This is a genomic window from Nonomuraea sp. NPDC054003, from assembly GCF_055585125.1.
This window is the reverse complement of the sequence record NZ_JBVJKR010000021.1, coordinates 1-55263: the sequence shown is the minus strand read 5'-3', so window position 1 is coordinate 55263 and position 55263 is coordinate 1. Positions and strand designations below refer to the sequence as shown.

The 55263-nt window shown below is 68.4% G+C and carries 55 protein-coding genes and 1 pseudogene (1 of these 56 only partly in view); 43 read left to right on the top strand and 13 right to left on the bottom strand.

The window, feature by feature from the left end; translation table 11 throughout:
• Together ACZ6YG_RS39565 and ACZ6YG_RS39560 are read right to left on the bottom strand one after the other, a co-directional pair.
• On the bottom strand, positions 1-668 hold the 5' portion of the coding sequence (locus ACZ6YG_RS39565) for a DUF5667 domain-containing protein (RefSeq protein WP_271274778.1). Its footprint begins 22 nt before the window's first position; the window shows 668 of its 690 coding nt (coding positions 1-668); it begins with the start codon at positions 666-668; the stop codon falls past the left edge of the window.
• A gap of 66 nt (positions 669-734) precedes the next feature.
• Complete coding sequence (locus ACZ6YG_RS39560) at positions 735-1388, bottom strand: sigma-70 family RNA polymerase sigma factor (protein ID WP_148036347.1); 654 nt, start codon at positions 1386-1388, stop codon at positions 735-737.
• Between the two features lie 177 nt (positions 1389-1565).
• Between ACZ6YG_RS39560 and ACZ6YG_RS39555 the strand changes: the two genes are divergently transcribed.
• On the top strand, positions 1566-3077 hold the full coding sequence (locus tag ACZ6YG_RS39555) for a putative quinol monooxygenase (RefSeq protein ID WP_466020794.1): 1512 nt from the start codon (positions 1566-1568) through the stop codon (positions 3075-3077).
• Positions 3078-3088: 11 nt separating this feature from the next.
• Here the strand turns inward: ACZ6YG_RS39555 and ACZ6YG_RS39550 are convergent, their stop codons facing one another.
• Positions 3089-3325, bottom strand: coding sequence for a glutaredoxin family protein (locus tag ACZ6YG_RS39550; protein ID WP_271274780.1), 237 nt, complete (start codon positions 3323-3325; stop codon positions 3089-3091).
• A 128-nt stretch (positions 3326-3453) separates the two neighbouring features.
• Here ACZ6YG_RS39550 and ACZ6YG_RS39545 point away from each other — a divergent pair, with 128 nt between their 5' ends.
• From ACZ6YG_RS39545 to hemL, 7 genes are all read left to right on the top strand, one after another.
• The gene (locus ACZ6YG_RS39545) at positions 3454-4131 is read left to right on the top strand and encodes a redox-sensing transcriptional repressor Rex (protein ID WP_148036350.1); all 678 of its coding nucleotides are present in this window, start codon (positions 3454-3456) and stop codon (positions 4129-4131) included.
• Positions 4128-5384 carry a glutamyl-tRNA reductase gene (locus ACZ6YG_RS39540; RefSeq protein ID WP_466020793.1) on the top strand — a complete coding sequence of 419 codons (1257 nt, stop codon included), beginning with the start codon at positions 4128-4130 and terminating at the stop codon, positions 5382-5384. The genes ACZ6YG_RS39545 and ACZ6YG_RS39540 overlap by 4 nt, the downstream gene beginning before the upstream one ends.
• The gene (hemC, locus tag ACZ6YG_RS39535; RefSeq protein WP_466020792.1) at positions 5381-6295 is read left to right on the top strand and encodes a hydroxymethylbilane synthase; all 915 of its coding nucleotides are present in this window, start codon (positions 5381-5383) and stop codon (positions 6293-6295) included. Before ACZ6YG_RS39540 ends, hemC begins: the two co-directional genes overlap by 4 nt.
• On the top strand, positions 6292-7836 hold the full coding sequence (locus ACZ6YG_RS39530; protein WP_466020791.1) for a bifunctional uroporphyrinogen-III C-methyltransferase/uroporphyrinogen-III synthase: 1545 nt from the start codon (positions 6292-6294) through the stop codon (positions 7834-7836). Before hemC ends, ACZ6YG_RS39530 begins: the two co-directional genes overlap by 4 nt.
• Positions 7833-8816, top strand: coding sequence for a porphobilinogen synthase (gene hemB / locus ACZ6YG_RS39525; RefSeq protein WP_148036354.1), 984 nt, complete (start codon positions 7833-7835; stop codon positions 8814-8816). The genes ACZ6YG_RS39530 and hemB overlap by 4 nt, the downstream gene beginning before the upstream one ends.
• Positions 8817-8945: 129 nt before the next feature.
• Positions 8946-9575 (top strand): bifunctional DNA primase/polymerase, encoded by a 630-nt coding sequence (locus ACZ6YG_RS39520; protein WP_466020790.1) that lies wholly within the window; start codon positions 8946-8948, stop codon positions 9573-9575.
• A 10-nt stretch (positions 9576-9585) separates the two neighbouring features.
• Positions 9586-10875 (top strand): glutamate-1-semialdehyde 2,1-aminomutase, encoded by a 1290-nt coding sequence (hemL, locus tag ACZ6YG_RS39515; protein WP_397196652.1) that lies wholly within the window; start codon positions 9586-9588, stop codon positions 10873-10875.
• Positions 10876-10951: 76 nt separating this feature from the next.
• Here hemL and ACZ6YG_RS39510 read toward each other — a convergent pair whose 3' ends face one another.
• Both ACZ6YG_RS39510 and ACZ6YG_RS39505 read right to left on the bottom strand, forming a co-directional pair.
• Complete coding sequence (locus ACZ6YG_RS39510) at positions 10952-12319, bottom strand: ATP-binding protein (protein WP_466020789.1); 1368 nt, start codon at positions 12317-12319, stop codon at positions 10952-10954.
• A gap of 114 nt (positions 12320-12433) precedes the next feature.
• Positions 12434-13336: an EamA family transporter gene (locus tag ACZ6YG_RS39505; RefSeq protein ID WP_261809034.1), complete on the bottom strand. Its 903-nt coding sequence runs from the start codon at positions 13334-13336 to the stop codon at positions 12434-12436.
• A gap of 230 nt (positions 13337-13566) precedes the next feature.
• Here ACZ6YG_RS39505 and ACZ6YG_RS39500 point away from each other — a divergent pair, with 230 nt between their 5' ends.
• Positions 13567-14484, top strand: coding sequence for a LysR family transcriptional regulator (locus ACZ6YG_RS39500; protein ID WP_148036357.1), 918 nt, complete (start codon positions 13567-13569; stop codon positions 14482-14484).
• Here the strand turns inward: ACZ6YG_RS39500 and ACZ6YG_RS39495 are convergent.
• Positions 14477-15337: an EamA family transporter gene (locus ACZ6YG_RS39495; protein ID WP_466020788.1), complete on the bottom strand. Its 861-nt coding sequence runs from the start codon at positions 15335-15337 to the stop codon at positions 14477-14479. The genes ACZ6YG_RS39500 and ACZ6YG_RS39495 overlap by 8 nt on opposite strands.
• A gap of 91 nt (positions 15338-15428) precedes the next feature.
• Between ACZ6YG_RS39495 and ACZ6YG_RS39490 the strand changes: the two genes are divergently transcribed.
• From ACZ6YG_RS39490 to ccsA, 5 genes are read left to right on the top strand one after another with little or no spacing between them, the layout of a single operon-like run.
• On the top strand, positions 15429-16070 hold the full coding sequence (locus ACZ6YG_RS39490) for a histidine phosphatase family protein (RefSeq protein ID WP_219544844.1): 642 nt from the start codon (positions 15429-15431) through the stop codon (positions 16068-16070).
• A 56-nt stretch (positions 16071-16126) separates the two neighbouring features.
• Positions 16127-16693, top strand: a complete 567-nt coding sequence (locus tag ACZ6YG_RS39485) for a TlpA family protein disulfide reductase (RefSeq protein WP_466020787.1) — start codon at positions 16127-16129, stop codon at positions 16691-16693.
• Positions 16686-17408, top strand: coding sequence for a cytochrome c biogenesis CcdA family protein (locus ACZ6YG_RS39480; RefSeq protein WP_219544846.1), 723 nt, complete (start codon positions 16686-16688; stop codon positions 17406-17408). The genes ACZ6YG_RS39485 and ACZ6YG_RS39480 overlap by 8 nt, the downstream gene beginning before the upstream one ends.
• A complete protein-coding gene (resB, locus tag ACZ6YG_RS39475) occupies positions 17408-18964 on the top strand; it encodes a cytochrome c biogenesis protein ResB (RefSeq protein WP_148036362.1) in 1557 nt (518 codons plus the stop codon). The genes ACZ6YG_RS39480 and resB overlap by 1 nt, the downstream gene beginning before the upstream one ends.
• On the top strand, positions 18954-19922 hold the full coding sequence (ccsA, locus tag ACZ6YG_RS39470; RefSeq protein ID WP_466020786.1) for a cytochrome c biogenesis protein CcsA: 969 nt from the start codon (positions 18954-18956) through the stop codon (positions 19920-19922). The genes resB and ccsA overlap by 11 nt, the downstream gene beginning before the upstream one ends.
• A 93-nt stretch (positions 19923-20015) precedes the next feature.
• On the opposite strand, the gene ACZ6YG_RS39465 is transcribed toward ccsA, so the two are convergent.
• On the bottom strand, positions 20016-20312 hold the full coding sequence (locus tag ACZ6YG_RS39465; protein ID WP_148036364.1) for a PLD nuclease N-terminal domain-containing protein: 297 nt from the start codon (positions 20310-20312) through the stop codon (positions 20016-20018).
• A gap of 118 nt (positions 20313-20430) precedes the next feature.
• On the opposite strand from ACZ6YG_RS39465, the gene ACZ6YG_RS39460 reads away from it, so the two are divergent.
• Both ACZ6YG_RS39460 and ACZ6YG_RS39455 read left to right on the top strand, forming a co-directional pair.
• On the top strand, positions 20431-21426 hold the full coding sequence (locus ACZ6YG_RS39460; RefSeq protein ID WP_148036365.1) for a hypothetical protein: 996 nt from the start codon (positions 20431-20433) through the stop codon (positions 21424-21426).
• 10 nt (positions 21427-21436) lie between these two features.
• Positions 21437-21679, top strand: coding sequence for a hypothetical protein (locus ACZ6YG_RS39455; RefSeq protein ID WP_148036366.1), 243 nt, complete (start codon positions 21437-21439; stop codon positions 21677-21679).
• Positions 21680-21869: 190 nt separating this feature from the next.
• Here ACZ6YG_RS39455 and ACZ6YG_RS39450 read toward each other — a convergent pair whose 3' ends face one another.
• Positions 21870-22091, bottom strand: a complete 222-nt coding sequence (locus tag ACZ6YG_RS39450; protein WP_026214226.1) for a BldC family transcriptional regulator — start codon at positions 22089-22091, stop codon at positions 21870-21872.
• A 257-nt stretch (positions 22092-22348) separates the two neighbouring features.
• Here ACZ6YG_RS39450 and ACZ6YG_RS39445 point away from each other — a divergent pair, with 257 nt between their 5' ends.
• A complete protein-coding gene (locus ACZ6YG_RS39445; RefSeq protein WP_148036367.1) occupies positions 22349-22567 on the top strand; it encodes a DUF4229 domain-containing protein in 219 nt (72 codons plus the stop codon).
• Here the strand turns inward: ACZ6YG_RS39445 and ACZ6YG_RS39440 are convergent.
• Entirely contained in the window at positions 22564-23769 is a 1206-nt protein-coding gene (locus ACZ6YG_RS39440) for a hypothetical protein (RefSeq protein WP_466020785.1), read from the bottom strand. The genes ACZ6YG_RS39445 and ACZ6YG_RS39440 overlap by 4 nt on opposite strands.
• Positions 23770-23847: 78 nt before the next feature.
• Between ACZ6YG_RS39440 and ACZ6YG_RS39435 the strand changes: the two genes are divergently transcribed.
• The 17 genes from ACZ6YG_RS39435 (at position 23848) to ACZ6YG_RS39355 (ending at position 42265) form a co-directional block, all read left to right on the top strand.
• Positions 23848-24576, top strand: coding sequence for a demethylmenaquinone methyltransferase (locus tag ACZ6YG_RS39435; protein ID WP_219544848.1), 729 nt, complete (start codon positions 23848-23850; stop codon positions 24574-24576).
• 148 nt (positions 24577-24724) lie between these two features.
• Complete coding sequence (locus ACZ6YG_RS39430; RefSeq protein ID WP_364234693.1) at positions 24725-25981, top strand: geranylgeranyl reductase family protein; 1257 nt, start codon at positions 24725-24727, stop codon at positions 25979-25981.
• 76 nt (positions 25982-26057) lie between these two features.
• On the top strand, positions 26058-26453 hold the full coding sequence (locus tag ACZ6YG_RS39425; protein ID WP_148036370.1) for an NADH-quinone oxidoreductase subunit A: 396 nt from the start codon (positions 26058-26060) through the stop codon (positions 26451-26453).
• Between the two features lies 1 nt (position 26454).
• Entirely contained in the window at positions 26455-27006 is a 552-nt protein-coding gene (locus ACZ6YG_RS39420) for a NuoB/complex I 20 kDa subunit family protein (RefSeq protein WP_148036371.1), read from the top strand.
• Positions 27003-27707 carry an NADH-quinone oxidoreductase subunit C gene (locus ACZ6YG_RS39415; RefSeq protein ID WP_378525358.1) on the top strand — a complete coding sequence of 235 codons (705 nt, stop codon included), beginning with the start codon at positions 27003-27005 and terminating at the stop codon, positions 27705-27707. Before ACZ6YG_RS39420 ends, ACZ6YG_RS39415 begins: the two co-directional genes overlap by 4 nt.
• The gene (locus ACZ6YG_RS39410) at positions 27704-29029 is read left to right on the top strand and encodes an NADH-quinone oxidoreductase subunit D (protein ID WP_219544851.1); all 1326 of its coding nucleotides are present in this window, start codon (positions 27704-27706) and stop codon (positions 29027-29029) included. The genes ACZ6YG_RS39415 and ACZ6YG_RS39410 overlap by 4 nt, the downstream gene beginning before the upstream one ends.
• Complete coding sequence (nuoE, locus tag ACZ6YG_RS39405; RefSeq protein WP_364234698.1) at positions 29026-29682, top strand: NADH-quinone oxidoreductase subunit NuoE; 657 nt, start codon at positions 29026-29028, stop codon at positions 29680-29682. Before ACZ6YG_RS39410 ends, nuoE begins: the two co-directional genes overlap by 4 nt.
• Entirely contained in the window at positions 29679-30968 is a 1290-nt protein-coding gene (gene nuoF / locus ACZ6YG_RS39400) for an NADH-quinone oxidoreductase subunit NuoF (RefSeq protein WP_148036375.1), read from the top strand. The genes nuoE and nuoF overlap by 4 nt, the downstream gene beginning before the upstream one ends.
• A complete protein-coding gene (locus tag ACZ6YG_RS39395) occupies positions 30965-33349 on the top strand; it encodes an NADH-quinone oxidoreductase subunit G (RefSeq protein ID WP_466020784.1) in 2385 nt (794 codons plus the stop codon). The genes nuoF and ACZ6YG_RS39395 overlap by 4 nt, the downstream gene beginning before the upstream one ends.
• Positions 33346-34662 carry an NADH-quinone oxidoreductase subunit NuoH gene (nuoH, locus tag ACZ6YG_RS39390; RefSeq protein WP_148036377.1) on the top strand — a complete coding sequence of 439 codons (1317 nt, stop codon included), beginning with the start codon at positions 33346-33348 and terminating at the stop codon, positions 34660-34662. Before ACZ6YG_RS39395 ends, nuoH begins: the two co-directional genes overlap by 4 nt.
• Complete coding sequence (nuoI, locus tag ACZ6YG_RS39385) at positions 34649-35164, top strand: NADH-quinone oxidoreductase subunit NuoI (RefSeq protein ID WP_148036378.1); 516 nt, start codon at positions 34649-34651, stop codon at positions 35162-35164. Before nuoH ends, nuoI begins: the two co-directional genes overlap by 14 nt.
• The gene (locus ACZ6YG_RS39380) at positions 35157-35915 is read left to right on the top strand and encodes an NADH-quinone oxidoreductase subunit J (RefSeq protein WP_148036379.1); all 759 of its coding nucleotides are present in this window, start codon (positions 35157-35159) and stop codon (positions 35913-35915) included. Before nuoI ends, ACZ6YG_RS39380 begins: the two co-directional genes overlap by 8 nt.
• Positions 35912-36208, top strand: coding sequence for an NADH-quinone oxidoreductase subunit NuoK (gene nuoK / locus ACZ6YG_RS39375; RefSeq protein WP_148036380.1), 297 nt, complete (start codon positions 35912-35914; stop codon positions 36206-36208). Before ACZ6YG_RS39380 ends, nuoK begins: the two co-directional genes overlap by 4 nt.
• A 70-nt stretch (positions 36209-36278) precedes the next feature.
• Positions 36279-38117 (top strand): NADH-quinone oxidoreductase subunit L, encoded by a 1839-nt coding sequence (nuoL, locus tag ACZ6YG_RS39370; protein ID WP_466020841.1) that lies wholly within the window; start codon positions 36279-36281, stop codon positions 38115-38117.
• Positions 38117-39682 (top strand): NADH-quinone oxidoreductase subunit M, encoded by a 1566-nt coding sequence (locus ACZ6YG_RS39365; RefSeq protein WP_466020783.1) that lies wholly within the window; start codon positions 38117-38119, stop codon positions 39680-39682. The genes nuoL and ACZ6YG_RS39365 overlap by 1 nt, the downstream gene beginning before the upstream one ends.
• Complete coding sequence (gene nuoN, locus ACZ6YG_RS39360) at positions 39679-41265, top strand: NADH-quinone oxidoreductase subunit NuoN (RefSeq protein ID WP_148036382.1); 1587 nt, start codon at positions 39679-39681, stop codon at positions 41263-41265. The genes ACZ6YG_RS39365 and nuoN overlap by 4 nt, the downstream gene beginning before the upstream one ends.
• Positions 41266-41275: 10 nt before the next feature.
• The gene (locus tag ACZ6YG_RS39355; protein ID WP_466020782.1) at positions 41276-42265 is read left to right on the top strand and encodes a polyprenyl synthetase family protein; all 990 of its coding nucleotides are present in this window, start codon (positions 41276-41278) and stop codon (positions 42263-42265) included.
• Here ACZ6YG_RS39355 and rarD read toward each other — a convergent pair.
• Positions 42233-43120 (bottom strand): EamA family transporter RarD, encoded by an 888-nt coding sequence (gene rarD / locus ACZ6YG_RS39350; protein WP_466020781.1) that lies wholly within the window; start codon positions 43118-43120, stop codon positions 42233-42235. The genes ACZ6YG_RS39355 and rarD overlap by 33 nt on opposite strands.
• 150 nt (positions 43121-43270) lie before the next feature.
• Here rarD and msrA point away from each other — a divergent pair, with 150 nt between their 5' ends.
• From msrA to ACZ6YG_RS39335, 3 genes are all read left to right on the top strand, one after another.
• The gene (msrA, locus tag ACZ6YG_RS39345) at positions 43271-43930 is read left to right on the top strand and encodes a peptide-methionine (S)-S-oxide reductase MsrA (protein WP_466020780.1); all 660 of its coding nucleotides are present in this window, start codon (positions 43271-43273) and stop codon (positions 43928-43930) included.
• A gap of 431 nt (positions 43931-44361) precedes the next feature.
• Positions 44362-45468 carry a GmrSD restriction endonuclease domain-containing protein gene (locus tag ACZ6YG_RS39340; protein ID WP_466020779.1) on the top strand — a complete coding sequence of 369 codons (1107 nt, stop codon included), beginning with the start codon at positions 44362-44364 and terminating at the stop codon, positions 45466-45468.
• Positions 45465-46151: an MAE_28990/MAE_18760 family HEPN-like nuclease gene (locus ACZ6YG_RS39335; protein WP_466020778.1), complete on the top strand. Its 687-nt coding sequence runs from the start codon at positions 45465-45467 to the stop codon at positions 46149-46151. Before ACZ6YG_RS39340 ends, ACZ6YG_RS39335 begins: the two co-directional genes overlap by 4 nt.
• Positions 46152-46467: 316 nt before the next feature.
• On the opposite strand, the gene ACZ6YG_RS39330 is transcribed toward ACZ6YG_RS39335, so the two are convergent.
• Positions 46468-46788, bottom strand: a complete 321-nt coding sequence (locus ACZ6YG_RS39330; protein ID WP_466020777.1) for a hypothetical protein — start codon at positions 46786-46788, stop codon at positions 46468-46470.
• A 114-nt stretch (positions 46789-46902) separates the two neighbouring features.
• Between ACZ6YG_RS39330 and ACZ6YG_RS39325 the strand changes: the two genes are divergently transcribed.
• Both ACZ6YG_RS39325 and ACZ6YG_RS39320 read left to right on the top strand, forming a co-directional pair.
• Entirely contained in the window at positions 46903-48144 is a 1242-nt protein-coding gene (locus ACZ6YG_RS39325; protein WP_466020776.1) for a helix-turn-helix domain-containing protein, read from the top strand.
• Positions 48145-48151: 7 nt separating this feature from the next.
• Positions 48152-48628 carry a hypothetical protein gene (locus ACZ6YG_RS39320; RefSeq protein ID WP_466020775.1) on the top strand — a complete coding sequence of 159 codons (477 nt, stop codon included), beginning with the start codon at positions 48152-48154 and terminating at the stop codon, positions 48626-48628.
• 97 nt (positions 48629-48725) lie between these two features.
• Here ACZ6YG_RS39320 and ACZ6YG_RS39315 read toward each other — a convergent pair whose 3' ends face one another.
• Both ACZ6YG_RS39315 and ACZ6YG_RS39310 read right to left on the bottom strand, forming a co-directional pair.
• Positions 48726-50126 carry a replication initiator gene (locus ACZ6YG_RS39315; RefSeq protein WP_466020774.1) on the bottom strand — a complete coding sequence of 467 codons (1401 nt, stop codon included), beginning with the start codon at positions 50124-50126 and terminating at the stop codon, positions 48726-48728.
• Between the two features lie 666 nt (positions 50127-50792).
• Positions 50793-52301, bottom strand: a complete 1509-nt coding sequence (locus ACZ6YG_RS39310; protein ID WP_466020773.1) for a recombinase family protein — start codon at positions 52299-52301, stop codon at positions 50793-50795.
• 40 nt (positions 52302-52341) lie between these two features.
• Here ACZ6YG_RS39310 and ACZ6YG_RS39305 point away from each other — a divergent pair.
• The 4 genes and pseudogenes from ACZ6YG_RS39305 to ACZ6YG_RS39290 all read left to right on the top strand — a co-directional run.
• Positions 52342-52440, top strand: a pseudogene (locus ACZ6YG_RS39305) (peptide-methionine (S)-S-oxide reductase MsrA); the annotation flags it as partial.
• Between the two features lie 514 nt (positions 52441-52954).
• Positions 52955-53566, top strand: coding sequence for an AlbA family DNA-binding domain-containing protein (locus ACZ6YG_RS39300; RefSeq protein WP_466020772.1), 612 nt, complete (start codon positions 52955-52957; stop codon positions 53564-53566).
• Complete coding sequence (locus tag ACZ6YG_RS39295; protein ID WP_466020842.1) at positions 53460-54272, top strand: hypothetical protein; 813 nt, start codon at positions 53460-53462, stop codon at positions 54270-54272. Before ACZ6YG_RS39300 ends, ACZ6YG_RS39295 begins: the two co-directional genes overlap by 107 nt.
• Before the next feature lie 365 nt (positions 54273-54637).
• Positions 54638-55249 (top strand): hypothetical protein, encoded by a 612-nt coding sequence (locus ACZ6YG_RS39290; RefSeq protein ID WP_466020771.1) that lies wholly within the window; start codon positions 54638-54640, stop codon positions 55247-55249.
• The last annotated feature ends 14 nt before the right edge of the window (positions 55250-55263 follow it).

Genomic DNA, 55263 nt, shown 5'->3' with positions numbered 1-55263 from the left:
CCTTCGATGTAGTCGAGGTACCCGACGGCCTGGTCGTGCTCGTCACCGTCGAGTTGCTCGATCATCGGCTCGACCATGTTCTTCTGCTCTTCGGCGAACTCGCTGATCTTGGGGGAGCGGGGTTCGGCCCGTTCCAGCCGGGTGACGCCCGCGCGGGTCGACTGCTCCATCTCCTTGAGCGTCCGGCCCACCAGGGGCCCCTCGCCGGCCTCGCCGAGCAGCTGGGCGACCTCCCTGGCGCGGGTGTTGGCCGACACCAGTTCGCGCTCGGCCCGTACCACGTCGTCGGTGCTGAGACGGACGAGCGTGCTCTCGGCGGCGCGCTTGAGCGGGTACAGCGTGTCGCCGGGCACCGCCCGGTAGGTGGAGATCATCGACACCATCATGGTGACGGCCACCCCGGCGGAGGCGAGCTGCCCGAGCCAGGGGCGCCTGCGCCGGGGCCGCCGGTGCGCGTGCCTGCCGCGCCGCGGCGGCGGGCCGGAGGCGGGCGTGGCGGCACGCAAGACCGCACGGGAGGCGGCACGGGAGGAGGCACGGTCGGCGGAGGCGAGATCGGCGCGCAGGCGCTCGCGGAAGGCCGGGTCGGGACCACCGCCGAGCGGGAGCCCGCTCAGCTCGGTGAGATGGCCGAGCACCCGTTCGCGCGATCTGCGCGCCCTGTTCATGACCGCTCCCTCGACGCCTGGCGGCGTTGCCGTGACACCTGCCTAACGACGGTGCGTGGCAGCGGGTTACGCAAGGTCGTGCTTGAGCGCTCTGGCCAGCGCGCGCACGGCCCGGAACTGCAGCGCTTTGATCGCTCCACTCTTCTTCCCCATGATCAGCGCGGTCTCCGCGAGGGACAGGCCGTGCAGGAAACGCAGCACCACGCACTCCTGCTGTTCCGGATTGAGATCGCGGACCGCGCGCAGCACCCGGTCGTTGATGATGGCGTTCACCACCGCGTTCTCCGGGATGTGGGCCCCGTCGAGCGGGACGTCGAGCACCTCGCCGGTGGAGATCTCCAGCCGGTAGCGGCCGGATTTGTAATGGTCGGTCACCAGGTTCCTGGCGATCGTCACGAGCCAGGCGCCGAAGTCGCGGCCCTGCCAGGTGAAGTCGGTGATCCGGCGGAGCGCGCGCAGGAAGGTCTCGCTGGTCAGGTCCTCGGCGAGCGGGTGGGAGCCGACCCGGAAATAGATGTAGCGGTAGACGAGGTCCACATATCGGTCGTAGAGCGTGCCAAAGGCGTCCGAATCTCCGGTCTTGGCATGCAGCACCAGGGTGCGCAGGTCGTCGTCGGCGGCGGTCGTGTCACGGTTTTCGCGCACGTCAGGCTCGGTCGTCCGGGCGGGCGCGGCGACGGCCGGCGCGAGCAACCCGGAGAACGGCCATGAGTCAGGCATCCGGAATCCCTACGGGTAAGGGTGCGGCGTGCTCGAACACTCTAGAAATCAACCGGAAATTGCACAATCCACTTGCCCATGGCATGACTTCCAGTAAGCGGCAGATACGGTGTGGTCCAACCCGTTCCCTCTTCGGCTACCGGCTCGGAGGCTTTGTCCGGCAGCATGGGAGACACCATGGAGATCCTCGTCGCCGTCATCGCTTTCGCAGGTTCGCTCTTGGCCGCCATCGCCACCGGCGCCCTGGTCAGGCGGCTGCGTGAGGAGCCAGAGGGCTGGTTGATCGCCTGGACCGTCGCGGCCGCGGCGCTGTGCCTGTCACTCGGCGTGATCGGGATCGGACATCTGGTCGGGTTCGGGGCCGCCACGTTCAGGATCTACCAGCTGACCGGGTCGCTGGTGGCGCCGCTCTGGATGGCGGTCGGGCTGGTTCAGCTCCTGGCGGAGAAGACGCCGCCGAGGTTCGTGGCGTGGCTGTTCGGCATCGCCTACACGGTCACGGCCTCGGTGATCCTCATGGTCGACCCGCTCATCTCCGACGAGATGGGCAAGACCCTCCCCACGGGGGGCGACCACTGGGCGATATTCCCCCACTACCTGCTGATCGGCGCGCACGTGCTGACCGCCCTGATCATGGCGGCCGGCGTGGTGATCGCCGCGCTGCGGTGGCGCGACGGCGACGAGTACGACACCGACAACCTGCACGCGTCGCTGGTCGTCGTGCCGTCCGGGCTGGCCCTGGTGGGCGCGATGCGGTTCTCGGTGCCCGGCGTGTTCACGACCGTGCTGCTGATCGTCGCCGCCGCCGCGATCTGGTACACGGTGCTGCGCCCGCTGGCCCCGTACGAGGACGACGACGACTTCGACGACGAGCCGCTGGAGGAGCGGCGGCCGGTGGGGCGGAGGACGGAGCCCGAGCCCGTCACCGCGAGCCCGCAGGGGCACGCCCAGGTCCCGCCGCGGCCGCGCCGGTCCGGGCTGGGCGACCTGGTGGCCGAGTACCGAGCGACCGGGGAGACCGACTACGCGGCCCGGATGACGCCGGGCGACCGCGGCCCGTCCACGGGGGAGACCGGGCGCATGGGCCCGCCCGAGACCGGCTACGCGGCCCGCATGCCGCCGGCCGACGCCGGCCCCTCGACCGGATACGTGATGAACGGCCGCACGGACCACGCGAGGCCGCCCCAGTCCTCGCCGATGGCCGCCGACGGGCCCGCCACCGGCGCCTTCTACCCGGGGGCCGACGTGTTCGCGCCGCGCGTGCCGGTGACCGGCCCGCAGCCCACCCTCCAGCCCCCCGCCCAGCCCCCCGCTCAGCCCGCTGCCCAGCCGGCCGGGCAGGGCTCCTCCGGGAGACTGTCGCCGAACATCTACGGCATGCTCACCGTCTTCACGCTCATGGACGGCGCCGGCGCCGCGTTCGACCGGCTGGCCGAGCAGACCGTCGAGGCGGTGCGCAGGGGCGAGCCCGACACGCTGGTGTACGCCTGCCACGCGGTCAAGTCGGCGCCCCTGCAGCGCATCGTCTACGAGATCTACCGCGACGAGGTGGCCTACCGCGACCACCAGCGCCAGCCGCACGTCGAGCGGTTCGTCAGCGAGCGTCAGGCGATGGTGCTCGCCACCAACGTCATCGAGCTGGACATCAGCGCGGCCAAGGTCGTGCCGCTGCCGACAGTGATGTTCTAGACGGTGATGTTCTAGTCGGCCAGGGCCGCGCGCAGCCGGTCTTCGGAGACACGCCAGAAGTCGTGCTGGACACCGTCGACCAGGGTCACCGGGATCATCTCCCAGTAGCGCTCGCGCAGCTCGTCGGAGGTCTCGATGTTCACCTCGGACCACGGTACGCCCAGCTCGCCGGCGACCCGGGCGATGATCTCCCGGGCGTCCTCGCACAGGTGACAGCCAGGCTTGCCGATGAGGGTGATGCGATGCATGTCACCCACCGTAGCGCCCCTTGCCAGAGCGCTGACTTTGTGCATCGGTTCACAAAGGGATTAACCTGAAAGACGGTTCCATCCCGCCACGCGGCTCACCGCCGCCCGTTCCCCTGGAGCTCCCGCAGGTGAAGAGTCCGTCCCACCCCCGCGATCGCGGCATCCCCGAGGCTACGGTCGCCAGGCTGCCGTTGTACCTGCGGGCGCTGCACTTGATGGCGGAGCGGGGGATCGCGACGGTCAGCTCGGAGGACCTCGCCTCCGCGGCCGGGGTCAACTCGGCCAAGCTCCGCAAGGACCTGTCGCACCTGGGCTCCTACGGCACCCGCGGCGTCGGCTACGACGTGGAGTACCTCGTCTACCAGATCTCCCGTGAGCTGGGCCTGACCCAAGACTGGGCCGTCGCCATCGTCGGCATCGGCAACCTCGGCCGCGCGCTGGCCAACTACGGCGGCTTCGTCTCCAGGGGTTTCCGCGTCGCCGCGATGTTCGACGCCGACCCCGAAGTCGTGGGCGACACCATTGCGGGGTTGAATGTTGAACATATTGATGCGCTAGAAGCCGCGATCAAGCGGCGTGGAGTCTCGATCGTGGTTCTGGCTACACCGGCGGCGGCGGCACAGGAAGTGTGCGATCGTGTGGTTGCGGCTGGCGTCACCAGCATCCTCAACTTCGCTCCGGTGGTCCTCACCGTCCCGGACACCGTCGACGTCCGGAAGGTCGACCTTTCCATCGAGCTGCAGATTCTGGCGTTCCACGAGCAACGCAAGGCTGGGGGGCCACTCATGGCAGTGGACACGCAATGAGCGTTCTGGCGATCGGCCTGAGCCACCGGACCGCCCCGGTGGCCATGCTGGAACGCGTGTCCGTGACCGGCGACGCGCTGACCAAGCTGCTGCACGACGTGCAGGAAGACCTGTGCGTGGCGGAGACCTTCGTGGTTTCGACCTGCAACAGGGTCGAGGTCTACACCGCCGTCGACCGCTTCCACGCGGCCGTCTCCGCCGTCACCGGGCTGCTCAGCCGCCACTCCGGCGTGCCCGTCGACGAGCTGACCCCGCACCTTTACGTGCACTACGAGGAGCAGGCCGTCGAGCACCTGTTCTCCGTCGTGTGCGGCCTCGACTCGATGGTGGTCGGCGAGGGCCAGATCCTCGGCCAGGTGCGCCAGGCGCTCAAGCTCGCCCAGAAGCACGGCACCGTCGGCGCCACCCTGAACGAACTGGCCCAGCACGCGCTGCGGGTCGGCAAGCGGGCCCAGACCGAGACCGGCATCGACAAGGCCGGCGCCTCCCTGGTGAGCGCCGGCCTGGCGCTGGCCGGCGAGCTGGCCGGACGGCGCGCGCTGGTGGTCGGCGCGGGCTCGATGAGCTCCCTGGCCGCCGTGACGCTCGCGCGCGCAGGGGTGACCGACATCGTCATCGCCAACCGTACATACGAGCGCGGCGCCCGGCTGGCCGCGTCCGTCGGCGGCCGGGCGGTGGCGTTCGAGGCGGTCGGCCGCGAGCTGGCCGACGCCGACCTCGTCATCACCTGCACCGGCGCCGGCCGCCACGTGATCACCGCCGACATGGTGACGCGCGGCGCGTTCCTGCTCGACCTGGCGCTGCCCCACGACATCGACCCGGCCGTGCGCGCCGTCCCCGGCGTCACCCTGGTCGACCTGGAGACCATCCACGAGTCCGGCATCGGCTACCGTGAGGGCGACGCGGTGCGTTCCGCGCGCTGGCTCCTCGCCGAGGAGCTGACCGCCTACCTCGACGCCGCCCGTGCCTCCCGCGTCACCCCGACGGTGGTGGCGCTGCGCAGCAAGGCCGCGGGGGTGGTCGAGTCCGAGCTGGGCAGGCTGATGATGAGGGTGCCCGGCCTGGACGAGAAGACCAGGGACGAGGTGACCCTGACCGTGCAGAGGGTCGTCGACAAGCTCCTGCACGAGCCCACTGTGCGTGTCAAGCGGCTCGCCACCTCTCCTGGAGGCGATCATTATGCGGAAGCGCTGCGCGAGCTGTTCGACCTGGATCCGAAGATGCCCGAAGCCGTAAGGGAGGTAGAGCTGTGACCCCGCAGCCCTTGAAGCTGGGCACCCGTCGCAGCCTGATGGCCACGACGCAGTCGCGGATGGTCGCCGACGCTTACACAGAACACACCGGACGCGCCATCGAGCTCGTCGGCGTCACGACGTTCGGCGACGTGAGCAAGGCCCACCTGGCCCAGCTCGGCGGCACCGGCGTGTTCGTCAGCGCGCTGCGCGACAAGCTGCTCGAAGGCGAGATCGACTTCGCCGTCCACTCCCTGAAGGACCTGCCGACCAAGCCCGACCCGCGTATCGAGCTGGCCGCGCTCCCCACCCGCCACGACCACCGCGACGCGCTCGTCGGCCCGGCCAAGTTCGCCGACCTGCCTCCGGGCGCCCGCGTCGGCACGGGCTCGCCGCGCCGCGTCGCCATGCTCCGCGCGCTCCGTCCCGACCTGGAGTACGTGCCGATCCGCGGCAACGCCGAGACCCGCATCGGCAAGATCGCCGCCGGCGAGCTGGACGCGGTCGTGCTCGCCTCGGCCGGTCTCACCAGGATCGGGCGGACCGCCGAGATCGCCGAGATCTTCGAGGTCGACCGGGTGCTGCCCGCCCCGGGCCAGGGCTCGCTGGCCGTGGAGTGCCTCGCCGACCGGGCCAACATGGTCGAGTTCCTCGGTCAGCTCGACGACCCGCGGACCCGCTCCGCGGTGGCCGCCGAGCGGGCCATCCTGGCCGCGCTCGAAGCGGGCTGCTCTGCCCCTGTGGGTGCTTTCGGGCTCGATGACGGGCAGACTCTCAACCTGACCGCCGCGGTCGTCGCTGTCGACGGCCGTCAGGCGGTGCGCAAGTCCACCGCCGGCTCTCCTTCGGAGGCGGAAGATCTGGGTCGCCGGCTCGCGGCCGAGATGCTTCGCGAAGGGGCCGACAGATTGATGGGGGAGCATTCCCATTGAGCTCCGATAGTCCTACCTCCGGTTTCGTCGCGTTCGTTGGCGCCGGGCCCGGTGATCCCAACCTCCTCACGCTGCGTGGCGCCGAGCTGCTCGGCAAGGCCGACGTCGTCGTGCCGGGTGTGGAGGCCCACCGGTCCCTGCTCCGTCACAGCCGGCCCGAGGTGGAGGTGACCGAGGGCGACTACCTCGGCCACGCCGCCGCCGGCCGGCTCGTCGTGCGCCTGTGCGAGGGCGACCCGATGCTGTTCTCCTCGGTCTCCGAGGAGGTCGCGGCCTGCGCCGCGGCTGAGGTGGACTTCGAGATCGTGCCCGGCGTGCCGTCCGCGACCGCCGTGCTCGCCTACGCGGGCATCCCCTCCGCGATGTCGACGCCGGAGTTCCGCGTCGTCGACGCCGCCCGGGAGCAGGACTGGGCCTCCCACGCCGCCTGCCCCGGCACGCTCGTCATCTACAACGGCCTGCCCGAGGCCGTGGCCATCGGCAAGGCGCTGATCGGCGGGGGCAAGCCCGACACCACTCCGGTGGCCGTCACCGCTTCAGGCACCACCACCGAGCAGCACACCGTGGTGTCCACCCTCGGCAGGCTGCAGGCCGACCTCAAGCACGCCGCGCTGGCCGAGCGCGCCCTGATCACGGTGGGCGAGGCCGTCCGCATGCGCGACACGCTGTCGTGGTTCGAGACCAAGCCGCTGTTCGGCTGGCGGGTGCTGGTCCCGCGCACGAGGGAGCAGTCCCAGGCCCTGTCCGAGCAGCTCGTCTCGTACGGCGCGGTGCCGGAGGAGGTGCCGACCATCTCGGTCGAGCCGCCGCGCACCCCGCAGCAGATGGACCGCGCCATCAAGGGCCTGGTCACCGGCCGCTACGAGTGGGTGGCCTTCACCAGCGCCAACGCCGTCAAGGCGGTGCGGGAGAAGTTCGAGGAGTACGGGCTCGACGCGCGTGCCTTCGCCGGGCTCAAGGTCGCCGCGGTCGGCGACGCCACCGCGCGGGCGCTGATCGAGTTCGGCGTCCGGCCCGACCTGCTGCCCTCCGGCGAGCAGTCGTCGGAAGGGCTCGTGGACGAGTGGCCGCCGTACGACTCGATGCTCGACCCGATCAACCGGGTGCTGCTGCCCAGGGCCGACATCTCGACCGACACGCTCGTCGCCGGGCTCACCGAGCTCGGCTGGGAGTGCGACGACGTCACCGCCTACCGCACCGTGCGGGCCGCGCCGCCGCCCGCCCCGATCCGCGAGGCGATCAAGGGCGGCGGCTTCGACGCCGTGCTGTTCACCTCGTCCTCGACCGTACGCAACCTCGTCGGCATCGCCGGCAAGCCGCACAACGTCACGATCATCGCCGTGATCGGGCCGCAGACGGCCAAGACGGCCGAGGAGTTCGGGCTGCGCGTGGACGTCATGGCGAGCAAGCCCTCCGCCTCGGCCCTGGCGACAGCGCTGGCGGAGTTCGGCGCCAAGCAGCGGTCGGCGGCGCTCTCCGCCGGCGACACCCCGCGCAAGCCGTCCCAGAACCGCAGGGGCGCCAGAAGGAGGGCCAAGTGAGCGCCGAGTTCCCCGTCGCCCGCCCGCGCAGGCTGCGCCGCACCCCGGCGCTGCGCAGGATGGTGGCCGGCACCCGCCTGCACCCCGCCGACCTGATCCTGCCCCTGTTCGTCAAGGAGGGCATCGCGGAGCCCCACCCGGTCGGCTCCATGCCCGGCGTCTACCAGCACAGCCGCGACTCGCTGCGGAAGGCCGCGCTCGACGCGGCAGAGGCCGGCGTCGGCGGGCTGATCCTGTTCGGCGTGCCCGCCGTCAAGGACGCCCGCGGCTCGGCCGCCGACGACCCCGACGGCATCCTGCAGGTGGCGCTGCGCGACGTGAGCGCCGAGGTCGGCGACGCCATCGTGGTGATGGCCGACACCTGCCTCGACGAGTTCACCGACAACGGCCACTGCGGCATCCTCACCGAGAGCGGCGAGGTCGACAACGACGCCACCCTGGAGCGCTACGCGTCCATCGCGGTCGCGCAGGTCAGGGCCGGCTCCCAGATGGTGGCGCCGAGCGGCATGATGGACGGCCAGGTCGGGGTCATCAGGGCGGCGCTCGACGCCGACGGGTTCACCGGCGTCCCGATCCTCGCCTACACGGCCAAGTACGCCTCGGCCTTCTACGGGCCGTTCAGGGACGCCGCCGAGTGCGCGCCCCAGTTCGGCGACCGGGCCAGTCACCAGCAGGACCCGGCGGGCCCGCTGGAGGAGGCGCTCCGCGAGGCCAGGCTCGACCTGGCCGAAGGGGCCGACGCCGTCATGGTCAAGCCCGCGCTCGCCTACCTCGACGTCATCCGCCGCTTCCGTGACGAGGTGGACGTGCCCGTCGCCGCCTACCAGGTGAGCGGCGAGTACGCGATGATCGAGGCCGCCGCCGCCAACGGCTGGGTCGACCGCGACCGCATGATCATGGAGTCGCTGGTGTCGATCAAGCGCGCCGGGGCCGACCTGATCCTCACTTACTGGGCGACCGAGGTGGCACGCCGCCTCTAACCATGGGGTTCGGGTCATGTCCTGAGACGTGTGCGTTAGAGTGCCATAAGACGTGCTGGTGTGTCCCGCGTGTGCGCCAGGCCAGGAGACGGGACTGCCTCAGGCACGGTGACTTCGACGGGAGACACCATGGTGGGGGTACCTCTGGCTCGCCGTACCAGAAGGAAACCGCGGCATTCGCGGCTCGACGCCGTCCTCGGCTACGCCGCTCTGGGATGGCCGGCCGTGCCGGGCGCTCACCCGCTGCGCAACGGCCCCCGCGCCTGCTCGTGTGACCGCGTCGGCTGTCCCGACCCGGGCGCCCACCCGCTGTCGCCCGCCTGGAACTTGCAGGCCACGACCGACACGGCGCAGCTCACCCGCTGGTGGCGCAACGACCCCGAGGCCAACGTCATCCTGCCCACCGGCCGCGTGTTCGACGTGTTCGACGTGCCGCTCTCCACCGGCCTGTCGGCCCTCGCCAGGATCGACGCCGCCGGAGCTCCCTCAGGCCCGGTCGCCGCCAACGGCGACCGGGTCCTGTTCTATGTGGCCACCCGCGGCAACCCCGACGACGAGGACGAGTGGTGGTCCTGTCAGCTCGACTGCGACCCGGCCACCATCGAGGACACGCCTGGCCTGCGCTGGCACTGCCGCGACAGCTACGTCCTCGCCCCGCCGTCCACCCTCACCACCGGACAGCCCGTCTCCTGGCTGCGCACCCCCGACGGCCGCCCGCTCCCCGACCCGCTCCGCGTGCTGGAGTGGCTCGCCGACTAACCTGTTTCGCGTGAGCCGTACAAAGAACTCCGACGATCTGTTCGCCCGCGCCAGCGCCGTCGTGCCGGGCGGGGTGAACTCTCCGGTCCGCGCGTTCGGCGCGGTCGGCGGCACGCCGCGCTTCATGGTCTCCGGCCAGGGGCCCTACATCACCGACGCCGACGGCAACCGCTACGTCGACCTGGTGTGCTCGTGGGGTCCGATGATCCTGGGTCACCGGCACCCCGCGGTCGTGGAGGCGGTGGCCGAGGCGGCCTCGCGCGGCTTCTCGTACGGGACCGCGACCCCGGGAGAGGTCGAGCTGGCCGAGGAGATCGTGGCCCGGGTGGCGCCCGTGGAGAAGGTGCGGCTGGTCAGCTCCGGCACCGAGGCGACGATGAGCGCGGTGCGGCTGGCCCGCGGGTTCACCGGCCGGTCCAAGGTCGTCAAGTTCGCCGGCTGCTACCACGGGCACGTCGACGCGCTGCTGGCGTCGGCCGGGTCGGGGGTGGCCACGTTCGGGCTGCCCGACACGCCTGGCGTGACCGGCGCCTCGGCGGCCGACACGATCGTGCTGCCCTACAACGCGATCGACCTGGTCGAGCAGGCCTTCGAGGCGGCGGAGATCGCCTGCGTCATCACCGAGGCGTGCCCGGCCAACATGGGCATCGTGCCGCCGCTCGACGGCTTCAACAGCCGCCTGCGCGAGCTGTGCACCCGCCACGGGGCGCTGCTCATCGTGGACGAGGTCCTGACGGGCTTCCGCGTCTCGCGCTCCGGATGGTACGGGCTGGACCCGGTCGACGCCGACCTGATGACGTTCGGCAAGGTCATGGGCGGAGGGCTCCCGGCGGCGGCGTTCGGCGGGCGCGCCGACGTCATGGCGCATCTGGCTCCCGAGGGTCCCGTCTACCAGGCGGGCACCCTGTCGGGCAACCCGCTGGCCTGCGCCGCCGGGCTGGCCACACTGCGCGCGCTCGACGACGCCGCCTACGCCGAGGTCGGCGCCGCCGCCCGCGCCGTCGCCGAGGCCGCCACCTCGGCGCTGACGGCCGCCGGCGTGCCGCACCGGCTGCAGACGGCGGGCAACCTGTTCTCCATCTTCTTCACCGACCGCCAGGTCACGGACTTCGCCGACGCCCAGACCCAGAGCACCGCGGCCTACAAGGCGTTCTTCCACTCGATGCTGGACCAGGGCGTCTACCTGCCGCCGTCGGCGTACGAGGCGTGGTTCCTGTCCGCCTCCCACGACGACGACGCGCTGAGCCTGGTGGCCGACGCCCTCCCGGCCGCCGCCAAGGCCGCCGCCGCGGCCCTCTGACCCGCACGTGACAGAGGCCCTCCCGGCCAAGGTCCTCGCCCCCCAGGCGCTCCGCGCCACCGAGCTCGGGCTCCTCTCAGCGGGGAGCCCAGCTCCCCTTGGCAAGGGGCCTCCCGGCCCCCTGCACCCCCGAGTGTGAGGCGGGTCTAACCGGAACACGTGAGGCAGGCAACGGCGGGGTGAGACTCGTTGGTGCCGCATGCTCCCAGAGCGCCGACAGCGGGGTGAAGAAGATCCGGTCGCCCGACGGCAGGTTCGTGTCGCCGAGGTGGAGCACGTACCCGGCGCGGAAGCGGTCGCCCAGGTTGTCTCGCAGCCAGCGCAGATACCGGGCGTCGTCCGGCTTCGGCGTGGCCGAAGCCTTGACCTCGATGCCGATGACCGTGCCGTCCCGGCGTTCCAGGATGAAGTCGACCTCGCGTTTGTCCCGATCTCGGTAGTGGCGCAGGGCGACGTGCCGCTGGGCGAACGTCGTCAGTTTGAGCAACTCGGCGAAGACGAACGTTTCGAGTAGCCCGCCGAGTGCCGGGTGGCCTGGGGCCAGCAGGGCGTCGGCGTCCACATCCAGTAGATGGGAAGCCAGACCGCTGTCGGTCACATAGGTCTTCGGAGCGTGCGTCACCCGGGAGGAGAAGTTGTTCGACCAGGCCGGGGCGGAGGCGACGAGGAAGACCGTCTCCAGGTAGGCGAGATAGGAGCGGACGGTCGCCGCGTCGAGCCCGAGACTGTTGGCGAGCTGGGCCAGGACGAGCTGCCCGCCCGCGCGGGCGGCGACCAGCGCGATCAGATCGGGGATCGCGCCGGCCTTGCCGACGTGCGCGAACTCCCGGATGTCGCGGGAGATCACGGTGTCGAGGTAGCCGTGGAACCAATTACTCAGGGCGAGGGGGGAGCTGAGGCGGAGGACCTCGGGATAGCTGCCCTGGCAGATCAGCCGGAGGTAGTCCTCCCGCGTCCAGGCTGACCGCCGCTCGGTTACCGACGTTGGATCGGCGAACACCTGGTCGCAGAAGCCGCCGGTGCCGCCGGTGCGTTCGGCCATGGCGAATGGCCACAGATCGACGAAGACCACCCGTCCCGCGAGAGACTCCGACAGGGTGGGCACACTGAGGAATCGGGTGGATCCGGAGAGGACGAACTGGCCGGGGCGCCAGTCCTCGTCCACGACCTGCTTGATGGCCAGAACCAAGGGGTCGCCGGCGCGCTGGATCTCGTCGATGATGACGGGCTGCGGCTGCTGGCGGGCGAAGGTCCGGGGATCATCGCGGGCGATCGCGAGCTGTGACGGGTCGTCGAGAGTGGCGAAAGTGGCGTCACCGAAGCGCCTGCACGACTGCAGGAGCGTCGTCTTGCCGCACTGGCGTGGGCCGTTGACGACGACGATCCGCAGCTCGTTGAGCAGCTCCTTAAGCCGGCTTGCAGCGAGCCGGGGCACGAGATCCATCTAGTCTCCGAAGTGGGAATTCACGGTCTGCGAGCGCTATTCTCCCAGATCTGCCAGAGATCCAATCCCTGATCCGCGGACGAACTTTTCGCTGATCTGCCGTGCCCTGAGTCGCTATTTCGCGAGCGTGGCTTTCCCTGGTTCGCGGGCACGTGGTTCCGCGATCCGACGGCGTGGGCGGGTGCCCGCGTACAGGACGCCGGTGACGATGAGGACGGCGGCGGCGATGCGGAGCCAGGTGAAGGGCTCGCCGGTGAAGAGGGCGGCCGAGGTCATGCCGAAGACCGGCACGAGGAGCGTGTAGGGGGCGACGGTGGAGGCGTCGTAGCGGCGCAGGAGGAAGCCCCAGACGCCGAAGCCGACGAGTGTCGAGACGAAGGCCACGTACAGGAGGGACAGCCAGCCCTCCAGCGGGGCCGTCAGGGTGGGGACGCCCTCCAGCCAGAGTGACAGGAGCAGGAGCGGCGGCGACGACAGGGCGCTGACCCAGACCATGAAGCGCAGCGAGTCGGGCGGGGCGGCCTTGCGCTGGGCGATGTTGCCGAGGCCCCAGGCCGCGGCGGCGGCGACGCACAGGGCGAAGGCGCCGATCGGGCCGGAGGCGCCGAAGTCGAGCGCCACCAGGGCCAGGCCGCCGAACGCGACGGCCAGGCCCGTCACCCGGCGCGCGGTGAGGCGCTCGCCGAGGAGCGTCACCGCGAACAGGATCGTGAACAGCACCTGCATCTGCAGGACCAGCGAGGTCAGCCCGGCCGGCATGCCGGCCCGCATGCCCACGAGCAGCAGGGCGAACTGGCCGGCGCCGGTCGTCGCGGCGACCGCGGCGATCCAGCGCCAGGGCACGGCCGGGCGGCCGACCAGGAGCAGGGCGGGGAAGGCCGCCATCGCGAACCGCAGGCCCGCGTACAGCAGGGGCGGGAAGTGCTCCAGCCCCACCTGCATGACGACGAAGTTGACCCCCCAGACGGCGGCCAGCCCGATGGCGAGCGCCAGATGAGGGGGTCTCAGCGTGTTCACGGCGATCCTGTGGATCGCGGCTCGGCCCCGGGGTTCATGCGGGGATCTAGGCGGCCTTGCGGACCCGGGCGGCGCGCTGCTCGCGGGCCTGCTCGGCGAGGGTCTTCAGGTACGAGGTGGACTGGAACGACTTCTGCTTCGGCTTAAGGATTCGCATGCAACTATTTTCCAACGCTACAGAGTGAAGGACAAGCGAGACTTTCTACGCTTAACGCTTTAGACTCGCTTACATGTTGGACCTCAACCGGCTCAAGGCCCTCCACGCCGTGCACGTCTACGGCTCCGTCGGAGCCGCCGCCGACGCGCTGATGGTCACCCCCTCGGCCGTGTCGCAGCAGATAGCCAAGCTGGAGCGGGAGACCGGCGCGCGGCTGGTCGAGCGCAACGGGCGCGGGGTGCGGCTGACGGACGCCGCCGGGCTGCTCGCCGAGCACGCGGAGCGCATCCTCGCCCTGGTCGAGACCGCCGAAGCCGACTTCGAGGCGCTGCGCGGCCAGGTCGTCGGCAGGCTCAACGTGGGCGCGTTCCCGACCGCCGCCCGCGGCCTGATGCCGCTCACCCTCGCCGAGCTCCGGCAGCGCCACCCCGACCTGTCGGTGCAACTGTACGAGCGCGAGCCTGAACGGGTGGTCCGCGAGGTCGCCAGGGGAGAGCTCGACCTGGTGGTCGTGCAGGACTGGCTCAACCGGCCGATGCCCATCCCCGACGGCCTGTCCAGGAAGACGCTGCTCGAGGACATCGCCGACGTGGCGCTCCCCGCGAACCACCCGCTGGCCGGCGAACGGGAGATCCAGCTGTCCGCGCTCTGCGGCGAGCGGTGGATCAGCTCCTCGCCCGGCACCATCTGCCACGACTGGCTGGTGTTCACGCTGCGCAGCGCCGAGCTGGAGCCGGAGATCGCCTCCATGGCCGACGAGTACCCCACCCAGCTCGCGCTGGTCGCGGCCGGGCTCGGCTGCGCGATCGTGCCGCGCCTGGGCCGCGACCCGGTGCCGGCGGGCGTCCGGCTGGTCCCCCTGCTGCCGCGCCAGACCCGCCGGATCTACGCGCTCTGGCGCAGCGACGCCGCCCGCCGCCCCGCCATCAGGGCGACGGTCGACGCTCTCGTACGGGCGGGCGAAACCGCGCAGGACGGCTGGATCAGCTGAGCGCGATGGCCACCACGCCGCCGACGATCACGCCCGCGGCCAGCAGGCGGTGGCGCAGCCCGTCCTCGGCGAGCAGCCGCCCGCCCAGCACGACCGCGATCAGCACGCTGATCTCGCGCGCCGGCGCGACCAGGCTCACCGGCGCCCTGGTGAACGCCACCAGCACCAGCAGGTAGGACACGAAGATGAGCACCGCCGCCGTCACGATCGTGCCCCGGTGCGCCCGCCAGGCCGCCGCCATCAGCGCCCGCCGCCGCCCGCGCAGCACGAACGGGGCCAGCACGATCATGCGCCCCACCTCGCCCAGGTAGTTGAGCAGGATCGGCGCCACCGCGAAGGTGCTCACCACCCGCGAGTCCCACACCGTGTAGGCGGCGATGAACACCCCGGTGGCCAGCCCGAACGCCAGCCCTTTCAGGTCCGCCCCGCCGGCGCGCCCGCTCATCAGGAACACCCCGGCGCCCACCAGGAGGATCCCGGCGATCCCCACCGGCGTCGGCCGCTCGCCCAGGAACAGCACCGCCACCAGGCTCGCCAGCATCGGCCCCGTGCCGCGCGCCACCGGGTAGACGATCGACAGGTCGCCGCTGCCGTACCCCCGCTGCAGCAGCAGGAAGTACGCCATGTGGATCGCGGTGCTGACCCCGATCACCGCCAGGTCCGCCCACCCCACCCGGGGCCGCGCCACCAGCAGGAACCCGGCGAACAGCGGGCTCCACACCACCGCGCCCGCCGCCGCCACGAGCCAGACGAACACCAGGCCGTCGACGTGCGCGGCCTTCTTGCTCAGGAGGTTCCACGACGCGTGCGCGACGGCCGCGACCAGGACGAGAACCAGAGCCAGAGGATCCAATCGGCGGCTCCTTCCGGGAGGCCCCGACTTTACTCCGGTGGCGATCAGCCCTGGCGATCAGGGACCGCCGAGCGGATAAGCTGAGGCCACCATGGCTGAAACCACCGTCGTCCACCTGCTGCGCCACGGTGAGGTGCACAATCCCGGCGGCATTCTCTACGGCAGGCTGCCGGGCTACCACCTGTCCGAGACGGGCGAGCTGATGGCCAAGACCGTCGCCAAGGCGGTGTCCGGGCGCGACATCGTGGCCGTCTACAGCTCGCCGCTGGAGCGCGCCCGCGAGACCGCGGCCCCCGTCGCGGCCGCCCACGGGCTTGAGGTGATCATTGAGGAGCGGCTGCTGGAGGCCGGCAACCTGCTCGAAGGCCGGGCCGTCGGGCAGGGGCTGCAGATCCTGCGCAGCCCGCGCAACTACCGCTACTTCTGGAACCCGATGCGTCCTTCCTGGGGCGAGCCCTATCCGGTGATCGTCGCGCGCATGCGCACGGCCATCGACGACGCCAGGGAGGCGGGGCGCGGCCACGAGGTCGTCATGGTCAGCCACCAGCTGCCCATCTGGGCCGTCCGGATGGCGGCGGAGGGCCGGCGCAGGCTCTGGCACGACCCGAGACGCAGGCAGTGCGCCCTGGCCAGCCTGACCTCGTTCACGTTCGAGGGCGACCGGCTCGTCAGCGTCGGCTACAGCGAGCCTGCCGGGTCGATCGACAGGGGCCCCAGCGTGCCGGGCGCCTGACCGCGCCGGTAGAGTTGCAAGCTCTACCGCTTGTAGTACAAGGAGATCTTCCTCCCGTGCGCGCCAAGTCAATCTCCCTGGTCCTCCTCGCCGTTCTGGTGACGGGATGCGCCGGCAGTCAGAGCGGGCAACCGCAGGCGGGCGACACGCGATTCGTCGCGGGCGACGGGAAGATGCAGGTGTTCGAGGCCGCCGACCGCAAGCCCGCGCCGGCGGTCGAGGGCCCGACCCTCGACGGCGGCACGGCCTCGCTGGCCGCGCACCAGGGCAAGGTCGTCGTGATCAACTTCTGGGCGTCCTGGTGCGCGCCCTGCCGGGCCGAGGCCCCGGTGCTCAAGGAGGTCGCGGCCGAGACCAAGGCCGGCGGCGTGGAGTTCATCGGCGTCGACTTCAAGGACCGCAGGGCCGACGCGCTGGCCTTCGAACGCACCGAGGGCACCGGTTACCCAAGCATCTACGACCAGCCGGGCAAGGTCGCCCTGGCCTTCCAGGGCACGGTGCCGCCCGCCGCCATCCCGTCCACGCTCATCATCGACAAGCAGGGCCGGATCGCGGCCAGGGCGCTCGGCGCGGTCCGCTACACCGACCTGAAGAACGCGGTGCTCAAGGTGCGCGATGAGTGACGTCGTCGCCTCCGGCTCCCTGCTGCTGGCCGTGCCGATCGCGTTGCTGGCGGGGCTGGTGTCGTTCCTGTCGCCGTGCGTGCTGCCGCTGGTCCCTGGCTATCTCTCGTACGTGACGGGCATGAGCGACGATCCCAAGCGGGGGCGGCTGGTGCTCGGCACCACGCTGTTCGTGGCCGGGTTCGGGGCCGTGTTCGTGCTCAGCGGCGCCCTGTTCGGCCAGCTCGGCCAGGCCATGCTGGTCAACGCCGACCTGATCACGCGGGTGCTCGGTGTGCTGACGATCCTGCTCGGGCTGGCCTTCATGGGCGTCTTCCCGCAGCTGATGCGCGACGTGCGCATCCACCGGCTGCCCGCCGCCGGGCTCGCCGGGGCGCCGCTGCTCGGCGTGGTGTTCGGGCTCGGCTGGACGCCGTGCATCGGGCCCACCCTGGCCGTGGTGCTCACGCTCGGGCTGAACGAGGGCAGCGCCTCGCGCGGCGCGCTGCTGGCCGTCGCCTACGCGCTGGGGCTCGGGCTGCCGTTCGTCGTCGCCGCCCTGGCCTACAGCAAGGCGCTGCGCACCTTCCGCGCCATCCGCCGCCACTCCCGGCTGATCACCAGGATCGGCGGCGGCATGATGGTGGCCGTCGGGGTGGCCCTGGTCACCGGCCTGTGGGGAGAGATGATCGCGACCATGCAAGGGCTCATCGGCGGATTCAGGCCGGTGATCTGATGACTGTCTCCGACCTGGAGCGGAAGCAGGAGCCGAAGCGGGCAGGGCTGGGCCCGGCGGGCTGGCTCCGCTGGTCTTGGCGCACGCTCACCTCGATGAAGACGGCGCTGCTCCTGCTGTTCCTGTTCGCGCTGGCCAGCATCCCCGGCTCGCTGATCCCGCAGCGCGGAGTCGAGCCCGACCAGGTGGCGCGCCTCTACGACGAGAGCCCGGGCCTGGCCGTCTGGTACGACCGGTTCCAGCTCTTCGACGTCTTCAGCTCCGTCTGGTTCGCCGCCATCTACCTGCTGCTGTTCACCTCGCTGATCGGCTGCATCGTCCCGCGCACCGGCACCTACCTGCGCGAGCTGCGCCGCAAGCCGCCCGCCGCGCCGCGCAACCTGTCCAGGTTGCCCCACCACGCCGCCTTCGAGAGCGACCTGACCGTCGAGGAGGCCGCCCGGCGGCTGCGCAAACTGCGCTTCCGGGTGGTCACCGGAGACGGCTGGGTGGCCGCCGAGAAGGGCTACCTGCGCGAGACCGGCAACCTGCTCTTCCACGTCGCGCTGCTCGGCCTGCTGGCGGCCGTCGGCATCGGCTCCGTGTTCGGCTACCGCGGCAACGTGCTCGTGGTCGAGGGCGACGGGTTCGCCAACACCGTCGCCGCCTACGACCGCTACATGCCGGGGCCGCGGGTCAACGCCGAGTCGCTGGAGCCGTTCGCGTTCGAGCTGAGCGACTTCCAGGCGACCTACCAGGTGGGCGGCGGCAACTCGGGCCAGGAGCTCGACTACTCCGCCCATCTCAAGGTCAACGACTCGCCGGGCGCGCCCGCCCGCGACTACGAGCTGAAGGTCAACGAGCCGCTCGACGTCAACGGCACCCAGACCTACCTCATCGGCCACGGCTACGCCCCCGAGTTCCGGGTCACCGACGGCGAGGGGCAGGTCGCCTTCGAGGGGCCGGTGCCGTGCCTCATCGAGGACAAGCCGACGCTCACCTCCGGATGCGTGGTCAAGGTGCCCGACGCCCAGCCGTCGCAGCTCGGGTTCCTGCTGCGCTTCCTGCCGACCAGCACGCCGCTCACGGACGGCGGTCACGCCTCCTCCTTCCCCGGCGCGGTCGTCCCGGAGGTGCAGGTTCTCGGCGCGTTCAGCGGCGACCTGGGGCTGCGCTCGGGTGTGCCGCAGTCCGTGTACGAGCTCGCCCCGCCCGAGATCATGAAGAAGCTCGACCCGCTGGTGATGGGCGAGGCGGCGGGCGACCCGCTGGCCGTGGGCAAGTCGCTGGAGCTGCCCGGCGGGGCGGGCAAGCTGGAGTTCACCGGCGTCAAGGAGTGGATCACGCTCCAGATCGCCTACGACCCCGGCCGGCTCCCGGCCCTGCTGGCGGCCGGCACGGCCACCATCGCCATCGTGTTCTCGCTCGTGATCCGCCGCCGCCGGGTGTGGGTGCGGGTCAAGGACGGCAGGGCCGACGTGGGTGGGCTCACCCGCACCGAGGGCTCCGCGGCGGGGTTCGCCGAAGAGTTCGACGAGATCGTCAAGGAACTAGCAGGAGACAAGGATGTCCGCTGAGACACTGGCAGAGCTGAGCGACCTGTTCGTGGTCGCCGCCGTCCTGCTCTACCTGGCAGCCATGATCGGGTTCGCCGTCGAGCTCGCGTTCGGCCGGGCGCGCGCCGAGACCCGCCAGGTACGGGGCGGCGCCCGCGTTCCGGTGGGCGTGGGCGCCGAGGGCGACACGCCGCACCCGGGAGAGATCGCGGAGGCGTCAGGCGGAGCCGTGGCCGAAGGGCCCGAGCCGCCGGCCTGGGCGCGCAAGGCCGGCACGGTCGCCCTGGTGATCGCCTGGCTCGGCTGGGCCGCCAACCTGACCGCCATCGCCACGCGCGGCCTGGCCGTCGACCGGTGGCCGTGGGGCAACATGTACGAGTTCGTGGTGGCCATCTGCTTCGCCGCCGTGACCGCGTTCCTGGTCGCCCACCTGCGGCAGAACATCCGCTTCCTCGGCGCCTTCGTCATGGTCTCGGCCGCGCTGGGGCTCGGGCTGGCCGTGCTCAAGTTCTACACGGTGGCGGGGCCGGTGGTGCCGGCGCTCAACTCCTACTGGATCGCCATCCACGTCTCGGCCGCGATCCTGGCCAGCGGCATGTTCGTGCTGGCCGGGGCGTCGGGCGTCCTCTACCTGATCCGCGGTGACGGGCTGTCGCGGCTGCCGTCCAAGGACGACCTGGAGAAGGTCGCGCACAAGGCCATCGTGGTGGCGTTCCCGCTGTGGACGTTCGCCGTCATCGCGGGCGCGCTCTGGGCGGACAAGGCGTGGGGCCGCTACTGGGGCTGGGACCCCAAGGAGGTCTGGTCGTTCATCACCTGGATCGGCTACGCGGCCTACCTCCACGCCCGCGTCACGGCGGGCTGGCGCGGGAACAAGGCGACCATCGTCCAGCTCGTCGCCTTCGCCTGCCTGCTGTTCAACCTGTTCGGCGTGAACATCTTCATCTCCGGGCTCCACAGCTACGCCGACGTCGGCTGAGGCGTACCGCGGGCAGCGGAAAGACACCCGGTGGCGGCGCCGGGTGTCACTTCTGTGGTCGGAGGGGGTCGGCGGGGGGTGTGGGGGAGCCCGTCAGGCCTCGGACTCGCCGCGGAGGCGGCGCTCGAGCTCCTTCAGGAAGTCGGGGTCGTCGTCGGGGCCCTTGGGCATGACCCCGGCCTCACCGGCGACCGGACGTGCCGCGACGACGGCCTTGGGACGGCCGCGCATCATCCAGAAAACGCCGCCGACGATGGGGACCGCGGCGACGATGATCAACCACACGGCTTTGGGGGACTGCTGGACCTCTTCCTCGGGGGTCGTGATGACATCGAACAACGAGAACAGCCAGAAGGCCAGAAGAGCCAGGCCGATTAGAACACCTGCCATGCCCGAACTGTAAGCCATCTTGAGACCGATCGTGCCACCTGATGTCCCATTCAGGATGACTAAGGAAGATCTGCGTCGTACCGTGGAACCCGGTTCCCCCGGGCTGGCGAGAGGTGCGATGGCCATTTCCAGTGACAAGGGACGCCATCGGCGGGGCCGATGGTGGCGGCGCGGGTCCTACCTCTTCTCCCGGCGCACCGAGGCGCCACCCGAGGCGGAGCGCTCGTTCTGGTCCGCCCGCCGCGGCAACCGTACCCGTGAGGTCGACGCCAGGCCGCCGGGCATGGGCGACACCGCGGAGCCGGAACGGTCCCGGCACGCGGGGAAGGACCAGCGTCCCGAGCGCTCGCGCCGTCCGGAGAAGGACCGTGACAAGGACCGGCCGCGCCGCTGGGAGGGACGCGAGCGGCTGTCCGCCGCGGTCGTCGAGGAGCCGCGCTACACCTGGCACGACTTCGAGCTCCTGGACGCCTTACCCCGGGCGCAGCCCAACCGCCCCGACGCGCCGCCGATGGGCGACGGGCTGCGCCACTGCGGCAAGCTGGAGCGGATCCTGCACCGCCAGTGGGACGCCAGGCTGGGCCCGCCGCCCCCCGAGGTGGTCCGGGCCGTGGAGAGTCTGGCGAGGCTGCCCGACCGGCTCAAGGAGAAGCTGGCCGCCGGCCTCGAAGGCATCTACGTCGGCCCCGGCGGCGTCCCCGACCTGGACGACATGGGGTATCTGCGCGGCGCGCCGCTGCCGTCGGGCCGTGCCACCTGGGACATCTGCGCAGGCGCGTACGGCGAGCGCAAGATCGTGGTGGGTGACCGGCCGTCGCCGACGCCCGACGTGATGATGCACGAGGTGGGGCACGCCATCGACGACATCGACTCGGCGTTCGGCGAGTGGGTCTCCGACTCGCCGGACTTCGCGGCGCTGTTCGAGCGGGTGGAGCCGCTGCTGGTGTCCGCGTTCCACCGTCAGGGCGGCGGGCTGGGCCGCAAGGAGTTCTTCGCCGACGCCTTCGCCGCGATCGCCGCGCGCCAGCGTCCGGCCCTGGTGGACATGCTCGGCGGCAACACGCGGCTGGCGCTCGACGTCATGCTGTTCTTCAACAGGCGCTACGGAATCTAGGTGGTAGGCCATGTACGTCATCCGGCTCGCTGACGGCACCCTGAGGGTGCCGCGGAGCCTGGCCAGCGAGGACGGGCGTCTGATCGGCAACGGCTTCGTGGAGATCGGGCCGGACGACCCCGACTACGGCCAATGGCTGCCCGAGTCGGTGACCGAGGAGGAGGCCGCCGAGCGCCGGCGTCGCTGGGTGGAGGAGAACGACGCGCTGGAGCGGGAGTTCCTGGCGTTCAAGGCGGACCAGGACGAGACCTGAGTCCGCCGGAGTGGGGAGAGTGGGCAGGAAGTCTCGCCGGGGCGGGGCGGCTCGGCGGCCTGGCAGGCGCCAGCCACGATCGGCGGTTGGCGCCTTTCACCGTGCTCGCCGCGGGTTGGACCAGTGAGCACGCGGACCGAGGTCCCGTCTCGGTGATCCTGGCTCGCAGGATCACCGACCAGACGGCACGTCAGACGCGCGGGGACTCACCTGCCGGCCTGTCGGCCGTAAGAACGTCCTCGCCTCGGAGAAGGGCGTGCACTTCCGACTCGCGGAAACGCCGGTGCCCTCCGGGGGTGCGGATACTGCTGATGCGGCCTGCCGCAGCCCAGCGCGTAACCGTCTTTGGGTCTACCCGGAAGAGGGCGGCAACCTCTCCAGGGGTCAGCAGACGCTCGCTGCTACTCTCCACCAATCTCTCCCCCTCGCATCCCGCTTCCTGCCAGCGGGCGGACAGGTAACTAGTGTGTCGAGCGAAGCCTGATTTATCCGTGGTTTTCTACAAAGATCACGGGTTGTTATCAGCTGACTGCCCGATTGTTATATGATAGAGCCTCTTTGGGGCTCTCGTGGGTGTTTCTTTACGAAACACCCTAACTGGGAACAGTAGCAGCGCTCGCGCCCGATGCGAAGAGCGAGCGGTGCGAGGGGCCGAGTAATCTCGACACCGTGCATCCCGTTCTCGTTTACACCGCCTCGCGGATCGGCCTGTTCGTCATTGCCTTCGGCGTGTTGTGGCTGACTGGGCTGCAGCACCCCCTGCTCCTGATCGGGGGCGCGTTCCTGGTCAGCGGATTCGCCAGCTTCGTCCTGCTGTCCAAGCAGCGTGACGCGGTGAGCGCCCGCCTCAGCAACAAGCTGGACCGCCCCAAGCCGCAGGACGACTAGGGCAGAGGGAACATGCCAATCCGGGCATGGTACTCCCCACCGAGTCTCGTCGTGTCGCTACCGACAAGTAGTCCTGTGGGATGCGCGTAAAACGCCTTCACGCCGATCCCGCGCTCCCGGCCCGGATTCCAACTCAGCGCCTTTCCGGTGCGCGGATGAATGGCCCCGATGCCCTCGCGCGGCACCGCCCCCGGACCTGCGGAGTCGCGGCCCTGCGGATTGTTCAGCCAGCGCTGGTGGCCGCCCACGTACACGGCCGCGCCGGTGACCGACACCGAGTAGAGCGAGTCGCCGCCGGTGCTGTTGGTCCAGGTGGGTTCGAGGTCCTTGCCGCTCGCGTACGTCTCGAACCGGGCGGCGGTGTCGCACATGCCGCGGCGCGGGCCGCCGGTGGTCACGACCACGAAGTAGCGGCCGTCCGGTGAGACGTCCAGGCCGCGCACGTACCAGGGGAACGCCTCCATGCACGTGCCGGCGTAGACGCCGGTGCGCCACGGGGCGACCCTGGCCACGGGGCGGCTCACGTCCACGACGCCGAGCTGCGGGCGCGAGTGCCCGTCGAGGGTGGTGAAGTTGCCGTCGACCACCAGCCGGTCCTTGGTCAGAGCCAGGGCGTGCACCCTGACCTTCCTGGTGAGCGGCTCGCCGGGGACGACGCCGAAGTCCGCGTCGACCGCGCCGGTGGCGGCGTCCAGCCGGGCCAGGGCGGCACGCGGGCGGGTGAAGTCGCCGCCCGCGTAGAGGTGGGAGCCGCGCAGCGCGAGCGTGGTGACGGCGCCGCCGGACACGCGCGGCTTGAAGGACTTCACCGGCCGGCCGGTGGCCAGGTCGAGCCGGGCCAGGGCGCGGGCCGGGGTGGCGCCGACGACCGAGAAGTCGCCGCCCACGTAGACCGTGCCGTCGGGGCCGGGGGCCAGGCTGTGGACCGTTCCTCCCACGTCGGGGGAGAAGTCGGTCAGCACGCGGCCGGTCCGCAGGTCGTAGGCGAACAGGTTGTCGCGTGCGTACTTGACGGTCCTGGACGCGTCGGCCACCTCGCTGAAGGAGCCGCCGACGACGACGGTGCCGCCGACGACGGTGATGGAGTGGACGATGCCGTCGAGCACGTGAGGGGTGCTGTCGACAGGGTCGGCCGAGACCACGCCGGAATGCGCGGTGGGGGCCGCTGCGATGATCGCCGCCAGGGCGACTCGGGCAAGCATTCAGCAATTCTTAGCAGACGGTAAGTAATCTCGTGGCTACTTTCCGTCAATTGTCGGGTTGGCCATAGGCTTGACTCCATGACGCGCGCTCAACTGGACAAGAAGCCGGGGGAGGTCGCGGCGATGTTCGACCGCACCGCCCGGCGCTACGACCTGGTCAACGACGTGATCTCCCTCGGGCAGGTCAGGCTGTGGCGCAAGGCGGTGGCCCAGGCCGTCGACGCCGGTCCCGGCGAGGTCGTGCTCGACCTCGGAGCCGGCACGGGCATGTCCACCGAGTCCTTCACCGGGCTGGGCGCGCGGGCGATCGCCTCCGACTTCTCGCTCGGCATGCTCCGGGTGGGCGTACGGCGCCGCGGCGGCAACGCGCTGACCGGCGAGGGGATCCCGTTCGTCGCCGGCGACGCGATGCGGCTGCCGTTCGCCGACGACTCGTTCGACGCGGTGACGATCTCGGTCGCGCTGCGCAACGTGCACGACACCGGCCAGGCGCTGCGCGAGATGCTCAGGGTGACCAGGCCGGGAGGGCGGCTGGTGGTCATGGAGTTCTCCCACGTCACCGTGCCGGTGCTGGATCTGGTCTACCGCGAGTATCTGATGAGGATGCTGCCCAAGGTGGCCCAGGTGTTCGGCTCCAACGACGACTCCTACGAGTATCTGGCGGAGTCGATCAGAGACTGGCCCGACCAGCGGAGGCTGGCGCGTACGATTCAGGAAGCCGGCTGGGGGCGCGTCGCCTGGCGCAACCTGACCTGCGGCATCGTGGCCATTCACCGGGGCTTCAAGCCGTCCGTCCCGGAAGCGTGACGACGGACATGATCTACTGGGTCATGAAGGCCCCCCGGCTGCCACTTTGTCCTGGAAAAGGGTTAGACTGACGGGCCGGAAAGTTTGTGAAGAGGTTCACAAAGGACCACGCCCGGATAACACCCCGTTGTAGGACAGGACCAGGCCCGTGACCGTGCCAGCAGCCCGCAAGGCTGACGCCGACGTCATCGTCGTCGGCGCCGGTCCCGCCGGTTCCGCGACCGCCTTCTACCTCGCGCGGGCCGGCCTCGACGTGCTCGTGCTGGAGAAGACCCGGTTCCCCAGGGAGAAGGTCTGCGGCGACGGCCTGACCCCGCGCGCCGTCAAGCAGCTGCTCAACATGGGCGTCGACGTCGACGGCCCCGGCTGGGTCAGGAACAAGGGCCTGCGCGTGGTCGGCGGCGGCCTGCGGTTCGAGCTCGACTGGCCCCAGCTGGAGCGCTTCCCCGACTTCGGCCTCGTCCGCACCCGCCAGGACTTCGACCAGATACTCGCCGCCCACGCGGAGGCGGCCGGCGCGCGCCTGATGCAGGGCGTCACCGTCACCGGCCCGGTGCTCGACGACCGCAGCGGCCACGTCACCGGCGTGACCACCAAGGACGGCGCGACCTACCGCGCCCGCGTGGTGGTGGCCGCCGACGGCAACAGCACCCGCCTGGCCCTCGGCATGGGCCTGCACAAGCGCGAGGACCGCCCGATGGGCGTGGCGGTGCGCACCTACTTCACGAGTCCCCGCCACGACGACGACTACCTCGAGACCTGGCTGGAGCTGTGGGACGAGGAGACGCTGCTGCCCGGCTACGGCTGGGTGTTCGGCGTCGGCGACGGCACCGCCAACGTGGGGCTCGGGCTGCTCAACACCAGCTCCCACTTCGGCAACATCGACTACCGCGACCTGCTCAAGCGGTGGTGCAAGGCCATGCCCGCCGAGTGGGGCTTCACCGAGGAGAACATGACGGCCCCGATCCGCGGCGCCGCCCTCCCGATGGCCTTCAACCGGCAGCCCCACTACACCCGCGGTCTCGTCCTGGTCGGCGACTCCGGCGGGTCGATCAACCCGTTCAACGGCGAGGGCATCGCCTACGCGATGGAGACCGGCGAGATCGCCGCCGAGGTCATCGCCCGCGCGCTCGCCCCCCGCACCACCCCCGCGCAGCGCGAACGCCTGCTGCGCGACTATCCGCGCCTGCTCAAGGACGCCTACGGCGGCTACTTCACCCTGGGCAGGGTGTTCGTCGAAGCGATCGGGAGGCCGGGTGTGATGAGCTTCGGCACCAGGCATGGGCTTCCCCACCCCAGACTGATGCGCTTCGCGCTCAAACTCCTTGGTAATCTCACCGACCGGCGAGGCGATGCGTCAGACAAGATCATCAACGCACTCTCGAAAGTCGCGCCACGAGCATGATTCCCACACTCACCCGGCAAACACTTAGATCTCGCCGCGCGCCCGAGCGCGTGGCGGCGCAAGAGGAGGCGTAGCGATGGACCTTTACGTGCCCATCCTGGTGCTCGCCGTTCTCGCGGGGGGCTTCGCGATCTTCTCGGTCGCCATCGCTCCCTTCACCGGTCCCAAGCGCTGGAACCGCGCCAAGCTCGACGCGTACGAATGCGGTATCGAGCCGACGCCCCAGCCAGTCGGTGGCGGACGGTTCCCGCTGAAATACATGGTCACGGCGATGCTCTTCATCGTCTTCGACATCGAGATCATCTTTCTCTACCCGTGGGCCGTCTCGTTCGCGCCGCTCACCAACGACGCCGGCCAGGTGATCGCCTCTGGCCTGGGCGTGTTCGCGCTCGTGGAGATGCTGCTGTTCATCGTCACCGTCCTGGTCGCCTACGCGTACGTATGGCGCCGTAAGGGTCTGGAGTGGGACTGACATGGGACTCGAAGAGAAACTCCCCAGCGGGTTCATCCTCAGCACGGTCGAGCAGGCCGCCGGCTGGGCACGCAAGAACTCGGTGTGGCCGGCCACGTTCGGCCTCGCCTGCTGCGCCATCGAGCTGATGGCGACCGGCGCCTCCCACTACGACCTCGCGCGCTTCGGCATGGAGCGCGCTTCGGCGACTCCGCGGCAGGCCGACCTGATGATCGTCGCCGGCCGGGTGTCGCAGAAGATGGCGCCGGTGCTGCGGCAGATCTACGACCAGATGGCCGAGCCCAAGTGGGTCATCGCGATGGGCGTGTGCGCCTCCAGCGGCGGCATGTTCAACAACTACGCGATCGTCCAGGGCGTCGACCACGTCGTGCCCGTCGACATCTACCTGCCGGGCTGCCCGCCGCGGCCGGAGATGCTCATCGACGCGATCGTCAAGCTGCACGACAAGATCCAGAACATGAAGTTCGGCGCGCACCGCGCCCAGCAGATCGAGGACCTCGAACTGCGGGCGCTCCGTACGCTGCCGCTGATCGACCAGGGGGCGACCAAGTGACTTCGCCCGACAACCTCCCCGAGGTCCCCGACGCGAAGGTGCCCGACGAGGCACAGGCGCCCGAGCCGGTCGAGGCGCCCGTCGTCCGGCGCGGCATGTTCGGCGTCCACGACTCCGGCGACACCTCCGGCTTCGGCGGGCTGGTCGTCCGCCGCCAGCCGCGGCTGTCAACCCCGCGCCCGTACGGGGGCTACTTCGACGAGATCGTCGACGCACTCGGCATGGACGACGCCATCGAGCGCGTGGTCGTCGACCGCGGCGAGCTGACCCTGCACGTCAAGCGGGAGCGGCTGGTCGAGGTGTGCCAGAAGCTCCGCGACGACCCGGAGCTCCGCTTCGAGCTGTCGCTCGGCGTCTCCGGGGTGCACTACCCGCACCTCGATGGCGAGGAGCTGCACTCCCTCATCCACCTGTGCTCGATGACCCACAACCGCCGGGTGCGCGTCGAGACGAGCTGCCCCGACGCCGACCCGCACATCCCGTCGACCGTCGGCGTCTACCCGACCCACGACTGGCACGAGCGCGAGGCGTACGACTTCTTCGGGATCGTCTACGACGGTCACCCCGCGCTGACCCGGATCATGATGCCCGACGACTGGGACGGCCACCCGCAGCGCAAGGACTACCCGCTGGGCGGCATCCCGGTCGAGTACCGCGGCGCCACGATCCCCTCGCCGGATCACAGGAGGTCATACTCATGAGCACCGCCTACGACGAGGCGACAGAAGGCAAGGTCTACTCGGTCACCGGGGGCGACTGGGACGACGTCGTCACCGGCGTCCGCGAGGGCGACGACGAGCGCCTGGTCGTCAACATGGGCCCGCAGCACCCGTCGACCCACGGCGTGCTCCGGCTGGTCCTCACCCTCGACGGCGAGACGGTCACCGAGGCGCGCAGCGTCATCGGCTACCTCCACACCGGCATCGAGAAGAACATGGAGTACCGCACGTGGACCCAGGGGACCACGTTCGTCACTCGCATGGACTACCTGTCGCCGATCTTCAACGAGACGGCCTACTGCCTGAGCGTCGAGAAGCTGCTGGGCATCGAGGACCGGGTGCCCGACCGGGCCCAGGCGATCCGCGTGATGATGATGGAGCTCAACCGCATCTCCTCTCACCTGGTCGCGATGGGCACGTTCGGCATGGAGCTGGGCGCCACCACGCCCTTCCTGTTCGGCTACCGTGACCGCGAGATGGTCATGGACCTGTTCGAGTACATCACCGGCCTGCGCATGAACCACGCCTACGTGCGGCCCGGCGGCGTGAGCGTCGACCTGCCCGCGGGCGCGGTCGACAAGGTCGGCGAGCTCCTCAAGGAGATGCCCAAGCGGATCAAGGACATCCGCAAGCTCCTCGACGAGAACCCCGTCTACCTGCGCCGCACCCAGGACGTGGCCTACCTCGACCTGACCGGCTGCATGGCGCTCGGCATCACCGGGCCGATCCTGCGGGCCTCGGGCCTGCCGTGGGACCTGCGCAAGACACAGCCCTACTGCGGCTACGAGAACTACGAGTTCGACGTCGCGGTCCAGAAGGGCTGCGACGTGTACTCCCGCTACCTCGTCCGCATGCAGGAGATGGAAGAGTCCCTCAAGATCATCGAGCAGGCCCTGGACCGCATCGCCGGTCCGCTCAAGGGCGACCCGGTGATGATCGAGGACAAGAAGATCGGCTGGCCGGCGCAGCTCGCGCTCGGCCCCGACGGGCTCGGCAACTCGCCCGACCACATCGCGCACATCATGGGCAGCTCGATGGAGGCCCTCATCCACCACTTCAAGCTGGTGACCGAGGGCTTCCGGGTGCCCGCCGGGCAGGCGTACGCGCCGATCGAGTCGCCCAAGGGCGAGCTCGGCGCGCTCGTCGTCAGCGACGGCGGCACCCGCCCCTACCGCGTCCACTTCCGCGAGCCGTCCTTCAACAACCTGCAGGCCATCCCCGCCATGTCGGAGGGCGGGCAGGTCGCAGACGTGATCGCCGCGGTGGCATCAATCGACCCCGTCATGGGAGGTGTGGACCGGTGAGCTACGCACCGGAAGTCCGGGAGCGTCTGGAGAAGGACGCCAAGGAGATCATCGGCCGCTACCCGAAGGCTCGTTCGGCGCTGCTGCCGCTGCTCCACCTCGTGCAGTCGGAAGACGGCTACGTCTCCGACGACGGCCACGAGTTCTGCGCGGAGATCCTCGGCGTCAGCAAGGCCGAGGTCGTCGGCGTGTCGACGTTCTACACGATGTACAAGCGCAAGCCGGCCGGCGACTACCACGTCGGCGTGTGCATCAACGCGCTCTGCGCCGTCATGGGCGGCGACCAGATCTGGGAGGAGCTGACCGAGCACACCGGCATCGGCCACGACGAGACCACCCCTGACGGCAAGGTCTCGCTGGAGCGCCTGGAGTGCAACGCGGCCTGCGACTTCGCCCCGGTCATGATGGTCAACTGGGAGTTCTTCGACAACCAGACCCCCGAGTCGGCCAAGCAGCTCGTCGACGACCTGCGCGACGGCAAGGACATCCGCCCGACCCGCGGGCCGAAGCGGCTGTGCTCGTTCAAGGAGGCCTCGCGCGTGCTGGCCGGGCTGCCCGACGACCAGGCGGGCGAAGGCCCCTCGGCCGCCGGCGCCTCGCTGGAAGGCCTGAAGGTCGCCAAGGCCAACGGATGGAAGGCCCCAGAGGCATGAGTACTACCCTTACTCCGGTCCTGACCGCGAGCTGGGACAGGCCCGACTCCTTCACCATCGACGGCTACGGCCCGTACGAGGCCGCCAAGAAGGCGCTGGGCATGGACCCCGACGCCGTCATCCAGGCCGTCAAGGACTCGGGTCTGCGCGGCCGCGGCGGCGCGGGCTTCCCCACCGGCATGAAGTGGGGCTTCATCCCGCAGGGCGACGGCAAGCCCCACTATCTCGTCGTCAACGCCGACGAGTCGGAGCCGGGCACCTGCAAGGACATCCCGCTGATGATGGCCAACCCGCACTCGCTCATCGAGGGCGTCATCATCACCTCGTACGCGATCCGGGCCAACCACGCCTTCATCTACGTGCGGGGCGAGGTGCTGCACGTGATCAGGCGGCTGCACGCGGCCGTGCGCGAGGCGTACGAGAAGGGTTATCTCGGCACCGACGTCTTCGGCTCCGGCTACGACCTGGAGCTCGTCGTGCACAGCGGCGCGGGCGCCTACATCTGCGGCGAGGAGACCGCGCTGCTCGACTCGCTGGAGGGCTTCAGGGGTCAACCGCGTCTCAAGCCTCCGTTCCCGGCGGTGGCGGGGCTGTACGCCTCGCCGACTGTTGTGAACAACGTGGAGTCTGTGGCGAGTGTTCCCAGCATCATCGCCAACGGCGCCGACTGGTTCGCCTCCATGGGCACCGAGAAGTCCAAGGGCTTCGGCATCTTCTCGCTGAGCGGCCACGTCACGCGGCCCGGCCAGTTCGAGGCGCCGCTCGGCATCACGCTGCGCGAACTGCTCGACATGGCGGGCGGCATCCGCGAGGGACACCGGATCAAGTTCTGGACCCCCGGCGGCTCGTCCACGCCGATCTTCACCGACGAGCACCTCGACGTCCCGCTGGACTTCGAGGCCGTCGGCGCGAAGGGCTCCATGCTCGGCACCCGCGCGCTGCAGATCTTCGACGAGACCACCTGCGTGGTCCGCACCGTGCTGCGCTGGACGGAGTTCTACGCCCACGAGTCGTGCGGCAAGTGCACGCCGTGCCGCGAGGGCACCTACTGGCTCAAGCAGGTGCTCAAGCGCCTGGAGGCCGGCCAGGGCACCGAGGAGGACCTGTCCACGATCACCGACATCGCGGACAACATCCTCGGCCGCTCGTTCTGTGCGCTCGGCGACGGCGCGACCAGCCCGATCCACTCGTCTGTGAAGTACTTCCGCGAGGAGTACCTCAAGCACTTCGAGGTCGGCGGCTGCCCGTTCGACCCGAAGAAGTCCACTCTGTGGGGTGACCGGTGACCACGACCGCTGTAGAGACCAACCTGGTGACCTGCACGATCGACGGGTTCCAGATCAGCGTCCCCAAGGGCACGCTGATCATCCGGGCGGCCGAGCTGCTGGGCATCCAGATCCCCAGGTTCTGCGACCACCCGCTGCTCGACCCGGCGGCCAACTGCCGTCAGTGCCTGGTCGACATCCCCGACGCCGGCAACGGCCGCGGCTTCCCGAAGCCGCAGCCGTCCTGCGCGATCGAGGTCGCCCAGGGCATGGTGGTGCAGACCCAGCTCACCTCGCCGGTCGCCGAGAAGGCGCAGCGCGGGGCGATGGAGTTCCTGCTCATCAACCACCCGCTCGACTGCCCGATGTGCGACAAGGGCGGCGAGTGCCCGCTGCAGAACCAGGCCATGTCCAACGGCCAGGGCGAGTCCCGCTTCCAGGAGAAGAAGCGGACCTTCGCCAAGCCGCTGCCGCTCTCGACCCAGGTGCTGCTCGACCGCGAGCGCTGCATCCAGTGCGCGCGCTGCATCCGGTTCTCCGACCAGATCGCCGGCGACCCGTTCATCGACTTCTTCGAGCGGGGCGCCAAGGAGCAGGTCGGCGTGGCCGACGGCGAGCCTTTCCAGTCCTACTTCTCCGGCAACACGGTGCAGATCTGCCCGGTGGGCGCGCTGACCGGCGCCGCCTACCGGTTCCGGGCCCGCCCGTTCGACCTGGTGTCCACGCCGAGTGCGTGCGAACACTGCGCCTCCGGCTGCGCGCAGCGCACCGACCACCGGCGCGGCAAGGTCACCCGCCGCCTCGCGGGCAACGACCCGCAGGTCAACGAGGAGTGGAACTGCGACAAGGGCCGCTGGGCGTTCACCTACGCCACCCAGCCCGACCGGCTCAGGACGCCGCTGGTCCGCGACGAGGAGGGCGTGCTCGTGCCCACCTCGTGGCCGGAGGCGCTGAGCGTGGCCGCGCAGGGCCTGGCCGCCGCCCGCGGCAAGGCGGGCGTGCTGCTCGGCGGCCGGCTCACGGTCGAGGACGCCTACGCCTACGCCAAGTTCGCCCGCATCGCGCTCGGCAGCAACGACATCGACTTCCGTGCCCGGCCGCACTCCGCCGAGGAGGCCCGCTTCCTCGCGCACGCGGTCGCCGGCACCGGTATCGAGATCTCCTTCACCGACCTGGAGAACGCGCCCGCCGTGGTGCTCGCCGGGTTCGAGCCCGAGGAGGAGTCGCCGAGCGTCTTCCTGCGGCTGCGCAAGGCGTGGCGCAAGCGGGGGCTCCCGGTCACCTCGATCGCCCCGTTCGCCACCAAGAGCCTGGCCAAGATGGGCGGCACGCTCGTCCGCACCGCTCCCGGCGGCGAGGCCGACGCGCTCGGCGAGCTCGCCGGCACGCTGGCCGAGGGCACGATCGTGCTGGCCGGCGAGCGGCTGGCCACGGTCCCCGGCGCGCTGTCCGCCCTGGTGCGGCTGGCCGCCTCGGGGGCCAGGGTCGCCTGGATCCCGCGCCGGGCCGGTGAGCGCGGCGCCGTCGAGGCGGGCGCGCTGCCCAACCTGCTGCCGATCGGCCGGCCGGTCGAGGACGCCACCGCCAGGGCCGAGGTCGCCAGGGCGTGGGGCGTCGCCTCGCTGCCGGAGACGCCGGGCCTCGACACCTCGGGCATCCTCGCCGCCGCCCGTGACGGCGAGCTCGACGCCCTGGTGGTGGCCGGGGTCGACCCGTACGACCTGCCGGACCCGGCGCTGGCGCAGGAGGCGCTGGAGCGGATGCCGTTCATCGTCAGCCTGGAGATCCGCGCGAGCGCGGTCACCGACCGGGCCGACGTGGTGCTGCCCGTCGCCGCCGTCCAGGAGAAGGCCGGCACGTTCGTCAACTGGGAAGGCAGGGGCCGCTCGTTCGAGGCGCCGATCAAGGTGCCCGGCATGCAGAGCGACCTGGCCGTGATCGGCAACCTCGCCGACCGGATGGACGTCCACCTGGGGCTGCCCGACGCGCAGGCCGCCCGCCGCGAGCTGACGTCGATCGGCGCCTGGCGCGGCGACCGCGTCGCCGCCCCGTCCGTCGCCACCCGCGCCCTGCCCGCGCCCGCCGCGGGCCAGGCCCTGCTGGCGACCTGGCACCTGCTGCTCGACGACGGCCGTCTGCAGGACGGCGAGCCGTACCTCGCGGGCACCGCCCGCGCGGCCGAGGCGCTGGTCTCGGCGAGCACGGCGGCGGAGATCGGCGTCGCCGACGGTGACAAGGTCGTCGTCGGCGGGGCCGGCCCCACCGCCGTCACGCTGCCCGTCCGCATCGCCGACCTGCCGGACCGTGTGGTCTGGGTGCCGTCGAACTCGGGCGGCTGCTCGGTCACCCGCGATCTGGGCGCGGTGGCCGGCGACATCGTCACGATCGGGAGCGCCTCATGACCTACGTTCTCGCGGCCGATCCGACCCTTGCCGACTTCGGCAAGGACCCGCTCTGGATCACCATCATCAAGGCCGTGATGCTCTTCGCCTTCATCATGGTCGGCATCCTGCTCGGCGTCTGGTTCGAGCGGAAGCTGATCTCCAGGATGCAGCACCGCTACGGCCCGAACCGCGCGGGCAAGTTCGGCATCCTGCAGTCCGTCGCCGACGGCCTGAAGATGGGGCTCAAGGAGGACCTGACCCCGCGGACGGTGGACAAGGCGCTCTACCTGATGGCCCCGATCATCATGGTGGTGCCGGCCTTCCTGGCCTTCTCCGTCATGCCGTTCGGGCCGATGGTCAACCTGTTCGGCGTGCAGACGCCGCTGCAGCTGCTCGACCTGCCGGTGGCGGTGCTGTTCGTGCTCGCCATGGGCGCCGTGTCGGTCTACGGCGTGGTGCTCGCCGGATGGTCCTCGCGCTCGCCGTACGCGCTGCTCGGCGGCCTGCGCTCGGCGGCCCAGGTGGTCTCGTACGAGATCGCGATGGGCCTGTCGTTCGTGGCCATCTTCCTGTTCGCCGGCACGCTGTCCACCTCGGAGATCGTCGCGGCGCAGCAGCAGACCTGGTTCGCGGTGCTGCTCATCCCGTCGTTCCTGATCTACGTGGTCACCATGTTCGGCGAGGCGGCCCGCATCCCGTTCGACCTGCCCGAGAGTGAGGGTGAGCTGGTCGGCGGCTTCCAGACGGAGTACTCCTCGTCGCTGAAGTTCGCGCTGATCATGATGGGCGAGTACGTCCACACCTTCACCGCCTCCGGCATCGCCGTGACGCTGTTCCTCGGCGGCTGGCGGGCGCCGTTCCCCATCTCGCTGTGGGAGGGCGCCAACGTCGGCTGGTTGCCGGTGCTGTGGTTCATCATCAAGTTCATCCTGGTGTTCTGCTTCATCGTGTGGGTGCGGGCCTCGCTGCCGCGCATCCGCTACGACCAGCTGATGTCGCTCGGCTGGAAGGTGCTGATCCCGGTCAACCTGGCGTGGATCCTGCTCGTCGCCGCCGTGCGCAACGTGATCTTCGTCCGCAACGGCACCTTCGACGGCGACATCTACCTCTCCGCGGGGATGGGCGTGATCATCGTGATCGGCGCGCTGGCGATCTGGATGCGGTTCGACACCGTCAACCAACGGCGCAAGGAAGCCAAGAAGGCGGAGGTCGAGGCCGAGTTCGAGGAACTGTCCAAGGAGCCGGCAGCCGGTGGCTTCCCTGTGCCGCCGCTTGATCTGCCGCACTACCACGGGGCGCAGCACAAGGAGATTCCCAGTGGGACTAACTGATTGGCTGAACCCCGTCAAGGGCTTCGGGGTCACCTTCCACACGATGTTCAAGAAGCCCGTCACGACCAACTACCCGGAGGTCAAGAAGCCGACGGCTCCTCGCTTCCACGGTCGCCACCAGCTCAACCGCTGGCCCGACGGCCTGGAGAAGTGCGTGGGGTGCGAGCTGTGCGCCTGGGCGTGTCCGGCCGACGCGATCTACGTCGAAGGCGCGGACAACACCGAGGACGAACGCTACTCTCCGGGCGAGCGTTACGGGCGCACGTACCAGATCAACTACCTGCGGTGCATCCTCTGCGGGCTGTGCATCGAGGCGTGCCCGACCCGGGCGCTCACGATGACCAACGAGTACGAACTCGCCGACGGCAGCCGTGAGGCACTGATCTTCACCAAGGAGATGCTCCTGGCCCCGCTCACGCAGGGCATGGAGCAGCCGCCGCACCCGATGCGCCTGGGCGAGACGGAAGAGGACTACTACCGGCTGGGACGGACCAATGGGTGAGACCATCACTTTCTGGGTGCTCGCCGTCGTGTCCGTCGGCGCGGCTCTCGGCGTGGTCTTCAACCGGAAGGCCGTCTACTCGGCGCTGATGCTCGGCACCGTGATGCTCTGCCTGGCGGTCCTGTACGCGGTGCAGGAAGCGCCGTTCCTGGCCGCGGTGCAGATCATCGTCTACACCGGCGCCGTCATGATGCTGTTCCTGTTCACGCTCATGCTGGTCGGGGTCGACACCTCCGACTCGCTGGTCGAGACACTGCGGGGGCAGCGGTTCTGGGCGATCATCGCCGGGATCGGCTTCGCCGGGCTGATCGTGCTGGCCCTCGGCAACGCGGTCTTCAGCTCGCAGGCGGGGCTCGCCGCCGCCACCGCGCAGGGCGGATACATCCGCTCGATCGCGCTGCTGCTGTTCACCAAGTACGTGTTCGCGTTCGAGGTCACCTCGGCGCTGCTCATCACCGCCGCGCTCGCCGCGATGGTGCTGGCGCACCGCGAGCGGGTCGCCAAGAAGGCCACGCAGAAGGACCTGTCCAAGGCGCGCTTCCTCGGCGACCGGCCGACGCCGCTGCCGGGTCCCGGCACGTACGCCAGGAACAACGCGGTCGACATGCCGGCGCTGCTGCCCGACGGCTCGGTCTCCGAGGAGTCGGTCAACCCGTACATCGCCCGCTACGACGTCGAGCAGGACCGGCTGCCTAAGGACCCGAAGTTCGCCGAGGCCATCCGGCAACGGGCCGAGGAGGAGTCCGAGTGACCACGAATTACCTCATCCTGTCGGGCCTGCTGTTCTCGATCGGCGCGGTCGGCGTGCTGATCCGGCGCAACGCGATCGTGGTGTTCATGTGCATTGAGCTCATGCTCAACGCCTGCAACCTCGCCTTCGTCACGTTCGCCAGGCAGGTCGGCAACCTGGAAGGCCAGATCGTCGCGTTCTTCGTGATGGTGGTGGCCGCGGCCGAGGTCGTGGTCGGCCTGGCCATCATCGTGACGATCTTCCGAACCCGCAGGTCCGCGTCCGTCGACGACGCGAACCTGCTGAAGTACTAAGAGGTGACTGGTGGATCCCGTTGAGATCATCCAGCACACCACCGGTGGCGTGATCGGGCTGTCCTGGCTGATGATCGCCTTCCCCTTGGTGGGGGCGACCATCCTGCTGGTGTTCAACCGTTACACCAACCGGTGGGGCCATCTGCTGGGCGTGGCCATGTCCCTCGCCTCGTTCGTCGTGGCGGTGCTGGCGTTCGTCGAACTGCTCGGGCTCCCCGAGGCGCAGCGCCGCCAGGCGGTGCACCTGTGGGAGTTCATCCCGGGCATGGTGGACATGGGGTTGCTCATCGACCCCCTGTCGGTCGCTTTCGCGTTGCTGATCACCGGTGTCGGATCGCTGATCCACATCTACTCGATCGGCTACATGTCGCACGACCCCGACCGGCGCAGGTTCTTCGCCTACCTGAACCTGTTCGTCGCGGCCATGCTCCTGCTGGTGCTGGCCGACAACTATGTCGGCCTGTTCATCGGCTGGGAGGGCGTCGGCCTGGCGTCCTACCTGCTGATCGGGTTCTGGCAGTTCAAGCCGTCGGCCGCGGTCGCGGCCAAGAAGGCGTTCGTGGTCAACCGCGTGGGTGACTTCGGGCTGCTGGTCGGCATGTTCCTGATCTGGACCACGTTCGGCACGCTCGCCTTCGCCGAGCTGAAGCCCATCACGGCGGAGAACCCGACCACACTGGCCATCGGCCTGCTCCTGCTGCTCGGCGCGTGCGGCAAGTCCGCCCAGCTCCCGCTGCAGTCGTGGCTCCTGGACGCGATGGAGGGCCCGACCCCGGTCTCGGCCCTCATCCACGCGGCGACCATGGTCACCGCCGGCGTCTACCTGGTGGTCCGCTCCGGCGCGTTCTTCTTCCCCGAGGGGTCGGGCGCGGCGCTCGCCGTCGCCGTCGTCGGTGCGGCCACGCTGCTGGCCGGTGCGATCATCGGGTGCGCGAAGGACGACATCAAGAAGGGCCTCGCCGGCTCCACGATGTCGCAGATCGGCTACATGATGCTGGGCGCGGGTCTCGGCCCGGTGGGCTACGCCTTCGCCATCGGCCACCTGATCACGCACGGCTTCTTCAAGGCCGACCTGTTCCTCGGCGCCGGCTCGGTCATGCACGGCATGAACGACGAGGTGAACATGCGCAAGTACGGCGGGCTCCGCACGTACATGCCGGTCACCTTCGCCACGTTCTTCATCGGCTACCTTGCGATCATCGGGTTCCCGCTGCTTTCCGGCTACTTCACCAAGGAAGGCATCATCGAGACCGCGGTGCACGCGCAGCCGATCCTCGGCTGGCTGGCCGTGGCCGGCGCCGGCATCACCGGCTTCTACATGTCGCGGATGGTCTTCATGACCTTCTTCGGCGAGAAGCGCTGGGAGAAGGACGCCCACCCGCATGAGTCGCCGACCGTCATGACGGTGCCGCTCATCGTGCTGTCGATCGGGTCGATCTTCCTGGGCGGCTACCTGATCCTGAGCAACCGGCTCATGGACTGGCTGGCCCCCGCGGTCGGCGCTCCCGCTGCGAGGCCGGAGTTCCACTTCACCAGCACCACCGGCCTCGCCACGCTGGCGCTGGTCGCGGTCGGCGCGGCGTTCGCCTGGTACAAGTACGGGCGCGCCGAGGTGCCCGCCGTGCAGCCGCGCGGCTCGTTCCTCACCACGTTCGCCCGGCGCGACCTGTACGGTGACGCGATCAACGAGTCGCTGATCATGCGTCCCGGCCAGTGGCTGACCCGCCTCGCGGTGTTCTTCGACAACCGCGGCATCGACGGCGTGGTCAACGGGCTGGCCGCGGGAATCGGCGGCAGCTCCGGGCGCCTGCGCAGGCTCCAGACGGGCTTCGCCAGAACCTACGCGCTGTCCATCCTGTTCGGTGCCGCCATCCTGACCGGCGCCCTGCTCCTCGTAGGGAACATCTGATGTCGTCACTCTGGCTCCCGATACTCATGGCGGTGCCCGTCCTGGGCGCCATCGTGGTGGCCCTGCTCCCGAAGGGCAGCACCACCCTGGCCAAGCAGGTCACGCTGCTGGTCTCCCTGGTGGTGCTGGCCCTGACGCTGGTGATGGCGTTCCAGTTCCCGAACGCCGCCGGTGAGCGCTTCAAGTTCGAGGCCACGTACGACTGGATCCCGAGCTTCGGGGTGCACTTCGGCGTCGGCGTCGACGGCATCGCGCTGGTGCTGATCGCGCTGTCGGCGGTGCTGGTGCCGATCGTGGTGCTGGCCTCCTGGCACGACGCCGACGGGGTCAAGGCCGCCGACGGCACCGTGGTGGCGCCCAAGCGCTCGGTGAAGACGTACTTCTCGCTGCTGCTCGTGCTCGAGGCGATGATGATCGGCGTCTTCGCGGCGACCGACGTCTTCCTGTTCTACGTCTTCTTCGAAGCCATGCTGATCCCGATGTACTTCATGATCGGGTCGTACGGCGGGGCCCAGCGGTCCTACGCGGCCGTCAAGTTCCTGCTGTACTCGCTTTTCGGCGGCCTGCTCATGCTGGTCGCGGTCATCGGGCTGTACGTGGTCGCGGGCAAGGGGACGTTCATGTTCCCCGAGCTCGTCGGCGCCATCCAGGACCCGGCCACGCAGAAGTGGCTGTTCGCCGGGTTCTTCATCGCCTTCGCCATCAAGGCGCCGCTCTGGCCGGTGCACACCTGGCTGCCCGACGCGGCGGCCCAGGCACCCGCCGGCGCCGCGGTGCTGCTGGTCGGCGTGCTCGACAAGGTGGGCACGTTCGGCATGCTCCGCTTCTGCCTGGAGCTGTTCCCGGACGCGGCCAAGGCGTTCACCACGCCGATCATCGTGCTCGCGGTCATCAGCATCATCTACGGCGCGATCGTGGCCATCGGGCAGACCGACATGAAGCGGCTCATCGCCTACACGTCGATCTCCCACTTCGGGTTCATCGTCATGGGCGTGTTCGCGATGTCCCAGGTCGCCCAGGCCGGGGCCGCGCTCTACATGGTCAACCACGGCTTCGCGACCGGGGCGCTGTTCCTGGCGGCCGGGTTCCTCATCGCCAGGCGCGGCTCGCCGCACATCGCCGACTACGGCGGCGTCCAGAAGGTCACGCCGGTGCTCGCCGGCTTCTTCCTGGTCGCCGGTCTGGCCGGGCTCTCCCTGCCGGGGCTGTCGTCGTTCGTCAGCGAGTTCATGGTGATGATCGGCACCTACTCCAGCGAGGCGTTCGGCTCCGGCGCGCTGGCCGCGGCGGCGATCGTCTCCGCGCTGGCCGTCATCCTGGCCGCCGTCTACATCCTGTGGATGGTGCAGCGGGCGCTGAACGGCCCCACCGCCGAGCCGGTCAAGGCGTTCAAGGACCTGAACGCCCGCGAGGTGTGGGTCCTGGCGCCGCTCGTCGCGCTGATCATCGGCTTCGGGTTCTTCCCCAAGCCGCTGCTGGACGTGATCAACCCGGCCGTGACCTCCACCCTGGTCAACGTCCAGGTGCACAACCCGGGCGTCGCTGAGAAGGGAGCCGGGCAGTGAACCCGACCATCGAGTTCCCGACGATCGAGTACGCCACGCTGGCGCCGCTGCTGTTGGTCTTCGGCGCGGCGATCCTCGGCGTGCTCGTGGAGGCGTTCGCGCCTCGCTACCTGCGCAAGTCGTTCCAGGTTCCGCTCACCCTGCTCTCCCTGATCGGCGCGTTCGCGCTGGTCATCGTGCAGGTCGTCAGGGGTGACCTGCCGACCGCGCCGGTCGCCATGGGCGCGCTCGCCATCGACGGGCCCACGCTGTTCATCTGGGGCGTCATCCTCGTCCTGTCCGCCGTGTGCGTGCTGCTGATCAACGACGAGGGCCACTTCGTCGCCTCGGCCGCGTCCGTGCCGGGCAGCGCCGACGAGGAGGGGGCCGAGCGGGCCGGCCACGAGCACACCGAGGTCTACCCGCTGGCGCTGTTCGCGGTGGGCGGCATGCTCATGTTCCCCGCCGCGAACGACCTGCTGACGATGTTCGTCGGCCTGGAAGTCATGTCCCTGCCGCTCTACCTGCTGTGCGGCCTGGCCCGCCGGCGCCGTCTGCTGTCGCAGGAGGCGTCGATGAAGTACTTCCTGCTCGGCGCGTTCTCCTCGGCGTTCTTCCTGTACGGCGCCGCCATGGTCTACGGCTACGCCGGCACCGTGTCCTTCGCCGGCATCAGCCAGGCGATGGCGCAGGGCGCGCTGCTCGACCCGCTGCTGCTGCTCGGGTTCTCGCTGCTCGGCGTCGGCCTGCTGTTCAAGATCGGTGCGGCCCCGTTCCAGGCGTGGAAGCCGGACGTCTACCAGGGCGCGCCGACGCCGATCACCGCGCTCATGGCCTCCGGCACGCTCGTTTCGGCCGTCGGCGCCCTGCTGCGGGTGTTCTGGGTCGGTCTGGGCAACCTCGACTGGAACTGGCGTCCGGTGCTGTGGGTCGTCGCCGCGCTGACGATGATGGTCGGCGCCGTGATCGCCATCACGCAGACCGACATCAAGCGGATGCTCGCCTACTCCTCCATCGCGCACGCCGGCTTCCTGCTGGTGGGCGTGCTGGCGACGTACGACACCGGGGCGGGCAACGCCGTCTCGCTGCAGGCGATCCTGTTCTACCTGCTGGTGTACGGCGTCGCGACCGTGGGCGCGTTCGCCATCGTCACGCTCGTGCGCGACCCCGGCGGCGAGGCCAACCACCTGTCGCGCTGGGCGGGCCTGGGCAAGCGGGCGCCGATCCTGTCCGGGGTGTTCGCCTTCTTCCTGCTGGCCTTCGCCGGGATCCCGCTCACCAGCGGGTTCTTCGGCAAGTACGCGCTGTTCACGGCGGCCATCGGGAGCGGCCAGGAGGCCGGCGACTCGCTGGGCGCCTGGATGACCGGGCTGGTCGTGGTGGGCGTCATCGCCTCGGCGATCGCGGCGTTCTTCTACGTCCGCGTGATCGTGCTGATGTTCTTCAACGAGCCGGCGGCCGACGGCCCGGCCATCGCGGTGCCGAGTACGGGCACTGTGACCGTCATCACGCTCTCGCTGCTGGTTACCGTAGGAGTCGGGGTGTTCCCGGAGCCCGTGCTCCAGCTCGCCAACACGGCTGCTTCCAGCCTTTTCATTAGATAAGGGGAAACATATGTCCGCGCCTCCCGTTGTTGACCTTCCTATCGAAGACGAGCGGCTGGCGCAGGACGTGGCCAATGGTCTGGCCGCGGTCGAGAAGCTGCTGCGCTCGTCGGTGGAGAGCGAGGACGCCTTCGTCACGGAGGCGTCCAAGCACCTCATCGAGGCCGGCGGCAAGCGCTTCCGCACGTTGATGGTGCTGCTGGCCGCGCAGTTCGGCGACCCGTCGGCGCCGGGCGTGGTGCCCGGCGCCGTGGTCATCGAGCTGACCCACCTCGGCTCGCTCTACCACGACGACGTCATGGACGAGGCGCGGGTGCGCCGCGGCTCGCCGTCGGCCAACGCGCGGTGGGACAACACCGTGGCGATCCTGACCGGCGACTACCTGTTCGCCCAGGCCTCCGACCTGCTCGCCGACCTCGGGCCCGAGCTGATCAGGATCCAGGCGCAGACGTTCTCCCGCCTGGTGCGCGGGCAGATCCGCGAGACCGTCGGGGCCCGCGCGGGCGACGACGCGGTCGCCCACTACATCCAGGTGCTCGGCGACAAGACCGGCTCGCTCATCGCGGCGGCCGGCCGGTTCGGCGCGCTGCTGTCGGGCGCGCCGGCGGACGTCGAGGAGCGGCTCAGCCGGGCCTGCGAGGCCATCGGCGTGGCGTGGCAGCTCGGCGACGACCTGCTGGACGTGGCCTCGTCCTCCCGGCAGTCGGGCAAGACGCCCGGCACCGACCTGCGCGAGGGCATCAGGACCCTGCCGGTGCTCTACGTGCTGGCCGACGACCCGTCGTCGCGGCTGGGGGAGCTGCTCTCCGGGCCGGTGGCGGAGGACGACCTGGACGAGGCGCTGACGCTGCTGCGGGCCCACCCGGGGATGGCGCGGGCCCGGGGCGACCTGGACGCCTGGGTGGACCGGGCTCGGGCCGACATCAGCGGCCTTCCCGACATCCCGGCCAAGTCCGCATTTTTGACGCTATGTGACTACGTGGTCGAGCGATCTGGCTGACCTGCCGATGCGGGCGGCCCGCGCCGCCCGCAAGCTGTCGTACGTGAAGATGGCCAGCGCCAGCCACACGATCGAGAACCCGATCCACCGGCTCGGCGGCATCGTCTCCTTCGCGATCAGCACCCCACACAGGAACTGCAGCACCGGCGCGATGTACTGCAGCAGCCCGATCGTGCTGAGCGGCACCCTGATGGCCGAGGCGGTGAAGCACAGCAGCGGCACCGCCGTGATCACCCCCGCGCCGACCATCAGCACCACGTGCCACGGCCCCAGGTCCACGAACGTCCCCTGTCCCGACGCCTCCAGGAACCCGATGTACGCGACCGCGGGCACCAGCAGCAGCAGCGTCTCCACCGTCAGGCTCTCGGCCGCGCCCACGTTCGCCTGCTTCTTGATCAGCCCGTACAGACCGAACGAGAAGGCGAGCACCAGCGCCAGATACGGCAGCCTGCCGTAGTTCGTCGTCAGCACGATCACGGCCAGCGCGCCGAACCCCACCGCCGTCCACTGCAGCGGCCGCAGCCGCTCGCGCAGCAGCACCACCCCGAACAGCACGCTCACCAGCGGGTTGATGAAGTATCCGAGGGCGGCCTCCACCACGTGACCGGTGTTGACCGCGTAGATGTAGGTCCCCCAGTTGACCGTGATGATCAGGGCGGCCAGGGCCAGCAGGGCGAGCTTGCGCGGCTGCCGGACGATCTCCTTGATCCACGACCAGTATCTGCGCACGGCCAGCACCGCGACCACGGTGATCAGCGACCACACCATCCGGTGGGCCAGGATCTCGACGGCCCCGGCGGGCTTGAGCAGCGGCCAGTAGAGGGGGAACAGGCCCCACATCGCATACGCGGCCACGCCATACAAGACACCGCGCCGTAGTTCAGGCATGAAACACATCTTCGGGCATGACTACCTTTGAGCACAAATGCGAGGATCTTCACGGAAATATGTAGCGATGGTTAACCGTTGCAGCCTCTGTACAGTGGACTGCGGAGGTGCATTCTGATGGGCTGGCTGTTCGGAACCAAGGCGACCATGGTCACTCCCGACGAGGCCCTGACGGGCCGGCAGGAGCCGATCCCCGTCCCGGCCCGCCATGCGGTCCTGGACGCCCCTCTCGCCCCGCCCTACCCCGACGGCTACGAGATCGCCGACTTCGGCCTCGGCTGCTTCTGGGGCGCCGAGCGCAAGTTCTGGCAGACCCCCGGCGTCTACACCACCGCCGCCGGCTACCAGGGCGGCTACACGCCCAACCCCACGTACGAAGAGGTCTGCTCCGGGCGCACCGGACACACCGAGGTCGTCCGGGTCGTCTACAACCCGGCCGAGATCTCGTACGAGCAGCTTCTCAAGGTCTTCTGGGAGTCCCACGACCCGACGCAGGGCATGCGCCAGGGCAACGACGTCGGCACCCAGTACCGCTCGGCGATCTACTACCACGGGCCGTCGCAGCAGGCGGCCGCGGAGGCATCGCGGGACGCGTACGGGAAGGTGCTGGCCCAGGCGGGGTACGGGGGGATCACGACGGAACTGGCACCGGCGAAGCCGTTCTACTTTGCCGAGGATTATCACCAGCAGTACCTCCACCGCAACAAAAACGGCTACTGCGGGATCGGCGGCACGGGCGTGGCCTGTCCGGTGGGTTTGACCTCCGGCGAGGCGTAGACCTGCGGAGATAGCTAGATCCTGGCCCGTGGTCGCCCGGCACATCCGGCGTCGATCATGGGCCAAAGCCGTCTTCGGCGACAACCTTCCTTACAGGTTCAAGGGCGTGCCGCCTGCGGCGGCCCGCCGCGCGTCGGACGGTCGCTGGCCGCGCTGCGGCCTAGGGGCCGGTCGCGGCCAGCACCGCCACGCGCTCATGATCGAGCAGGACCAATCGAGTCGAGTCGCCGAGGCAAGGGGGCTCTGCAACTAACTCCTGGGGCGTGAGGGTGCTTAGACGTCGATCGAACGACGGGAGCGGTGTCTCCGGAGTGCTGGTCAGTTGGCTCATCATACATAGCGGATAGGGCGAAGGTGTTACGCTGATCAATGAAGTTTGGGCTGAACCAACAGACACGCTCAGCCAGTATGACGAGAGCCGAGGGGTGTTTATGGAGCCAAGCGCGATTGATATCGATCCGTCGGATAACGACGAATTCCCTGAGCCTCTCGATCTTTCTATTGGCGAGCGCAAGCTTGTAACTCAACCCTATGATTACTCGGTGGATCAGCTTACTTCCCACGTACATAAGAAGAAAATCGTTCTCATGGATGTCCCGTATCAGCGGGAGTATGTGTGGGATGATGCTAAAGCCAGTCGACTGATCGAATCCCTGCTCCTCAACGTGCCGATTCCTGTATGCTATTTTGCAGAGGACGAAGACGGCACCTGGGAGGTTATCGATGGCCTGCAGAGAGTTCAGTCTATCGTACGCTTTCTGGAGAATAAATTCTTTCTGAGAGGTCTTTCCGTTCTAACCGAACTTAATGGGAAGACATTTTCAGAGATGCCGACACGGGATCAGCGTAGGGTTGAATCTCGCACGTTGAGATTCGTCGTCATCACGGATGAGTCTCATCCAGACATCAAGTTCGACGTCTTCGAGCGCCTCAATACGGGGGCAGTGAAACTCCTGCCTCATGAATTGCGTAACTGCATATATCGTGGGACGTTGAACGACTTCCTCCACGAGCTGGCATCTGACGATTCTTTCCGTGCCACTTTGGGACGTGCGAAAGATTCGAGGATGCGAGACGAAGAGATGATTCTTCGCTTCTTTGCTCTTTATGAGGACCTCCCTGGATATAAGCCTCCGGTCACGCAGTTCCTTAACGAATACATGAGGAAGAACCGGAAAAATACTCCTGGTGCAGAGGCCGTAGCGGTGTTCAAGGAGACGATGCATACGGTCCAGAGCATCTTCGGATCAAGGGCTTATCGAATTCAGAGAGAGGGGAAGTTCTCCTCAAACATCAATCGTGCACTTTTCGATGCGGTCAGCTTGAGCCTGGCTTTTGCCGATCGTGCTGCGGCAGAGCGCAAAGCAAACGAGCTCACGCAGGCCCATCTAGTGCTCCTGCAAGATGCTGACTTTTCAGCTCGCATAGCGCGTGCAACAGCAGATAGAACCAGGATGCATGGTCGCGTGAGAATGTACACAGACATGTTGGTCCGCCTTGGCATCCCTTCCTCGCTCCCGCATCTGCCAGAAGAATGATTCCAGAAGCGCTTCAAAATCTCGAAGGACGTTTAGGCGAGATACGTCTACTCTCGGGAATGGACCCGCTCCGAGATGGTGGATCTTCGGATCCAACCAGAAGTAGTGCCATAAATCGTGCCTGCATTGTGCTTTTATCTGCACACTTGGAGGGTTTTCTCGAGGATTTGGTTACCGAGGCAATCGATCTCCTCGTGGCTAACGGGGCGCAAGTTGATAGGCTCCCATTGTGCTTCCGCAGCATGCACGTCGAAGAGCATCTCCGCGAGATTGAGTCAATCAAGGACAGGAACTCACGAGCTCCCCGTATAGCGCGTATGTTTGAGGCAGAGTCGAAGCTTTGGGTTGCCGGAAGTCAGTTGACTGCGACCATGGTTCGAGCCAAAACGATATGCGGGCAGATGGATAATCCGGGCTCTCGCCAAATACAGCAATTCTTGCAGCTCTTGGATGTTGACATCAGGGGCTATCTGCAGACGGTTGGTCAAGGCGATATGTTGGATCGAATTAATGGTCTCATATCTCGCCGTAATGCCATTGCTCATGGCGAAGTAAGCGCTTCGGCCACGCATACTGACGTTGACTATTATGTGGCGCTGGTTGATGATCTGGCGAAAGTGATCGTGGAGGCTGTGGGAGAGTCCATTCAAGATATTTGTCTTCTTACCGCGCGTCCATGGTAGGAGCTGATGTGATTCATGTGGCGGCCCGGCTGATGACGCCTGCCTGAGGCTGCCGCCCCGCTTCCGGTGCTCGGGCCTGGAGGCCCTGCGCTCCGGGTCGGGTTGCCATCGAATTACCTGCCTACCGGTGGTTGCCGTGACTTCTGGTGCCTGATCTCAGCCTGGAGATGCCCGGCCAGTTCCTCCAAGGTTTCTCCGCAACGGATGTTCGAGAGGCCGCTGATCTTGGGCATGAAGTTGACTCGCATGGCGACCCAGCCGCCAGACATGTCGATGATCTGCCAGCCGGGGAATCTCCTGAGCACTTGCTGCACGGTCAAGGGCACGGCTGCGCTCCGGCGATCAGTGACGAGAGCGGATGCGACATGCGTAGTTGCGTGTAGCGAAGGGCAACGCGGTGGGCGGCGCGGGCCGGCTGGGTGAAGGGGTGTCCGGCGTAGATCGGTCGGTGGCTGCGGGGGTTCCAACCGGTGCGCCACCAGTACGTGCCGTCCGCGCACCAAACGATCAGACCGACCCAGACCGACACCATGGGCGTGCCAAAGTCGTGATGGACGTCGGCAGTGATTCCCTCGTCCGCAAGGGCGGCGGCCAGTTGTTGCGCGGCGGTCAAAGGATGAGGCGGCAGTTCGTTCATGTACTGAGCGTTGCCGTCATGAAACAGCAGGTGAACGGCCTAGTGCTGCTGGTGGTACGGGTATTCCCGTCACGAATATCGGTACGGCCGAGGTCGGCGGCTTAACCTAGCGTTGTGACCCAGATACCGCCGCAGTTCTGGTCCGGGCCAGTCGTGGCCGCCGCTCTCGCCGAGTGCGATCTACCCACCATCCTCGAAGAGGTGCGGCGGGCGCACGGTTGGACGCAGGGCCAGCTCGCTGAGGCGGTCGGCTACTCCCAGAGTTGGGTGTCCAAGGTGTTGCGTGGTCGTCAGCCGCTCACTGTGGACCAGGTTCGGGAGATATCCATCCAGATCGGGGTGCCGCTTCACTTGCTCCGATTCGGAGCCCGAGGGGATGACGATCCGACGAAGCGCAGAGATTTCGGCAAGGCGGTGGCATTGACCGCGCTGGCAGGGGTGGCCCTGCCCAAGCGTCCCGATGTTGATGAGACGACGGCCGCCACGCTGACCAGCATCACCGGCGCCCAGCGTCGGTTGGAAGCCGTCACGCCTGCGCGGGAACTCGCCAGGCCGGCTGTGGCGCAGGTCGATCTCGCGAGCCGGGTTCTCGGTCGTGCGTCGCGGTCTCCGCATGCTGACGAGATCCGGGCCGGTCTGAGCGAGGCGGCAGGCTTCGCAGCCTGGGTGCATGCCGATATGCAGGACACCGGTTCGGCGCGGCTCTACTACCGTCGCGCCGTCGACAGTGCACGACAGGCCAACCATGCGCTCCTCGCGGCGTACATGATCGGAAGTCTGGCCGCGTTCGAGATCGACGCCGACGATCCGCTGATCGGACTGAATCTCTTGGCGTGGGCGCGGCGGGAGATCGGTGAGCGGCCACCAGCCATAGCTCGTGCATGGCTGTCGAGTCTCGAAGCGCTCGGCCATGCGACCGCGCAGGACGAGGCGGCGGCGCTTCAGGGGTTGAGTGTGGCTGAGGCGGCGGTACGGGCTGGTGAGCGGGCCGCCGCGCCGCCCTGGCCGTGGGTGTTCCCGTTCGATCACGCCAAGCTGGCGGGGTATCGGGCCCTGGTGATGGTACGGCTCAAGAGGCCGGCCGATGCCGTGGCTGCCTTCAACGAGTCGCTGTCGTCGGCGCAACCTGGTGCCAAGCAGAAGGGTGTGCTCATGACGGAGGTGGCGGCGGCTGAGGCCATGTCGGGGCGGTACGAGGAGGCGCTGTATCTGGCGTCCAATGCGCTCACTGTCGCGACGACGTACGGCTCGGAGCGAGTCCTGCACCGCGTCAAGAAATTCCGCCGAACGTATGCCGGGCCGCCGTCCGGTGCCCTGCGCTCGTTCGACGAGCGTCTTCACGCCACTCTGATCTAGGGGAACCATGGTTCGCATCGCCGTGTCCGGCCATCGGGGCTTGCCCGAGGAGACCGCTGCACTGATCGACGTGGCGGTACGTAAGGCCCTCGCGGAGTACCAAACCAGCGTCACCGGATTGTCCTGCCTGGCGGACGGGGCCGATCAGATCTTCGCTCGCGCGGTACTCGATCTCGGTGGGGTACTGGAGGCTGTGATCCCGGCCAAGGAGTACCGGGACGGGCTGCCGAGTGAGTGCCATGCTGCATACGACAAGTTGCTGAGTCGGGCGGTCCGGACTCACAGGCTGGAGTTCGTGGAGTCCACGTCGGAGTCACACATGGCGGCTAGTGCGCGGATGTTGGACGACGCCGACGTGTTGTTCGCTGTCTGGGACGGGCAGCCCGCCCGAGGCTATGGCGGCACCGCTGACGTGGTGGCCGAGGCTCGACGGCGGAAGGTGCCCGTCCGGGTGATCTGGCCCGATGGAGCCCAGCGAGATTAGGAGCCTCTAGGCGCTAGATACCTGGTCAGACAGCTTATGAGCCTCTAGACGATCCTCTAGACCTAGAGGGTGGTCTCTCTAGGTCTAGAGGGAGCCGCTACCTGTCCTCGCTGGCTTGATCTCGGGCGATCTTGCGGGCGGTGGCGATCCGTTGGCGCGCTACCTCAGCCCAGAACGCCTCTCCGTGGCGATGACCGCTTCCGGCATAGTGCCATTCGCTCACCGTCACGGCTGTCTCCGGGTCGGGAGGCGGAGTGCCCTTGATCAGCCGGGCTTGCTCGGCACGGTAGTCGACGCGGGCCTGGCGCAGGTCTCCGAGTCTGATCGAGTAGTGGCGCGACTTGGTGGAGAAGTGGCCTCCATAGCCGAGCATGTGGGCCCAATGCCGCAGTGGCAGGTGCCGGTACGGCGGCAGGTCGGCGAGACTGAAACAGGTGTAGATCATCCGGCGGGCATGCTCCGTGGCCCTGAGCTCGGCGATCTCCCATGTGTGCCGAATCGGACGATCGACGGTGCCAGCCGAATCGGCACCCTTGGTGGCGTACTTGGCCACGTATCTGGCAACGCGCTGGTCGGTCATGCCGTCCAGTTCGGCCGAGACGTAGACCGGTTGTATGTCGAGCTGATCGCCCCACCGGACCGGTGAGGGTGGTCCGTCCTCTATTCGGACCGCGACCTGACCGGTGGTCCGGCGTATGGCCCGGTCGAGCAGGTCAATTGTGATGTGGTCCGGAGGGCGGTCGGCGGGTCCGTCCGGTCCGTCGAGCCTGACGACGGCATGGAAGTGGACCAGGCCGCGAGCTTGGTACTCGGCGACCTTGGCGTAGGAAAGACGGACGGTCCGGCGAAGCTCCCTGCGCGTGATGCCGAGCAGACGGGCTAGGACGCTCGGCATGGTCTTGGTGAACTCCCGCCAGAGCGCGCCCGCGTGAGCGTTCCACAGGACAGCCCCGATGTAGTCGTAGCAGTCCACGCACAAGGGCTGTCCGACCTGGACGTCATCGCGCTCATGACGCAAGCCGCAGCCCTTCGGCCGACCGTGCTCGCAGACGGGACGGTCCCGGCGTGGACGGCATGGGAGTGTCCGGCCTGACTGCTTGCGGTGGGCGTGGACGACACCGAAGGATGGGGCGGTGAAGGTGACGAACGCGCGGGGATGCTGGCTGACCTCCTCCGGAACGCCCTTGCCGCCGCGTAGGCCAGTGATGATCAGGTGGTACGTGTCGTCCTTGTAGACCGCCGAGCAGGCCGGGCACCTGGACGCGCGCCGGTTGCCGCACGCTGTGAGCAGGAAACCGGTCGGCTCGTCGGCGGTCCGGTACACGTCGAGGACTTCGCCCGTCCGGCTGTTCAGCGTGTACCTCTCGCCGTGCAGCCGGACCGGTTGGGCGCAGCCGCCCGTGGCGTAGACCATCTGTTGCCAGCGGGCGAAGTCGGGCATGGCCGCTCTCTGCATCACGGCCAGCATCTCGGGTGACAGGTGAGGAACCTCGCTCATACGGCGTCCTTCCCGGAGGAGCCGTCGGACGGGGTTTGGCGGGCGACGCATACGCCGAGCACGGTGGCGATGCGCTGCCACTTCTCCTCTGACCAGCGAGGGGATCGTGCGGCTTGCTGCTTGCCCCACTCCTGGGCAGACAGCTCGTTCGGTTGGTTCAGGTGGCCTCCTCGGCTCGTGGGCGGGAGCCACCGCCGTGCCTGACGAGCACGACCAGATGCCAGCGCCAAGGCAGCCCGAAGACAGCCGTTGGCGGTGGTACCAGCAGCGAGAGAACAGGAATGGAGTGCGGCGAGAAGGTGAATGGCGCGCTCTGTGTGGACACCTGCCGTCGGGCCGGGAAATCCGACGGGTCATCAGTGGTCGTGGATGTGCTTGCCCGGAATCGTCTATGCGCCTTGAGGTGATTCGCCGAGATGTTCGCTGTGGTCGTGCTGTAGAGGGACGGTGGCTCTTGGTGTGAGTACGTTGTACCACTCGGAGAACGTGTTTACGCAGGTCGGAGTTCCGGCGGCGACGCGAGCGCAGACGTCCGGTACGTACCGTGGACGTCCGGCTGGGTCCGTAGAAGTCCGGTTGTCACCGGTGTTTCCGAAGGCAAAGTAAGAAGGCTGTCGCCCGTAGGTAAGGGAGACAGCCTTCTCGGACGTCCTGGACGTCTTGGGCTCAGCCTTCTCGCCAGATCGGCTCCAGCAGGTCGGGGTTGAACTTCCTGCGTCCCTTGCCGGAGGGGTAGATGATCACGGCCAGGAGGGCTTCACGGATGTAGGACCGTTTGATGGTGAGGGGCAGTCCGTCTTCCTCCTCCGGCAGGTACCAGCGTCGGCGGATCTCGGTGATGTCGGTGTCGGAACGGGCTTGGCGGCGCTGCGTGGCAGCGGTGAAGCCTTGCGCCTCGGTGCGAAGGCGGGCGATCCGCTTCTCAAGATCCGGCGCTGTTGAGAAGAAGAGCTCGTTCGTGATGTTGCCCGCCGTCCACTGCACGCGCAGCTCCTCCAGGCGGGTCTTCGCGCTCTCGTACTCTGCCTGACCCGGCCACTCGGCGGGAGCAGCGGACGCGGCGAGCTGGACCTGCTCCAGCTTGGCGAGTACCGCTTCCGAGATGAAGAGATCGACCATGTCACCGCGCCGTCCGAGTCCGCCGCAGCCGCCGACGGTCTTGCCTGGGCAGATGTAGATGTGCTGGACGCAGTCCTTGCTGTGGGTGACTCGCAGTGAGGTGTTGCAGAGGGAACCGTCCGGCTTGGCGCGACCGCAGCGGAGGAAGCCGGTGAGCAGGTAGTTCGGCTCGCGGAAGTCCGGTGTGAGGATGTGGCCGATACGCCCGTCACGGTGGATGTAGTGGCCTCTGCGGGCATCGAAGATGTTCTTGACGGCCATCCACTGCTCTGGCGTCACGATCGGCTCCCACTGGCCGACCACGGGGTTGCCCGCGGGGTCGCGGACGAGTTCGCCGTTGATCTCCCGCCAGCCGCAGATGCGGGGGTTCTGCACGTTGAGCTTGAGCGAGGGGGTTGTCCACTCGTTGCCCAGCGAGGTCTTCGCGCCCTCCCGACGCCACTGGTTCGTAATGGAGTGGAGCGAGCGCCCTGCGATGAGGTCCAGCACCGCTTGCCGTACGAGAGGCGCCTCCTCGGGGTCGAGGGTGAGACGGTCAGGCTTCCAACCAAAGGGGCGCGTACCGCCGACAGGCAGACCTTGTTCGGCGCGCGTGCGGTGCGAGCGGCGCATGCGACGCTGCATCTTCCGAACCTCCATCTTGGAGATCACCGCACCGAAGAGCCCCATGCTCTCGGTGTCCTCGCTGTAGAGGTCCTTCGTGCCACGAGCGTCCGCGAACACGCGCCCGTCCTGGTACGTGATCGCCTCGACGAAGCGCTCGTAGTCGCCAGGACGCCGGGCCAGACGGTCTTCGGCGACGATGACTACGCCTTGCACCGCTGTACCGTCGGGAAGCTCGCCGGCCCGCAGAGCCCGTAGCATGGCCTCGAAGTCATCGCGTACGACGTCGGCCTTCGCGGCTGACTTGTCGTTGTCCGTGTACTCGTGGACGACCGTCCACCCGTGCCGTTCCGCCGTCTCCCGGTTGAGGCGGTGCTGGTCCTGCACCCCGCGCTCATCCCGCCTGATGTCAGCGGATATGCGAGCGTAAGAGACGACTGGGATATTGGTCATGTAACTCTCCTCGCATGAATTGTTGCGGAGAGTTAAGTTCTACCACCAGCAGTATTTGTTCAAGGTGCCGAATGGGTACTGCGGGATCGGCGGCACGGGCGTGGCCTGTCCGGTCGGTCTGACCTCCGGCGAGGCGTAGACCTGCGGAGATAGCTAGATCCTGGCCCATGGTCGCCCGGTACGCCAGGCATCGATCTTGGGCCAGAGCCGTTCTCGGCGACAAGCTTCCTTACAGGGTCAAGCCGCCGCCCGATGGGCGGCCGGGCGGTCCGGGCGGGCGTGCGGCCTCTCCGGGCCGATCCCGCCCGGCCACCCCGCCGCACCCTCGAACGCAGGCAGAACCGTGTGCAGGGCATCCACCAGCACCATGCATGACGCCGATTCCCGGACTGAGCTGATGAGGCCAAAGAATGCCTCCGGTGGGAGTACTCAGACACCGAGTTGATCGCCACACGGCCCTGAACGTTGATGGGTGGCTGAGGGCTAATCACGACGCACACCATTCGACTTAGGCAAACCCACCAGACCGGCTTCTCCAAATCAAGCCCAGCGCTGACCACAGGACAACGCATGATCGAGAAACGGCTATCGGCGGGCGTGACGATCGCGTTCATGCCCGCGACAGATTGCTGGCTCAACTACGCTTAGTTGTTGTGAGTCTGTCGTTAGATACATCGAAGCCGTTTCGCTACCCGAGCGAGCTGACGAAGCTGGTGCGTGCTGTCCAGGAGGCAACGGACAACGACGAAAGCAGATGGATCGAGTGGAAGAGCACCTTGGACCTCGGCGATAAGGGTGCTGTCCACCACCTCGTTCGCCAAATCCTTGGCTTCTCCAACCGTGATCCTTTTGTAGCTGAACGGTGGGCAGGTGGCTACGGCTACATTCTGATCGGGGCGAGTCCGGGGCAGGTGCAGGGAGTGCAGGCAGTAGACCCGGAACAACTGGTCAACAAGATACGCCCGTACGTTGGTAGCGATGTCGTCTGGACGCCCGAATACGTGCTGGTGGACGGAGCCAACGTGCTAGTCATCATTGTCGATCCACCTCAACGTGGCGACATGATCCGAACCCTTCGCAAGCCTCTTTCAGTCCTACGAAGCAGGCGCGGTCCTCATGCGACGGCCCGGACAAGTCGAGCGCGCAGATCCCGACGAAATGATCATGCTGCAGAGGCGACTACTGTCCGGAACGCCCCACATTGGCGTTTCCGTGTCTACCCCCACCTCGCTGGAACGGATCCCGGATATCGGTACCGCAGTTGAGCAGCAGGCGAAGCAGGCCAGACAAGAGTGCCTCGCATCACTGACCGACGATTCTCAGCGCAAGCCCGCACTGAGACCAGGCGTCAACCTCGCCGATCAACGCACTCCAGAGGACTACTTCGCTGAAGTGGACACGTACGTAGACAGGCTCAGGAACGTTCTCACAGCCCGTGCGGTGAACACCCTCTTTTCCCACAGCTGGGCTTCGTTGCAGGTAGAGATCGCAAGCGAATCTGATCGCCCGTTCACCGACATCCATTTTCGAATCGACCTCAAAGGTGCAGTTCGCGGCTATCACGAAGACCTCTACGACCTCGGTGCGAAGGAGCCACCGATGCTCCCTGAGCCACCCAAGCCGTTCGGAACGCCGAGCCCGTTTACAGTCATGACCAGCTCGCACTTCGGAAGTATGTTCTCTTCCACACACGACTACGCCCACCTACTGCGGCGCGGCGAAGTCGACTGGCACATCGAAAACGGCGACACAGGGGTTAGCATCACGTTCGACCCGTTCGATCTTCGCCCGGGTATGCCTCGCATATTGCCTGCTGTGCCGCTGTACGTTACGGCTGCGGTGGGTGATGTGTTCGAGTTGTCCTGGACGGCGACTGCCGGCAATGCGAATGGATGGACCACGGGGACGGGTCATATTCGTGTTGCCGAGACCTCAGTCGATCTCGCCTCGGCGCTCTCGATTGACAGCTGAACCCGCTGGTGCGTTTCTATGCCCGAGTGGTCAAGGCCGTCACGATCGCTCACTTCGGCACTCGCCGTGCTGGCTAGGGCGATCGTTGCCGCGGACCGACTTCGTCGGTCCTTGCCACCGAGTCCGAGGGCTGAGGTCCGCTGTACAGCAGCCAGTACAGCAACGCCGACTCACGCAACCGAAGGGCGGCCATCTATGCCTGCTGTTCGAAGCGACATAGAGGTGATCCATAAGCCATCTGCCTTGCCCTACGGATTAGACGGTGCCGATCAGCAGGACGCGAGCGGTGAGTCGGGAAAAACTGATTGTCCACGAACGTCGCGAGGCTTAGCCTGGAAGGCTTTGCTACGCGGAGGAGGGCGAGGATGGATATCAGATCGCTCGAGGAGCTTCAGCAGCCCGACGAAACTGCATTGGTATTTTCACCGCTGGGTCTGGGCGGAAATCTGACCGCTGAGGACGCTACAGCGTTCCAGCAAGAGGTCATCGGACGGATCGACCTGGCAGATTCCGTGCCCGACCTGGTGCGCAGGAGCTTCGAACGAGTGCGGTCGGCTCACAGCTATGGGGTGCTCCACTACGAGTTCTTCACCCTTGCCCATGATCATGCGCAGTTGGTGTTGGAGTACGCGCTGCGGGAACGCTTCGTCGAGTTCTACAGCGGTGCGGTGACTTTTGAGGACCAGAGCGGCACCGAGCAACGCCTCACTTTCTCCACGTTCGACGAGCTCCATCGTCAGTTGCGCCAACGTGGCCGTCCTCGCGGGCAGCGGCGATGGCAACTGCAGTTGCGCCGAACGTCCCGGACCATGTTCTTCGACGGGATGCTAACTACCCTCCTGGAATGGGCGCGCGCTGAGGGCTTGCTGAACGGGGAACGTAACCGGCTGACCGAGCCACTGAGCCTTTTGCATCCCCTGGCGGCGGGTCGCTGGTCACAGCATGATCGCGAGCTTGGTGTTCGCCTGACGACGTAAGAAACCCCTGGTAG

Bases quoted from the DNA above. Each gene is read 5' to 3' on its own strand.
- ACZ6YG_RS39560 (WP_148036347.1), bottom strand. From the start codon at position 1,388: ATGCCTGACTCATGGCCGTTCTCCGGGTTGCTCGCGCCGGCCGTCGCC.
- ACZ6YG_RS39555 (WP_466020794.1), top strand. From the start codon at position 1,566: ATGGAGATCCTCGTCGCCGTCATCGCTTTCGCAGGTTCGCTCTTGGCC.
- ACZ6YG_RS39550 (WP_271274780.1), bottom strand. From the start codon at position 3,325: ATGCATCGCATCACCCTCATCGGCAAGCCTGGCTGTCACCTGTGCGAG.
- ACZ6YG_RS39540 (WP_466020793.1), top strand. From the start codon at position 4,128: ATGAGCGTTCTGGCGATCGGCCTGAGCCACCGGACCGCCCCGGTGGCC.
- ACZ6YG_RS39520 (WP_466020790.1), top strand. From the start codon at position 8,946: ATGGTGGGGGTACCTCTGGCTCGCCGTACCAGAAGGAAACCGCGGCAT.
- ACZ6YG_RS39510 (WP_466020789.1), bottom strand. From the start codon at position 12,319: ATGGATCTCGTGCCCCGGCTCGCTGCAAGCCGGCTTAAGGAGCTGCTC.
- ACZ6YG_RS39500 (WP_148036357.1), top strand. From the start codon at position 13,567: ATGTTGGACCTCAACCGGCTCAAGGCCCTCCACGCCGTGCACGTCTAC.
- ACZ6YG_RS39490 (WP_219544844.1), top strand. From the start codon at position 15,429: ATGGCTGAAACCACCGTCGTCCACCTGCTGCGCCACGGTGAGGTGCAC.
- ACZ6YG_RS39480 (WP_219544846.1), top strand. From the start codon at position 16,686: ATGAGTGACGTCGTCGCCTCCGGCTCCCTGCTGCTGGCCGTGCCGATC.
- resB (WP_148036362.1), top strand. From the start codon at position 17,408: ATGACTGTCTCCGACCTGGAGCGGAAGCAGGAGCCGAAGCGGGCAGGG.
- ccsA (WP_466020786.1), top strand. From the start codon at position 18,954: ATGTCCGCTGAGACACTGGCAGAGCTGAGCGACCTGTTCGTGGTCGCC.
- ACZ6YG_RS39465 (WP_148036364.1), bottom strand. From the start codon at position 20,312: ATGGCAGGTGTTCTAATCGGCCTGGCTCTTCTGGCCTTCTGGCTGTTC.
- ACZ6YG_RS39460 (WP_148036365.1), top strand. From the start codon at position 20,431: ATGGCCATTTCCAGTGACAAGGGACGCCATCGGCGGGGCCGATGGTGG.
- ACZ6YG_RS39455 (WP_148036366.1), top strand. From the start codon at position 21,437: ATGTACGTCATCCGGCTCGCTGACGGCACCCTGAGGGTGCCGCGGAGC.
- ACZ6YG_RS39440 (WP_466020785.1), bottom strand. From the start codon at position 23,769: ATGCTTGCCCGAGTCGCCCTGGCGGCGATCATCGCAGCGGCCCCCACC.
- ACZ6YG_RS39435 (WP_219544848.1), top strand. From the start codon at position 23,848: ATGACGCGCGCTCAACTGGACAAGAAGCCGGGGGAGGTCGCGGCGATG.
- ACZ6YG_RS39425 (WP_148036370.1), top strand. From the start codon at position 26,058: ATGGACCTTTACGTGCCCATCCTGGTGCTCGCCGTTCTCGCGGGGGGC.
- ACZ6YG_RS39420 (WP_148036371.1), top strand. From the start codon at position 26,455: ATGGGACTCGAAGAGAAACTCCCCAGCGGGTTCATCCTCAGCACGGTC.
- ACZ6YG_RS39410 (WP_219544851.1), top strand. From the start codon at position 27,704: ATGAGCACCGCCTACGACGAGGCGACAGAAGGCAAGGTCTACTCGGTC.
- nuoF (WP_148036375.1), top strand. From the start codon at position 29,679: ATGAGTACTACCCTTACTCCGGTCCTGACCGCGAGCTGGGACAGGCCC.
- nuoH (WP_148036377.1), top strand. From the start codon at position 33,346: ATGACCTACGTTCTCGCGGCCGATCCGACCCTTGCCGACTTCGGCAAG.
- ACZ6YG_RS39380 (WP_148036379.1), top strand. From the start codon at position 35,157: ATGGGTGAGACCATCACTTTCTGGGTGCTCGCCGTCGTGTCCGTCGGC.
- nuoL (WP_466020841.1), top strand. From the start codon at position 36,279: ATGATCGCCTTCCCCTTGGTGGGGGCGACCATCCTGCTGGTGTTCAAC.
- ACZ6YG_RS39365 (WP_466020783.1), top strand. From the start codon at position 38,117: ATGTCGTCACTCTGGCTCCCGATACTCATGGCGGTGCCCGTCCTGGGC.
- ACZ6YG_RS39355 (WP_466020782.1), top strand. From the start codon at position 41,276: ATGTCCGCGCCTCCCGTTGTTGACCTTCCTATCGAAGACGAGCGGCTG.
- msrA (WP_466020780.1), top strand. From the start codon at position 43,271: ATGGGCTGGCTGTTCGGAACCAAGGCGACCATGGTCACTCCCGACGAG.
- ACZ6YG_RS39340 (WP_466020779.1), top strand. From the start codon at position 44,362: ATGGAGCCAAGCGCGATTGATATCGATCCGTCGGATAACGACGAATTC.
- ACZ6YG_RS39335 (WP_466020778.1), top strand. From the start codon at position 45,465: ATGATTCCAGAAGCGCTTCAAAATCTCGAAGGACGTTTAGGCGAGATA.
- ACZ6YG_RS39330 (WP_466020777.1), bottom strand. From the start codon at position 46,788: ATGAACGAACTGCCGCCTCATCCTTTGACCGCCGCGCAACAACTGGCC.
- ACZ6YG_RS39320 (WP_466020775.1), top strand. From the start codon at position 48,152: ATGGTTCGCATCGCCGTGTCCGGCCATCGGGGCTTGCCCGAGGAGACC.
- ACZ6YG_RS39315 (WP_466020774.1), bottom strand. From the start codon at position 50,126: ATGAGCGAGGTTCCTCACCTGTCACCCGAGATGCTGGCCGTGATGCAG.
- ACZ6YG_RS39310 (WP_466020773.1), bottom strand. From the start codon at position 52,301: ATGACCAATATCCCAGTCGTCTCTTACGCTCGCATATCCGCTGACATC.
- ACZ6YG_RS39295 (WP_466020842.1), top strand. From the start codon at position 53,460: ATGATCATGCTGCAGAGGCGACTACTGTCCGGAACGCCCCACATTGGC.
- ACZ6YG_RS39290 (WP_466020771.1), top strand. From the start codon at position 54,638: ATGGATATCAGATCGCTCGAGGAGCTTCAGCAGCCCGACGAAACTGCA.